Source organism: Peribacillus sp. AS_2, from assembly GCF_026891895.1.
GTDB lineage: Bacteria > Bacillota > Bacilli > Bacillales > DSM-1321 > Peribacillus > Peribacillus frigoritolerans.
Genome location: NZ_JAPTGA010000021.1, coordinates 1 through 57,671 on the forward strand (window position 1 = coordinate 1; position 57,671 = coordinate 57,671).

Below are 57,671 nucleotides of genomic sequence, written 5' to 3' on the forward strand. Positions count from 1 at the left end.
GCAAAAGCCCATCTTAATAAGATGGGCTTTTGCTTTTCATTTTCAGCTTGCTTTATTTTTCAACCGATCCAATAAAAATCCACCTTTAAAATAACGTGGTTCATATGAAATGATGAAAGCCTTAGGTTCAAACTTTTCAACGGTTGCTATCAATTCTTGTTCCCGATTGCGTTTGGTCAAGATTTCCATACGATAACGGTTGCTATCCCTGCCCTCGCCCGTATAAAGAGTTACACCAAATCCGTTGTTCCTCAATGTATCTACCAAATGTTCATTTTTGGTTTGAGTATTAACGGTTACATTAATAAAACCGATGGCAAGTTTTTGCTCAATTTTCGTACCAAAAATTATTCCGATTCCAAAACCGACTGCATATACAACCATGGCGAGTATGCTTTGGTCACCGCCAAATACGAGGGATAATCCAAAAACGTATATTAACATTTCTGCGATACCCAGTATCGAGGCGAGTATGGTAATATTTTTTACTAAGAAAATGGTTCGCAATGTGTAAATCGGAACATAAATAAGTTGTAATAGTAGAATCAGAAGTATTTCTTTCACTTGAGCACCTCACCAAAATCTTCCAGTTTGATTAGACGTTTCAAATTAGGAATTGTTCATTCCATAAGTAACATCTTCCCTAATATAACCACATCATAATAGGAGAATTCAATGGGGAATATTATGTATTTTTTGTGTCATTTCCATGGACACAGAATTAAAAATCTCATAAGATTTTTCAATATTCTTTTTTTAATAAATTTGGTATCATTATCCTTATTAATTCATATGGGGGAATGATGATGTTTAATTATGATGGTCGGATATTCAAAGCTAAAGTCAATTCTGAAAATGGAGAAGTGTCAGGAAATACTACCTTCCACTATTCACAAGACGGCTCAATTCTTTCAGCAAGTTATCAGGGGGGAGAGATTGTTAAAGGGACTTTAATAGGGCTGGTCAATCTGGATGGAACTCTGGAATTCAGATATAATCATATCAATGAAAAAGGGGAAATTAGAGGAGGCAGCTGCCTTTCCACCCCTGAAATGCTGCCTGATGGAAGGTTGCGCTTGCATGAAAAGTGGAAATGGTCAGATCTCGAACGGACTGAAGGATATTCCATCATTGAAGAAGTGAAAAAATAACAATCTACTTAGAGGGGTTTGAGGACAATTACTACTATTTGTTTAGTGCGGCATGGTCAAACAGATTGGAATGCACTAGGAAAGCTGCAAGGGCAGACTGATATTCCTTTAAATGAACTTGGAAAGATACAGGCACGGCAATGTGGTGAATTTATGTCAAAAGATGATTGGGATGTAATTATTACAAGCCCCCTGAAGAGGGCAAGGGAGACGGCGGATATCATTTCGCACTATATTGAAGTACCGGTTATTGAAAAAATGGAATTCATTGAAAAGAATTTTGGCGTCGCTGAAGGAATGACTGCAGCGGAAAGGAAGTCTGCATTCAGGGATAAAGATTATCCTGGTCAGGAAAATCAGGAATCTCTACGAAACAGGCTGATGAATGGGCTCCAGGAAATTCTGAAGGAGTATCCTGAGAAGAAAGTTATACTTGTTGCACATGGAGCCGTCATTCATTTTATTTTACGCTTGATGTCAAATGAGTCAATCGTATCCAACGAAATGCGCTTGTTCAATGCATGTTTGAGTACGATTAGATTTGAAGTTGATTCTTGGATAATTGATGATTTCAATCAAGTGAATCATTTATCTTAGCCCTATTAAGCTAGGTTAGTTAAAAAGGAAATGGTTGATTGAAAAGCTAATTATAGAAAGAAGGAAATCATGACTAATAAGAAGGCATTGATTTTAGGCGCTACAGGGATGGTAGGCACCCAGTTGGTTAAAGAGCTAGGCAAAAGCAAAATCTATAGTGAAATCCATTTGCTGACAAGAGGGGCACTGAAACTCGCCGATCCCAAATGCATTGGACATATTGCGGATTTCGATAATTTATCCGAGTATGCAGATTTGTTCAAAGTCACCGATGTGTTCATTTGTTTGGGTACGACTATTAAAAAGGCTAAATCGAAGGAAGCATTTCGTAAAGTGGATTATGACTTTGTAATTGAAGCAGCTAAATTGGCGAAGACATCCAATGTTGAAAAAATACTCGTCATTACGGCTATGGGTGCCAATTCCAAATCAAAGTTCTTCTACAGCCGTGTTAAAGGTGATGTGGAAGGCACACTACAACATCTGGCATTAAATACTGTACATATTTTCCGTCCTTCCTTACTTCTTGGAGAACGAAAGGAATTCAGGGCAGGTGAAAAGATTTCTGGGCTGCTAAGTACTTTTGCAAAATTTGTCTTTGTAGGCCCTTTACGTCCATATCGTGCAATAGAAGCAAACAAAGTAGCTGCTGCAATGTACGTTGCGGCCCAAACGACGGCAATAGGATATCATTTTTATGATTCTGCTGAAATAGAGGAACTTGCACAAAGAGTTACGATTAATAGTGATCATCCGAATAGATAGTAAAAAGATAGATAAAGTTTCCTGTAAAAATGAAGGTTTTTAGAAGACCATGCCGACGATATACTGAAAACGAGCCCCAATAGGCTCGTTTTTAAATTCCTGTGTAATATAGGTGGAGATCCAGAAGGTCTTGGTAATAAGCAATGCCAAAAGGTTTTTAGTTGTTTCTATAGCTGAGTTAGCTCAATAAGAAAACCGAGTATAAAGATCCAGGTCTTTTTTAGAAATATAGTGCTTTAGACAAGTTATCGATCGCATCTTGTTCTGATGGGACAAAAAAAACAATGTTCCCTTTATTACACTCATAAATGAAATCTTTCAGTGGCTTACTGGTATAAGATGAAAAATCCCCTATGATTGCAAATTCAATATGGAAGTTGGCAAATTTTCGAAGGATCCTCCTGCAAGTTTTGTACTTAGCTATAAAAAATCTTCTTAAATTGCTTCTTGTTTAGTGCTATTCGACTGCTACCGGTTTTGCTACTAATCGTCATAATAATATCCAATGCACTTTGTATTCCTTTCAGCTGGTTATCTAAATAATGAAGCCCTAGATAAAATTGACTTCCTTTTTTATAAAGCATTTATAAATTTGAGGAAATGGAGGACAAAGGATTACTATTAATTATAAAAACTTGCCTGTAAAAGGCTCGTTTTAGACTGAAGTCAAACTCGAAGAAAAGCCAGTTTACCTATATTTTTTTATTTATAAACGTTTCAGTTGATTGGAACGGAAGTAAGAGACTCCTGTGGTGAAAGCGAGTACCCGGAGTGGAAATCAACGTTCAAATCTTCCGGATGAAACTTGATTGTAACAGTGATTTCCACTACAATTTGTAGTGGGAGGTGGAAAAGGATGAATATTAAAAATTTTAAATATGATGAAGTTGGACTGAATCGTTTCTTTGGTCCATTGGAAGCAAATATCATGGAATATTTATGGGATAAAGATGAACAAAGCATTAAAGCGGTTCAACAATCATTGGAAGTTGACAAACCTATCAATTTCAACACAGTAATGACCGTCATGAATCGTTTAGTCGAAAAAGGCATTCTTGAAAAGAGGTCTGAAGGAAGGCTTTCATTATTTCGCCCGGTGCAGTCCAAAGAGGAGTTTTTTGAAGAGCAGTCAAAGAAACTGACTGAGAACTTGCTGGATGAATTTGGTGGAGCGGTCATAAGCCATATGCTGGATGCCATGAAAGACGCTGACCAAGGTTTAATTGAAAAATTGGAACAAAAAATTCAATCGTTAAAAAAGGATAAATTATAATGTGGAAGAGAAAGTCTTATTTTGTGATAAGCCTGAGTCTTTTAATAGCCTGTGTAGTATGGTGCCAAATGGGAGCTTTTTTAGTACACATCTTTTTTGGCGTGAATATTAAAGCTAATTTCTTTAAATTTTGTTTTAGTTTATTCAAGGAAGATTCAGTATACTACTTTGTGGTCGTCACACTGCTCAGTATAATAATATCCTATAGTATATTGAGCACCTTATTCAAAATTGCAGAGCAATATTTCTTATCCAGAAGGTTTAAACAAAAGCTTTTTCTTTCAAAAAACGTTGATATGACAAGGAATGTAAATGAAACATTCAATCGGGTCAACAATGATATCTTAGTTGTGAACGCTGAACAGCCTCTTGCGTTTACGATTGGTTTCAGGAGGCCTTTCATTGTGTTCAGTACTGGTTTAATTCGATTACTGGACTTTGATGAACTAGAGGCGGTAGTGGAGCATGAGGCCTTTCACCAAAAGAAATATGATCCACTGGTCATCTTTATTTTACAGTTGATTTCAAATGCGCTATGGTTTGTCCCATTGACAAAATGGTGTCTTAAAAATTACAAAATAATAAGTGAATTATCAGCCGACGAAAATGCGATTCATAAAATGGGGACTGAATTAGGAATAAGTGCCGCTTTATTGAAGTTAATTAAACATGGGTGCACTGATAAATCCTTTCCTATCCTTGTTCATTTCTCGAATGAATCAGTTAACTATAGACTTCAGCAATTAATTGATCCCCATAAAACAATTCCTTTAAGGGCTGAAACTACCACGATTTTTGTTTCCATTTATGTTTTGGTTATCCTTATAGGAATGACTATAGTGATTGTCTGATGACTTTCACTTGATTTTTTTACCACTTTACACTACACTTTGTAGTGTTGAATATAAAAAAGGAGATGTGTCATGAATAAACAAGAAATCGGTACCTTTTTATTAAGGGTTATGTTGGGAATTTCATTTTTCTTGCATGGTTTGTCAAAATTCAAAGGTGGATTGGAAAACACTTCAGGGTGGTTTCAAAGTATAGGCATTCCGGGATTCATGGCCTATGTAGTCGGTATGATTGAATTGGTTGGAGGAATTGCTTTAATAATAGGTCTTGGAACAAGAATAATTTCTGCCCTCCTTGTATTCATCATGGCCGGTGCAATTGTTTATGTAAAATTCCCAGCAGGTTTTATGGGGAATGGGGAAGGCTCAGGGTATGAACTGGATCTCGTTCTTATGATTATTGCCATTCACCTAGTATTGAATGGAAGCCGCTTCCTATCTATAGACTCTAAGTTACCAAAACTAAAAAAAACACAGGATTCAGAAAGGATAGCAAGTTAATAAGATTAAGCGACATTACAAAAATTCCAACACTTTTTCTTGAGGCATGATACCGGTAATCTACTAGGGTCATGCCTTTTTCATTTCACCTATTCTTATTTGAAATGCTTCATGATTTGAAAAACCACGAATAAAAGAAGTTTTCCATAACTGCCATAACGTGAGATACTTTGTCTATACATCAATAACCTTGGAATTTTCAATTCAACATTTAGAAAATTTGATAGTTTTCTGTAAATTCCCATTGACGAACACGTGTTCTGTGTTGTAAAATTCAATCATGGGTAATAATGGTATAGTGATTATTGCCATTGACAGTTCAAAAGCAAGCTTGGAAATTTCCAAGTTTAGTAAAAAAATCAAAACAAAAGGAGTTTTCTAATTATGACCATGCGATTATCTCCATATTTAATGATGAACGGAAATGCGAAGGAAGCGATTCAATTTTACGAAAAAGCATTGGATGCAAAAGTCCTCTTTAATCAAACTTTTGGAGAAATGCCAGAAAATCCTGAATTTCCTCTGCCAGAAGAAGCAAAGGATCTTGTGTCACACGCAATGTTAAAGGTTGGGGAAACGGACTTCATGTTTTCGGATACGTTTCCAGGTCAAACCAGTCAATCTGGTGATCAAGTCACGATCTGCATTTCAATTAACGAAATTGAAAAATCAAAACGAATCTTTGAAACTTTGTCGCAAGGTGGAGAAGTGAAAATGCCTCTGCAGGAAGCTTTTTTCAGCCCCGCTTATGGGATTTTAACAGACAAATTCGGTGTAACCTTTCAAATTTATACAGAGGGTGAAAAATAATTTGTTAAATGATAACAGCTGTTTCGGTGAATAGTTGCAGTTGTAATGTGTGAATAAATAAATCCCGATTTCTCATTAATATTATTGAGAGACCGGGATTTTTAAGTATGACTCTTATCTCTTTTCATAGGGCATCAAAAGATCCCCCCACGGAAGCATATGAGATAACATCACGTTTATAGATTAAGTAGGCGTCCATTCTCACTGTCACTGGATTCTAGATTCAATCTGAATGTATATATATAGCTCGTCACTCCACCAATGATATCATGAATACGTAGTTTCTGGTTCCACAATTTTACTCTGATACATTATCGTTATCTCCCTGTGATATTCGTCATATATTCTTCATCTATTTGTTCTTTGTTTAGAATATGCCTATGCTATTATTTAAAACATTGACATACAAATTAGGCTCCTTCTTTGTAAAAATTTTTCCTTTTAATAAGGTACTATCATATCATTCGAAGTAACAATTCATTGCGTAATAAGGGGAAAGGGGAAACAATGTGAACACAGATCAAGCTTTCGACCTGCTAAAGGATGCAGGAGTATCAGAAAGCAGTAGTATACAAACTGTTAGACGCTGGCTTCGTGAAGGTAAGATTAAATATGAGGGAGGCATCGGGAATAGGAAAACCGGATACATAATGGATGACACAGATCAAGCATTTGAAATGTTAAAAGATGCAGGAGTAACAGAAAGTAATAGTGTACAGACTGTCAGGCGCTGGCTTGGCGAAGGTAAGATTAAATACGCCGGAAACGGAAAGAGGAACACCGGATACATAAGTGATGACACAGCTTCAAAGCTGGCTATAAATGATAGTATAAATCAAAATAAGGACGAAATCATACACCGATTAAAATTAAAAATACAAGCTCAAGAAAAGCATATAGAAGGTATCGAAGAGCTTCATGAGACAGCAAAAAGAATATTGATTCAGCAAAGGGATATGTTCAAAAAGGAAGTTGCCATTCTAAAGAATGAGAAAAGTGAACTACAAAATGAATCAAAGGATTTATTAAAAGAAAATATTGAATTACGTAATGAATTGATAAAATTAAAAGAAAAAATCAGAAACAATAACATGATGGACTCCACTATTCAATCCAATGATTATAGTGAAAAATTAGGGCTTTCTAAAATGGCGAGCGATAAAGAAGTATTGGCAGAATATAAAGGGTTACTAAAAATAACTCATCCAGACCATAATGGTAACGCGAAGGTATTTCATTACATTAAGACTGATTACGATAATTTTAGAAGGAGCAACAAAGGTAAATGAATAGTGAATGCATGCAAAGGTATTTTTACATCAAACCTAAAGAAAAACCTAGGGGAAAAGCGTAATTTGAAACGTCGGAAATAGTTTGATGGGACGAAACAGTGTCAATTTAGACTATTGATCATTATTTTATGTTTGGCGATTTAAAATAGGAGAATTTTAAATGAACGAATAGGTGCCATTGTTCATTAGGCACCTAAAATTGAGGCTTTTAAAGTCTATCGTTTAAACATCATGAGCGGCTACTCTGTCTCCTCATCCATTGTGTTGCAACCCATTTTTCCCCCGTGATAACGGGCGCCCCACCGTGTAAAGTTAGTTCGTTTAGGTTTTTATCGTTGTAAAAATATTCGAAATACACAGCCATTCCCTTTCGCGGGGATACTGAAAAATTCAATTTAGGAAAAAAAGTTTCCCCTCCATGCTCCACATCATTTAAGTACAAGATGATTGTGCTAATTCTATTATTTTTTGCTGCAATGCTTGAAGATGTAAAAAAATCAAAATGAGCTTTATACTCTTGTCCAGGAGTGTATTTAAGAATTTGAATACCCTCTCCATGTTCAACAGGTATATTCATGATTGTTGATATCCTTTTTTCAATTTTGGTAAGGATGTCATATTCATTTTCTTGAAAAAACATACTGCTGCTTGTTCTTATCTCATTTACTTCGTGCGTAACTCCAATTTTGGAACGATTCATTTTGTCTTTTGACATTTCAATAAGTCCGTCACATTCTTCGTCACTCAAAACATTTTCTAAAACTACAATTAGAGGTTCTTCTAATCTAGCAACTACATTTATTTCTCTGTCTTCCGTTTTGATTTTATTTCCAATATGATTAAAAATCGTTTGTTCTTTACTTGTTTTATTATCTACTGTCAACTTTCATCGACTCCCAAAAGAATGAATTTTCAGAACAAAAAGTTTGGATTATTCTGTAAGCGTTTTCCTATGTTAATTATACCATGAACATTGTTATGTATCTGTTACTTATTTCCGTCGACAAGTAAAAATTACTGGATGAACTGGCGCTTGACTATAGCAAACTTTAATCTTTTACATAAAATATAGGAAGCTCACAATATGAACAAGTCTCTTTGCATAGATTTTCATGTGTGTATTTTCACTAAAATCCTTACGTGAATTTTTCCTTCTGTTCAAATAAGAGTAAAAATGATGCTTGCTTGTTTACTTTTGTGAAAGGTATATCATTCCTCTTTAATTATTGAAGGGTTTATTTAAGCTATTCTCTTAACCCTATCAAAGCCGTTTTCTTTCAGAATGTGCACAATGAAAAGGGGACGGAGGATTCATCACCAAGAATCTTAGAGAAAAAGAGACAAAGGATAAAAAGTAATAGTACGATAGTGAATGTTAGGAGTGATTGAAAGTGGAGGACTTTAAATCTATCTGTGTTACTGAAGGAATTAAAAAAGTGGATGTGATAAAAAATCCGACGTCGTTTCCACTGATCGGAAAGGGGGCGCAAGGGGCCGTTTTTAAAATTTCTTCAGATAAATGTGTGAAAATTTGTGCAAAACCAGAATTTGCGGCTAAAGAGGGAAATGTATTAAAAATTGCACAGGAGTCTCCCACTATTCCACGGCTTTATGAGGTGGGGCATAACTATATTATTATGGAATATCTTGAAGGGCCAACTTTATTTCAATATTTAGAATCTGGGGGGATCCTATCCGAAAAATTTGATGAGGCAAATTCTTTTTGTTTTAGAAGAAATGAAGCGATTAAACTTTACCAGATTGGATGCCGATTTGCGCCACATTATTGTAACTAAGGAAGAAGAGTTAAAAGTAATAGATCATTATAGCTCCTTTACACGGATTCGAAACAAACCAGAGTTGATATTCAAAGGCCTAAAAAAGTTAGGTCTATTACCAATGTTCTTGGAAGAGTTAAGAGAAATGGATCCCGAATCCTATATAGAATGGAAAAATTTATAAATAAAAAAGTAACTCCTTTAAAGCAAATAAGAGTTACTTTTTTCTATGGAAATAACCAGCGTTATTTGGGATTGCTATGATGCTGGATGATACGTTCAACGATTTCAGGCAATTTATTTTTCTGTTCTAAAAGAAACTTGTAGAGAGCATCTCTATCCTTCGTTTTCACATTCCACTCTTTAGGGAGGGATTCGATTACTTGATAGATCGATTTGTTCGGCAATTTCACAATTTTTTCTATAAACGATGTAAGCTCTTTGTGATCATCGAGAAGAGAGAAGGCCCACTTATAAAAAGGCCAATGGTAGTTATATACTGGTGTTTCACTTAATGTTTGAGCAGACCATTGGTAGCGTCCTGGAAAAACTCTGCCATGATCAATCATATGGACATAATATCCGCCATCGCTGAGATTTTCTAAAATGACATTCATCGTACCTCGATCAGAGTTATTCACCCATTGGTCGAATACCGTTATACCGGCAAGCATATCCCGGTTTTTAACATCCGTCTTTGTGGGAGGATTTTCTCTAACATTCTCGAAAACGGTACTGTTTCTAATAAATACACAGCCATATTGGTATCCAGAACTATAGTTGTGTTGAGTGGATTGTAATTCAGGCGTCTTCTCGATGAAATCTTCCGGTATATATACAAGATCAAATGGGATAACGGGAAGTGAAAGGAGCTCTGCCAACTTTCCGATCAGGTATTCATTGACCACTTCCTTTTCTCTGTCTTTCTTAGTATCGAACCACTTCACGACATATTCTTTACCATCGCTGAAAAGAATGACATGTGCGGTTCCGCCCCTTAATGTTTGTACATATTTAACTGGATATTTTGTCATATCACTTTGTCTCCTTTAAAAATATTTGTCTAGCTCTTTTTCATTTTCACCTTATCTTTTTCATTAACATTATTGCTTCTGTATTGATTGATGAAATTCATTATAAGTTTCGGTAAATGACTATTCTCGATAAATAAACACGAATAGTGGATCTGAACTAAATTTGTATTTTTGGAATGTAATTTGGGAGTATTTTTATGATTTCGTCATGGGTATAAATTAGTCCGACGGGGACAAAAGGAAGGAACAATGCTAATTTATTGCACAGATACTCAATTACTACTATTATTGGTTCTTTTATTTTCAGTGCCATTCATTTAATTACAAACTTTTTACCATCGCTAAAAAGCATGACATGTACCTTTCCACAAATTAATGATTTTACGAGCTCAACAGGTTATTTTGGACTGACTCATGGTTAATTAATTTCGTTGTTTTTTTCTATTAAGCTGTATAGCCTTTGTTGTTCGATGATTTGTTTATTCAAATCGAAATTTTCATCAATTACCTGTCTTGCACTTCTGGTATATCTCTTCCATACTCTTGGATGACTCAGGAAATATTTTAGACCTTGAGCCAATTTTAAATCATCTTTCTCAGGAACAAGGTAACCTGTTTTTTTATGCTCAATCAATTCCGGAATCCCACCGTGAAAGGTGGAGATGACTGGTAAACCACTTGCCATAGCTTCTTTTAGTGCATTTGGAATCCCTTCTACATCACCATCTTCGCTTGTTTCACTGGCAAGGCAAAAGAGGTGGGAATCTCTTAATTCGTTAGAAATTTGGTTTGAATCCATTGGTCCTCTAAGAAAAACGCGCTCGTTTAATTGATTTTCATCAATGAAAATTCTTAACTTCTCTTCATCTTTACCTGTCCCAATGATGTGCAGTGTCGTTCTTGGGTATTCCTGATGAATCCGTTGAAAAGCCTTCAAAAGTGTAAGGAATCCCTTTTTCTCGACAAGTCTGGCTACGGACAAGATTCGGATTTCTCCTTCATTAGGTAGGGAACGTTGGACAAATGGGTATAAATCTAAATCCAGCCCCCCATATAGTACATGTATTTTATCTTCTTTAAATCCTAATTTTTTTAATTCATCTGCAAGAAAATGGCAGACTGGAAAACAAGCAGCTCCATGTTTTACTAAATTTTGATATCGGAGGACATTTTTGCGAAATCTCTTAAATGTTTGAGTGGAAGAATCACGTCCTCGAAAATGTACCACCAAAGGTATATCATACTCTATAGCTGCTGGTAATATATCGATGGAATGTTTCCCCTGATGAGCGTGAATCGCTACGACATTTTGCTCCTTAAAGAAGGCTCCAAGGTCTTGAATTTCGTTCAAATTATAATAGTGTTCAAACTGATATTGAACATTGTCGCAATTTGGGTATGGGCCTATAACAATAGGGCGATATTGATCCAGCATAATGATTTGATTGTACATAAATCCTTGATTGATTTTTATAGGTTCTCTAATGTAAAAAGCGATTGTCTTCACTATTTCAATCCCTTTCTTCTATCTAAAATCAAATTTTCGATAAAACTTTGAAATATTTGGCGATCTCGTTCACAAAGATCATTCGGAAAAGCGGACCATTTAAAAAATTGTACTTTTTGTATTTCTATATCATCAGGTTTTAAATCTCCGCTGAGTATTTCTTCGGTAACGTAAGCAATGTTGACTGAAAAGTATTGATCACCATTAGGCAGCTTCGTAAAATAGTCCTTCCCTGAAAAAACGCCAATTAATTGAAGGTTTCCGATGTTAATTCCTGTTTCCTCCAAAATTTCACGTCTGCATGCCTCTTCCGCAGATTCTCCTAATTCGATGAAGCCGCCCGGCAATTTCCACATTTTTTCGGATTGTACCATTAGAAAACGGCTGTTCTGATCGATAACCAAAACGGTGACCCCAGTAAGTATCAAAGCTCTAGTTCCAACGAGAGCACGTAAATCTTCAATGTATCCCATCTCAAGTCCCCTTTCTGATATTTTCTGGTTAATCCACTTTTATAGTAAATGCAAAATGGAAAAGATTTGAAACGGACAAGTACATATATTTGTTTGTTTTTTGTAAAGTTCTTATTTGTATGTGTATGAGCATAAGAATCTGAAGAAATGCTAGGAAAGGCTTTCCTTAAGAACTCAATAAAAGAAGGTATGACTTAATTTTTTGAAAAAGTGTTATTATCCTAAAGCAACTATTCGATGATTTCATAGTATAGATATTATGGTTATTAATAAGCAGCAAAGAGGTGGTAGATCAGATGAATGATTTTAAATTAATTAGGGTTGAAAGAATTGAAAAGAACGGTAAAAAGGAACTTCTTATTCATAATCCAACCACATTAAAACTAATTGGGGCAGGAAGTCAAGGTGCAGTTTTTCAGCTTGATGAAGATATTTGCGTAAAAATCTATGTCAATCCAAATGCAGCAACTAAAGAGGGGAAAGCACTTGAAGCAGCTAAGGATACTCATATTGTTCCGAGGTTATATGAAGTCGGACCAAACTATGTAATTATGGAATATTTAAAAGGTCCTAATCTAAAAGATTTTTTGAAAGGGAAGCAAGATATTCCCGAATCGATTACAGAACAAATCATAATGATTCGAAAGGAACTGAAGAGAGTTGGATTTATTAGAATCAAGACCTCAATCGGACATTTTGTTGTAACAAAGGGAAATGTGCTGAAAGCAATCGATCATTCAGATGGCCTCACAATGAATGATCCATATAATCCAAAGATGTTTCGTGATTTAAAGAAATTGGGGTTATTGGATACTTTCCTGAAACAAGCAAAGAAAATCGATCCTGAATCGTATGAAGAATGGCAAAAAAATATCGACTTCAATGCGATATAAATGAGAATATGCGAAATGTTAAGTGGGCCAATATCGCAAAAAATCTATGATGATTTCCTACAAATCCAATTATGTTGTACAAGCAGGGAAATTCAACAGAGGAAAGTCGAACTCTAAACATAAAGGAGTTCGACTTTTTAGTTTGGAATTCTCCAGACTCTAAAATTCGCAATATTGGCGGAAATGCATTATTTCTCCCGTTCCTAAAAGTGCACGTTCGGCATTTATTAGGACAAATTACAATATTCGTAAAACCATTTTTACAACCAGATAACGATTTTTCCTTATTAAAGTGGTTTTTTTATTTTTTTTTTGATGATGGTATAAGTTTAACGTCTACATATGACAAACGCTCAGTCATTCAAAGGCGTGTTGAATAACTATAGAAAGAAAGTGATGGTTATTTATCTATGAAAGATCTGTCTATGCAAATAAGAAAATCGGAAACCACATGTATGGTTACCTAAACTAAAATGAGGTGAATCATTTTCAAACATCCCTAAATTTGATACCAAACATTTAGATTAAGGCTGCTTAAACTGTACCATTTTTTGGGCTTCCATTACTCTTGAAGTATGGACCGGAATGATTACGATGGATCAGTTGTTGTCCCGACACAAGAAATTACAAGTACATTGCTATCATTATGATCGGCAACGGCAACACAATCATATCGATAATACTAAGAAATGGTGAAATAGCCTATCTCCGATTGTCCATATACTGATTCTGCAACAAAAGTTATTTGGAACATAAAAAGGTGAAAGTAATTTCAATTGGGAAGACGATTTTTCCAACTACACAATATGTAATACAAATGTGCCTCCATAACCAATAAATAGTGAAAAGGTGGGAACCTAATGGGTAAAAATGATCAAACAGATAATCACAAGGAAGACAACAGGAAAAAATATAACCATATATTAGAAAATATTCAAGGCCAACTCCAACTCCAAGAACAAAAACAGAAGGATCTTCAGGTTCAACTTCAGAATCAATTAATTAAACAACAAAATGATACTTTAAATAAAATCTTACAAGAAATAACGAAGATTTCACAACCACTGGAAAAAATTCAAGACCAACTCCAACTCCAAGAACAAAAACAGAAGGATCTTCAGGTTCAACTCCAGAATAAATTATCTAAACAACAAGATGAGCATTTAGATAAAGTCTTACACGAAATATCGAAGCGTTCACTGCCACTAGAGAAAATTCAAGACCAACTCCAACACCAAGAAGAACAACAGAAGGAACTTCAGATTCAACTTCAGAATCAGTTAATTAAACAACAAGATCAAACTTCAGATAAAATCTTGCAAGAAATAACGAAAATTGCACAACCACAACCCCCCTTATTAAAATCACCTTTTAGCATAATCGATACCCTTGATTTAGATGTAGAAAAAAAGGCGCAAATTGCGATGTTTATAGCAAATAGCAGTAGTGGTAATAAAAATGAAGATGAAACTCAATAAAGAAGAAGAGGCTGTTAAAGCCTCTTCTTCTTTATTTGAAAACAAGTTCATTTCCATCGGATTCCGGTACACATCAGTTGCCATACGTCGAAACTAGACGAAGGTTGCAAATGGAGCGAAATGATTCATTAGAATTGTATCCAATATGCTAAGTTTTGCTCTTCACGTACAAAGAAAGTAAAAGTGTTGCATTAGCCTTTAAAAGGATGATAAGTGTTGTTGCTTTAGGAGTGAAATTCCTTAACTATATTCATTCAACATAGATCGAATTCTTATTAAAAATGGATGGGGTTAAAAAAACCTCCCCTTTCATTTGAAAATTCCCACCTCAAAATCATGAATACAGTCCGTCATATATTTTAAAATGGCTGTTTTCACATACTTTGTTGCTATTTACCAAGTAGTGAGGTGTGGTTGATTTCCCCTCCAGATGCTCGCTTTCCTTGGTGCGGGCGGTGAGCCCCCTCGGCGTAAACGCCTGTGGGGTCTTCACCTGTCCCGCCACTCCCGCAGGAGTCTCGCACGCACTTCCGCTCCAATCAACCTTAGATAGTTTCGTTTTAAAAACAACAACCTTTACGAAAAGAGCCTTTAAAATTAAACAAAAAACTGATCCTGCGATGGAGTTTTTCAAAGAAAGAGAAAGGAAATCGGTTAGGCTACTGTACCGGAAAAAGCTCTACAGTGGTTAATCAAACCGTATATCGATCATTTCAACCTCCATTACATAAAAAGTGTAATGCAGGTTTTAAAGGGCACTAACCGACAGGATGCGGGGCCCGGCCACAGCCAGATTGGAATTCTTCCATATATAGCTTACTGGCCCCTGTTAAATAAAAATGGACGAATTGGGCTACTAACTAGACCGTAAGTTGTCCTATTGCATATAAAGGATTAATGAATGACAAAAGGGAGGCAGCTTATGAAAATCCGAAAGGCCATTATTCCGGCCGCAGGTCTAGGGACCCGATTTTTGCCTGCTACAAAAGCTCAGGCTAAGGAAATGCTGCCGATTGTTGATAAACCAACGATTCAATATATTGTTGAAGAAGCAGTAGCTTCGGGCATAGAGGAAATAATTATCATAATCGGTAGAGGAAAAAGATCAATAGAGGATCATTTTGATAAATCCTATGAGTTGGAAGATGCACTTTTAAGAAAAAATCAGCTCGATATTTTAGAGGAAGTTCAGAAAATATCCAGCTTGGCAAATATCTATTATGTCCGCCAAAAGGAACCGATGGGGCTAGGACATGCAATTCTCTGTGCTAAAAGCTTCATTGGAAATGAACCTTTTGCCGTTTTGTTAGGGGATGACATCGTTATGTCTAAAACACCCTGTCTGAAACAAATCATCAGTGTTTTTGAGTATTGCAACAGTTCAGTCGTAGCTGTTCAGAATGTTCCGGAAAAGGATGTCAGTAAATATGGAATTATTAAGCCAAAAGGGACAATGATTGAGCCAAACCTTTTTCATATAGATTCTTTGGTGGAAAAACCGAAAAGGGAAGAGGCGCCTTCCAGATATGCGATAATGGGGCGTTATGTTTTTAGACCCGAGATTTTTGAAACGCTTTCCAAGCTCCCGGTTGGACATGGTAATGAAATACAACTTACTGATGCCATTAATGAGCTAAATAAGCAGCAGGCTGTATTAGCATATAACTTTGAGGGAAACCGATATGATATTGGTGATAAAGTTGGATTCATTAAAGCAACAATAGACTTTGCTTTGCGCAGGGATGATATAAGAGACGAGGTACTTTCCTATTTAAGGGATGTAAATAAGAAAGAAAACCTCCAAATTATAAAAAGAGAGCTTGAATGATATGAAAATAGCTGTTTTGGGTACAGGTTATGTCGGGCTGTCCACTGGTGTTTGTTTGTCAGAAATAGGTCATAATGTCATTTGTATCGATACAGATGAACAGAAAATTAAAAGCCTACGTCAAGGGATTTCTCCAATATATGAACCTGGTCTGGAGAATTTGCTTATTCAAAATGCTGCAGCAGGTAGACTGCTATTTACTACATCTCATCGAGAAGCGCTAAATGGTGCCGAGATTATCATCATTGCCGTAGGAACACCGCAAATGGAGGATGGGGGAGCAGATTTATCTTATATTGTGCAGGCCGCGAAGGATATTGCTGCGAACCTGGTACAGAGTTCAGTAGTCGTTATAAAGAGTACTGTGCCTGTTGGTACGAATGATTTTATTAAAAGCATCATTGAAGAACATTGTAACGAAAGTGTCACCTTTAATATGGTATCAAATCCTGAATTTTTAAGACAAGGGTCTGCCGTCATGGATACGATGCAAGCAGATCGAATCATAATCGGTTCTGAAGATGATGAGGCTGCTAAGAAAGTACAAGAAATGTATCGTCCATTAAATGTACCATTTATACTAACAAGCATTCGAAGTGCGGAAATGATTAAGTACGCATCTAATGCCTTTTTGGCGACCAAGATTAGCTTTATCAATGAAGTTGCCAATTTATGCGGAGTAGTGGGGGCAGATGTTAAAGATGTAGCAAAGGGAATGGGAAAAGATAAAAGGATCGGAGAAGCTTTTTTACAGCCCGGCATTGGTTATGGAGGATCTTGTTTTCCAAAGGATGTTAAAGCGTTGCTTCATACTGCCAATTTAAATGGAGTACATTTTTCCCTGTTAAAAGAAACAGTAGCGATCAATGATTTTCAGCAGGAGCTCCTTGTAACCAAAGCGATAAATCGCTTAGGAGATTTAAAAGGGAAAAAAGTTGCAATGCTTGGTCTCGCTTTCAAGCCAGAGACAGACGACATGAGGGAAGCTCCATCAATCAAAATTGCGCGTTCATTAACCAAACTTGGAGCAGAAGTGGTAGCTTATGATCCGGTTGCAGTGGATAATGCGAAGAACATATTAGGGGATACAATCAGGTTTGCAAGCACAGTCCGCGAAGCGGCAGTGAATGCGGATGCTGTATTCATTGTTACCGAATGGAAAGAGTTTAGACTTTTTGATTTGAAAACATTGATGACAACAATGAGACGGCCAATCGTTTTTGATGGTAGAAATTGTCTTGAAGAAGATCGAATCAGGGCGTGCAAGAAAATTGAATATTACCCAATAGGAAGACCAGCAATTGTTATTGGAATGACATAAAGCGAAAAAAATTTTCTAACACTCTTTAACTCAGACATGTTGAAAACGTATATTAGGTTCAAACTGGCAATGCAGCACCTTTGATCGTATCTTGGGTGCTTTTTTATATTTCTTAAATAGAAGAAAAATCATCATCGACAATTAAAACCTTAGATTAACATCAACTATAACATGTTGTTTTATTATCATTGTTTGTAAATGATCTTGTGTCATGGCACCTACTTAAATCCCCCTTTGTATTAGACAAACGCATACTCTCTGTCATTTAGCTTTACTGTATGTTATTAGTCCATACGTACCTAGGGAGTCCTGCATAATATACTTGAAAAGGTCCAGGAAATTTGCTTACTATGCATGAAAGGAGATCATTTATTTGCACACAGTTATGCATTTGAATTTAAGAGTTGATCCGACCCAATATATCTCACAGATTCGAGAAGTTCCTGATTATGATTATATTCATATGGTACGACAACCTAAATATATGTTAGATCTTTCCCTTTTAAATGAGAAGGTTCATTATCTCAATGAAGTTTTCTCACCAAAAGAATATGTCAAAAGAAATAATATCTCCCTATTACATGCTCATCATGGCCAATTAGGGATGTTATTACTTCCTTTTAAAGAGGAAACAAACCTTCCGTTGGTAACAAGTATTAGAGGCAGGGATGCAACCCTGGCTAATCAGCCAATTGGCTATCTAGATAACATGAAAATGCTATTTGAACGAGGGGAGCGTTTTTTCCCAGTTTGTCAGTATTTAGCAGATAGGTTAATTGCTTGGGGTTGTCCTTCAGAAAAAATCAGAGTGTTATATGGGGGTGTTGACCTTAACGAATTCAAATACCGGGCACCACATAAAGGCGACTCTCAAAACATTTTATCCATCGGCAGGTTGGTGGAAAAAAAAGGACATCACATCTTAATGCAAGCTTTCCAAAAAATCAAAGATAAGTTTCCAAATGCAACCTTGACGATTATCGGTAGAGGGGAGCTTGAAGAATATCTCATTTCATTGGCAAATCAACTTAATTTAGGAGACTCTTTTCGCTTATTAAACCATCTCCCTAAAGATCAAGTACGAGAACATATGACCAATGCAGATATATTTTGTGCCGCGAGCTTAGAAGCTGCCGATGGAGATGTAGAAGGTATACCTAATACATTAAAAGAAGCTATGGCGATAGGAGTACCAGTGATTTCGACCAATCATGCCGGTATCCCTGAATTAATAACAAATTACAAAGAAGGGATTTTAGTACAAGAAAACAATGTGGATGAACTGGCAAATGCTCTTGAACTTATGCTAACTAACAGAGAGATATGGGAAACATATACAGTGGCGGCTCGTCAAAAAGTGGAACAAAATTTTAACCTCGCCCAACAACTTCAACAACAAGCTGAATTTTATGATGAACTTGTAGCCCCTTATAAAGTAGGTGAACGATATTTAGTAACACCGTGCCAAAAAGATAAAAATACCCTTAAGGAGACTCCACAGCCTCAACAGCAAGGTAAGTATGATGGCGAAAGGATAGCGCCTGGAAAAAAAGCCGAATTAGCCAAAAAAGCCCTTATTTATATGCAACAGCTACAACAGCTTCAAGGGCTTCAAGAGTTTCCACAGCTACAACAACTTAAACAGGTTTCACAGCTTCAACAGCAGACTAAAGATAAAGTCAAAGATGAACTTGTAGCATCTAATAAAAATGAAAAAAAAGCAAAAGTTCAACAGGGAGCTAAGGATCAAGATGAAAAAATAGCTTCTCGTAAAAAAGAAAAAAAGGCTCAGAAAGCCGAAAAAGTAAAAAAAGCCCTTTATAAAATTCAAAAATTTCAACAGCAGGCCATAGATGAGCAGTTAGGAGGAGATCATGGAGGACTTTAAAACCATTACTGTTACCAAAGGTGAAAAATCTTTGGAAATTCACAATCCAACAAGCTATCCGCTGATTGGAATGGGAGCTCAAGGTGCAGTTTTTCAACTTTCAGAAGATAAATGTGTAAAAATCTATTCAGACCCAGTACAAGCGAAAATGGAGGAAGAAGCTTTTGCAGCAGTAAAACATCTACCCTTTATGCCTTTGATATACGATACAGGACCAAACTATATAGTCATGGAATATTTTAATGCCCCGACCTTAAAAGAATATCTGAGAAATTGTACGTATATCCCTGATTCTATAGTAAAGAAACTTCTCTATATATTAAAGGAATTAAAACAAGCAAAGTTCACCATGATAGATGCCCCTCTACGCCATATTTTTGTCGTCGGTAATGAGGAACTTAAGGTGATTGACCATGTGAATTCCTTCAAAAGGATACACCCTGTACCATTAAAATTATTAAGAGATTTGAAAATAATCCTTTTAAAGGACTCGTTCCTAGATCAAGTGAAAAAGCTTGAACCGGACACCTTCAATGAGTGGGAGGATTATTTCAATCAAAATAGTTTGGACTTTAGAAATATTCCAGTCCACTCAGGAGGTTCAGGTAATGGAGTGAAAGTGGATAGCGCCATAACACAAACCCTCATTGGAAAAGGGCATCAAGGTGCTGTTTATCGAGTATCTGAAGAGACATGCGTCAAACTTTACGGAAAAACTGAACATGCAAATCAGGAAAAAATGGTCCTTTTATCAAGTCAAGACTTGCCCTTTATACCGAAAGTCTTTGAAACAGGACCCAATTATATTTTAATGGAATATCTTTTAGGACCAGATTTAAATACGTTTCTTAAAAAACAATCTGTACTTTCTGAGGACATCACAAAACGGTTACTCTATATATTGAAAACAATGGAAAAATCAGGTTTCAAACAAATTGATGCCCCATTACGACATATCATTATAACCAATAATGGTTTTAAATTAGTCGACCATGTGTACTCTTTTTCACGTGAACAAAAAAGACCTCTCGAGTTATTTAAAGACCTGCGGGAAAGAAATTTTTTAGATGCCTTTTTAGAACAAGTAAAGGCGATAGATCCAGATACGTATGCTGAATGGACAAAAACACCAATCCCATTAGATGAAAATGAAAATACCCTTGTATAGTCTTAGTTATCTAACCGTAACCGAGCATATAAAAAATCGATGATTTCGCATTCACCGGTTTCCAAGATGGTTTTAGCATTAACTCACTTACGTAAGTGCTAATTCACAGCGGGTATAAGAGTGAATAACTCATGAGGCTTAAGCGAAAAAAATAGCATGACATTAGTGGTTTACGAATAAAACGTAAGTCTCTCTCCAATGAGAATTTTGAGTTTATTTCCTCTTTTTATCCGTCATGAATTCTGTTCTGTTGGTGTAAAGATTCGAAAGTATCACTTTATAAATAATGTAGTCAGTGTTCCGAAAAAGTCAGAATCCTAATGTAATAGAAAGGATTGAAATTAATGCTATGAACATTTTAGTAACAGGGGCAGCAGGATTCATTGGTTTCCATTTAACAAAACGTTTGTTAGCCCTAGATAACAAGGTTATTGGAGTAGACAATATTAATGATTATTATGATGTTATTTTAAAAAACAATCGACTGAAGATATTAGAAGAAAACCCTGATTTTGAATTCCACAAAATGGATTTGTCAAATAAAGAAAAATTAAATCAATTATTCAAAGACAGAACCATTGATATAGTCATTAACTTAGCAGCCCAGGCTGGAGTACGTTATAGCATAGAAAATCCTGATTCTTATGTTAATTCCAACCTTGTTGGGTTTGTCAATATCTTGGAGGTTTGTCGACATAATAACGTAAAGCACTTAATTTATGCATCCTCTAGTTCTGTATATGGAGCAAATACTAATATCCCCTTCTCAACCAAAGACCCAGTGGATCATCCAGTAAGTTTATACGCTGCCACTAAAAAGTCTAATGAATTAATGGCTCATACGTATAGTCATTTATATAATATTCCAACCACAGGACTCCGTTTCTTTACAGTGTATGGCCCATGGGGGAGACCTGATATGGCTTATTATTCTTTTACTAAAAATATTATCGAAGAGAATACAATAAAGGTTTTTAATAATGGAGATATGAGAAGAGACTTCACTTATATTGATGATATTGTTGAAGGAATAGTCCGGTTACTTGATAAACCACCGATTCATACTATTGGATGGGACAGAGCTAACCCTGATTCAAGTTCAAGCTATGCCCCATACAAAATTTATAATATCGGTAACAATAAACCTATAAAATTAATGGATTTCATTATCACATTAGAAAAACTAATTGGCAAAAAGGCAAAAGTGGAATTCTTACCAATGCAACCGGGAGATGTTAAGGAGACATATGCAGATATTGCCGATTTACATGCTGATGTGGGGTTCCATCCTTCAACAACAATAGAAGAAGGTTTAGCTCATTTTGTAAATTGGTACAAAAAGTACAATAAATAAGGAAAAAGAAACAGTGAGTTTTACCAAATGGGATATTAATCGATAAAAAATAAAAGTAGGAATCTCTTTTGAAGTCCAGCCTTGAGGAAATATTACTAGTCATGGGTGTATGTGAAAAATAGGTGTTGTTAAACTTCAATGTGCATATTAGGCAGCACTGATCAATAATCAATAAATTTAAAGATTAACATATAAAAACCCAAAACCAAAGAATGGGTATATGGACGAATAATGCAAGTGAAGAAGATAAATTAAAAATTTTGTAAGTTATTAAAAGGAGAAAGTAATTTGAATCCTGAAAATATGAAAACTCCATTGGAAGTTCTTAATGAGTATAATTTGTCAGATTTTCTCATGACATCCATTAAACGAAATTCTACAAAAAAGCCTCTATTCAAATTAAATCCTCTGTTTGAAAACTACTTTAAAGTTTGTTCTGAAGATCCGCCATATAAAGACATTTATAAAGCGGATTCTATGTTCCCTCAAGAATTTCACAAACAAGTGAAACAAATTGCAGAACGAGGAAAATTAAAAAAATCAGGCAAATATCATGAACTTTCAGTTTTAGCAGAACGCGAAAAGAGAAAATTTCTTATTAAAGGGACTGAGGTGGCATGAAAACCATTGCTTATTTTGTAAGTGAAAACATTAAAACACACCAACGTTTTATATATAATCAAATCGTAAAAATAACTAACTATCGCACAATCGTAATCGGCCCATTCGACAATACCGACCGTACAGAATTCCCCTTTGAAAACTACTATAATATAAACAAAATTAAAGATCTAAAAAAGTTCTTCGAAGAACAAGATATCATAGCCATTCATGCTCATCACGGATCACACGGACAAGAGATTTTGCCATTATGTGAAAAATATAATATTCCTTTGATTGTTAGCATTAGGGGACGAGATGGTTCGGACAGACCGGAAATTTACAAAAAAAATGCTAAGCGATATTCAGCTTTAAATAAACATGGTGCACACTATTACCCTGTATGCCAATATCTTGCAGAAGGATTAAGAAGTTTAGGAATTCCGGCTAAGAATATGCATGTATTATATGGTGGTATCGAATTAGATCTTTTCCCCTATGCTAACCGCACTCTTCCTACAGTAGGCGAAATAAGAGTTCTATCGGTAGGTAGACTTGTAGACAAAAAAGGATTTGTAACTCTTATAAAAGCATTTAAACACATTTATTCACAATATCCAAATGCTAGACTGCATATTATTGGAGCAGGTGAAGATGAGAAACGAATTAAATCCACCATTGCAGAATATAACCTTAAAGATGTTGTGATTCTTAGAGGAGCTATGGATTCAAAACAGGTTTCGGACGAATTGAAAAAAGCCCATATCTTCTGTCTAGCAAGTCAGACAGCTAATAATGGTGATATCGAAGGTATTCCTAATGCCTTGAAAGAAGCAATGGCTAGCGGTGTACCTGTCGTTTCCACTCGACACGCAGGAATCCCTGAATTAATTGAACATCAGAGAACAGGATACCTAGCGCCAGAAAAAAATGATATGGAGCTAGCGAAAGGCATACAATTCTTTATAGAAAATCCAGATGTTTGGACCGACTATACGGAAAGAGCACGGAAAGTCATTGAAGAAAAATTTGATGTCAATAAACAAATTATTGAACAACAAAGACTATATTCTCTTGTAAATACAGTGAAAACAGAAAATGCAACGGAAAAGAAAACCAAAGCAGAAACGGAAACGAAAAAGAAAACCAAAGCGGAATCGGAAAAGAATACGAATACGGAAACGGAAAAGAAAACTAAAGCGGAATCGGAAAAAAATACGAATACGGAAACGGAAAAGAAAAAGAAAAAGAAAACCAAAGCGGAATCGGAAAAGAATACGAATACGGAAACGGAAAAGAAAACCAAAGCGGAATCGGAAAAGAATACGAATACGGAAACGAAAAAGAAAAACAAAGCGGAATCGGAAAAGAAAAAGGAAAAGAAATCGAAAACAAAAACGAAAACGGAAAAGAGTAAAAAGAAAAAATAAATCAAGTTAGGAAACAGCAGTGCGTGAAGGAAAAGAAGAATAAATGACACTCTTCCAAAGTATTGGTAGGTAAAATGATTAGAGTGTAACCAACAACTTTGGAGGTAGCGCATTTGGCGATGCTACCACGTCCGTTACGGGATGAAGGAAGAGAAAAGGGAGCTAATGCTCTAGGAACGATGGTTAGACTTCATATTTCTATTGATCGCTTGCAATGTGTACTACGATCAAAAAGAAATGCCAAACAAAGCAAAAACATACAGACAGGAGGAGCTGTATTTTTATGGACTGGAAGTCTTTATATACTATTTGGACTAGTTATCCAAATTTAAATAATGAAATGCGTTTAATGCTTGAAGAAATGAAGGATGATGAAATATCACTTGAAGACGCCTTTTATAAAAATTTGGAATTCGGGACAGGTGGTATGAGAGGGGAAATGGGTCCAGGTACGAATAGGATGAACATTTATACTGTTCGTAAAGCGACTTTAGGACTTGCTGAATATATTCAATCGTTTGGGAATGAGGCAAAGTCCAGAGGAGTCGTAATTGCTTACGATTCAAGACATAAATCTCCCGAATTTGCATTGGAAGCAGCCAAGACTTTGGCCACAAAGGGAATCAAAGCTTATGTATTTGATGAATTACGCCCTACCCCACAGCTCTCTTTTTCTGTACGTAAGCTGAGTGCATTTGCAGGGATCGTCATTACAGCAAGTCATAATCCGCCTGAATATAATGGGTATAAAGTGTATGGTCCAGATGGGGCACAACTACTTCCTGAGGCGGCGGATCAAGTCATTAATTACGTGAACGCGATTGAATGTGAGCTTTCCATTGTAGTGGAGGAAGAAGAAGCCCTAAAGGACAGAGGGCTCATTCAAATCATTGGCGAGGAGCTGGATACTGCTTATAACGAGCATTTGCTCACTATTCCGGAAGATTCAAAGTTAGCAGATGAAATCGATGTAAAGCTCGTGTTTACACCACTTCATGGTACAGCCAATAAATCAGTAAAACGTGCTTTGCATGATTTAGGATATCGAAATGTCCATATTGTTAAGGAACAGGAATTGCCTGATGCTCATTTTCCTACTGTTAAAGTGCCTAATCCAGAGGAACATGATGCTTTTGAATTGGCCATTGCGCTGGGGAACCGTGTTAATGCTGATTTATTGATTGCCACCGATCCGGATGCGGATAGGCTTGGAATTAGCGTGAAGAACAATGCTGGAAATTATGTCGTATTAACAGGCAACCAAACTGGCGCTCTCTTTTTGGATTATTTAATTTCACAAAAACAAAAGAAAGGGACCCTTCCTCAAAATGGAGTCGTATTAAAGACCATCGTGACTTCAGAAATAGGACGGGCGATTTCTGAGCAAAATGGTTTAAAAACTGTAGATGTTTTAACTGGATTTAAATACATTACAGAAAAAATCAATGAATACCAGACAAGTGGAGAACATTCTTTCCTGTTTGGCTATGAAGAAAGCTATGGATATTTGATCAAAGATTTTGCTCGTGATAAGGATGCCATACAGGCTACTATTCTGGCAGTGGAAGTCTGTGCCTATTACAAAAAGCAAGGTAAAACGATGTACGAAGGTTTACTGGATGTATTCGATAAATATGGATACTATATGGAAGATTTACGGTCGTTGACTTTAAAAGGAATTGAAGGTACGAAGCAAATTCAAGCGATACTCAATGAATTCCGGAGTAATCCACCAAATCAAATCTCTGGTCATCAAGTCGTGATTCAAGAGGATTATCTCAGCAGTAAAAAATACATGTATGGGACAAATAGGGAAGAGGACATCAAACTCCCAAAGTCGAACGTATTAAAATACTTTCTTGAAGATGGGACATGGGTATGTTTACGCCCTTCCGGAACAGAACCTAAATTAAAATTTTATTTCGGTGTTCAAGGAAGCTCGATGAAGGAAGCTCAGGGGAAATTATCCGCCGTTACGTCAGACTTTATGAAAAGTATCATTAAAATGCTTTAAAGAAGTACCCTCATTCAGAGGATTTTCATAAAAACCTAGAGTCAGCATTCAAGAAATGCTGACTTTTTTTTGTCCATTAATGGATAGCACCCATCCTTTCGGTATCACAAAAACCCTTCTTAAAAATCAAGAATTACGGCGGGGCGAATTATGTTTTTGTGGCTGAATAGGGTTTATCCAAACATGTTCAGGGGATCGGGGGCTTATGCGGATATGTATGACCATTAGACACTAACTGAAATATTGAGCATATAATATACTATTCCAATCCACCAAATCCCCCTATTATAGTAGCCTTGCTGATACCGTATGACGTTACGTAGTACAGTTGTACAGGCCCTAGGATGGGCCTTATGAAAGGTGCTAAATAGGGAGGGTTTTTTTAGGATCCTTTATCGGCACTCATGTTGAGGCCATAAAGTCTTAAAAAGTAAGACAAGTACATTTAAAATCATACATAATCGTACATTCAAACAAAAAACTGCCAATATAACTATGACATAGTAACGTTATAAAGATATATTTATATAGCCTGAACCCGATCAGGTTCCTTACGGTGTCTCCATCACTTTCCGGTGGACTTGGCGAAATCATCAAGGAACTGGAGTAACCGTCACTCAGTCCTTCGAGTTGCTATACGGACAGCAGGTTTTGATAAAAACAGGGTATTAAATTTAAAAGTCATGGAATAAAGTATTAGAAGTCAAATGGACCCTGCTTAGATATTTTTTTTCCTATATTCGCTTCATGATCAACTTTCTTCCCTTTTATTCTTTAGAAGCAGGGAAAGAAAGTTGCTGTCTTTTTAAAAGAAGTTCATGAGATTGACATTTTCTTTTTTTGAAATAAGGTCTATTCCCTGCGAAGGTGAGTGAACATGAAAAATAGAATTAAAACAAAAGTGATAAAAATAATCAGTGGAAACAAGGTAACTGGTTTAACTGTTCAAGTTGCAGATACTCAAAGAAAAAGAGAAAAGGGCTTGATGTTTGTCGGAAAATTACCCGAAAATGAGGGGATGTTATTTGTGTTTTCAGAAGTAACATATGGTGGATTTTGGATGAAAAACACATTTATCCCTTTATCCATCGCTTTTCTTGATTCATATGGGGTAATTCTAAAAATACTTGATATGGAACCTTGCATAGAGGATTATTGCCCTACCTATGATCCAGGAATTTTTTATTATTATGCAATTGAAGTGAATCTTGGATGGTTTGAAAAGAATCAAATCATAGAAGGGGACTATGTAAAGTTTAATTGATTCCTATCCCCACCTCTAGTTCTTGGAGGTGGATTTTTAAAAAGGGGTATTTATATTGCTTATGCTAGGAAGATTGTGAAGAGTTTTACTTAAACGAATATGGTGTTTTCCTTTCATTACCGAAAGCTCAGCAACTCCTATTCTTATGCAACTAGAGAGGCAGGTTTCTTGAAGGGTCAAGTTATTTATATATTAACTTTTCTTAGTTCCTAACAAAGGCTACACCCAGGCCTTGCAGTAGTAGAACCGCACCATAAGTCATGAGGTTTTTAAATTATGCCAAGCCATATTCCTCAGTTATCAATTCAAAAGAAGTTTGACAGCAAGATTAATAAATTTTGAGTAATGGAGAAATTTCACCCAAAGATCTATTCTGTATAAAACAAATCTTCTATATGATGAACTACAATTTTAATATTTCACTATAAAGAAGTAGATGAATTCAAAAAAGCCTTCTTTAAAAAAAAGAAACCGAACTCAAATGACCGGTTTTCTTTTTGATTATGGCTCTTTTCGTAAAGATTGTTGTTTTTAAAGCGAAACTATTTAAGGTTGATTGGAGCGGAAGTGCGAGACTCCTGCGGGAGCAGCGGGACAGGTGAGACCCCACAGGCGTTTACGCCGAGGAGGCTCACCGCCCGCCCCGAGGAAAGCGAGCATCTGGTGGGGAAGCAACCACCACTCACTACCTGGAAAATAGGCTGGTAAATAGCAACAAAGTATGTGAAAACAGCCTTGATCATTGATGTTTATATACTAATCGCCTTAATAAAATTTCCAATGGACCATTCAGATTTTTTTCCAATAAAGTCTCCAAAATGACAAAAAGGGACCAAATTCCTACTGCAATCATAGCCGCTATACCGTTACTCACACTACCTCCTAAATCAAGTGCAACTGGTGTTAGAAATAGCACGAGCATTGCCTCATTCCAAACATAGAAAGTTAATGAACGTTTCCCTAAAGCCATTAAAGAATGGCTAATGTACCCAGGATTTATTACTTTGCCCTTCATTCCATGGGAATCCATGCAGCAAGAAAGCACCTTTCCTTGGCGTTTGTAGATTCTTTAACATCTTATGCTGCCTGCTTTTGTTTCTGGTCTAAGCGATGACTCAGGAAAGTTAAAAGACTTGCCAAGATAGCAATCAGCCCGCCTACCCATGTGACACTCATCAAATTTCCCTGATGGTAAACAATTCCGCCTAATGCGGAACCAAAGGCGATACCGACATTGCTTGCCACAGGCATCAGTGAAGCGGCCAATCCTGTAGCTTTAGGTTGATAAATACCTGCTAGGTCTATCAAATATAGCTGGGTAGATGTTGTTAAAAGGATGGCCATTAATGACATCAAGCTAATGTTAACCAAGCCAAAGATAAAATTATCTGTCGTCCAATATAAACTGATCAGGACCACTGCTTGCACGAGAAAAACCAACCGGAGTCGTCCGATGGCATTGTAGCTGGCAATTTTACCAGCGAGTATGTTGCTGAAAATGGAAATGAATCCGTAGCCAAACAAGATCCAACTGATTGAACCACTTGGTGCTTCCATTCCTTTCAGGATCGGAACAAGATACGTATAAACGGCATACGTCGCTCCAAATCCAAGTGATGGAATGAAAAAAGCCATTAAGATTCGCGGGTGTGTCAACAAAGAAAATTGATCACGCATTGAACTGCGGAATGGACTGTGCATAGTAGGCAAAATGAAGAAAGATGCCAAAAATGCAATAGCTCCGAGTAAAGTCGTTAACAGGAAGGTTGCATTCCAGTCGTACCTTTCAGCGATGACCGTTCCAATTGGTACTCCGATCACGTTTGCAAGTGTAAAACCACCGAAAACGAATGAAATAGCAAGTCCACGTTTTGCGATTGGCATGTTTTCACTGGCAACGATCATGGCAAGAGAAATTAAAACTCCTGTTACAATCGCAGTCATCATCCGAAGTGCAAGGAGCATGACGTAGGTCGTCGAAATCACGCACAAAGCATTCAGGATGATGAACAAACCTATCAAAAACAACATCCATTTCCGTTTTGGAAAATGGCTGGTTGCCGACATCACGAGCGGTGTGGCAATGGCAAACGTAATGGCAAACGCAGAAACGAGTGTGCCTGCTTTTGCATTTGTAATATGGAGACTCGAGGAAATATCGGTTAAAATCCCGACGATAACAAATTCGCTTGTCCCGAGAACAAATGTTAATAAAGTAAGTGTTAAGATGAGCAGCCAATGCCGCTTGGTTAATTCTGTGGTGTGCATAAATACCTCTTTCCTTGATGAATGTAAAGTTGTCACAGGGTGGAAAAACAATCTAACTATCATACCATAAAACATTTTTATGAGGAAAACTCTTGCATAGTACCCATGATTATTTCCTGCTAAAAAAGCTTGTACCTGAATCATTCACTCATTTTACCGTAACCTGTTATGATATTAAAACAAAAAAAGAATTCGAAACGGATTAATAAGGAAAAGCATAAGGGTAACAAGATAATAAAAATGTAATACTCTATATCAGGGAGAAGAAATAAATCAAACAAGAAGGATGTGATCCTGATGGTTGATGAAATAAAACGGGAACAATGGAAAAAGAAAGTTATCGAAAATCTGAAGAGGGAAGCTGTCAAAAATATCATAGCAATAACGGGAGACCTAGCAAGATTAGATGCTAAAGTCAATAATACTTACACTGTATACATCAAGGATGGAAGGATGATAAAGAAGCAAACAAATGGGAAGTGTGTTGTCATTAATGGGAAAATACAAGGATAAAAAGTAGTGTAGGAACAAAGAAGGCACTTTTAGAATGCGAAGGAATATAGCGGCAGGACAGTTTCCTGCTTTTAAACCGGGTAAGGGATAAAGACGATAAAATAGTTGTATAGCGTAAAAAATACTCTGGGATGAGTTATTCTCAGAGTATTTTTTTGTACTTGGCAGCGGTAGCCAGGCATCTATTTTTCCGAGGCAACAAAACAAAAATATGAAAACTTAGCTAAAACAGATTGACAATGATAATCATTATCACATAAAATACTAATTGAAAATGATTATCAATTTCGATTAAATCTCTGCATGTTTATAAAATGGATTTCGAATAGGCGGTACCTCTGTCAAAAACGAACGGACTGACCCTAGTGACAAGGTTGAAGAAGAATTCAAAAAAACTGGATGTGAGTGAAGGAGGAGCACCTATGGATAAAAATTTTATAATATTAGAACTATTTCAGCATGAAGTAAGCTGCTGCTGCCCGGGTCAAAGGCACCAACATATAATTGAGTTTCTTCAAGGAGATGTTTGGACAATTACAAATGAACGGAAGTACATTGATTGCCTAGGATGGCATTCTTTAATAGTTGTCAACAACGAATTTCAGTTTTTTATGCACGTGGAAGATATCGAGGAACTGTATTCCAAGGGCAGCATTTGCTCCATTTTGGATTTGAACCTTAAAATTAACCATTTGAGTTTTAAAGTAAACGAAGCACTAGATGCACATGATAGGGAGTCATTTCTTTCATTTTCCGATGAACTGAGCAATGTACAAAAAATTAAGAATAAAATGAACTCTGGTGATGTACATGCTTTTTAAGAAAACAAATTTCATGTACATATAACATAAAAACAATAAATCGTTCGAGATGTTGGAAGGGGAACTCATGTCTAAAATCATTATAATTTTTGCCAGTATGAGTGGAAATACAGAAGAAATGGCGAATACCATTGCAGAAGGAATCACAGAAATCAGTGATGTGAGTATCGAAAAGATGGATATTATGGATGGTCCTGAAGCTTCCATGCTTGAAGATTATGATGGGATCATATTAGGAGCATATACGTGGGGAGACGGGGAGTTACCCGATGATTTTTTAGACTTTTATGAGGATATGAATCATATTGATCTAACTGGAAAGAAGGCTGCGGCGTTTGGTTCCTGCGATTCAGCTTACCCACAATATGGTGCAGCCGTAGATATTTTGACAGAAAAATTAAGGGAACAAGGTGCTATTATCGTCCTGGAAGGGTTAAAAGTAGAATTAACCCCAGATGATGAGGATATTAAGAACTGCCAAAATTTCGGGAGGGAATTTATTAAGAATAGTTTTGTCACTTCAATATAGAATTTGAAATTTTATGAGGAGAGAGAGGAGAAGGGAATGATCGGTAGGGAACATCGGATTTCCATTGCTACTTTAACTGATTATCATTTACAGGATTTTATAAGATGTCCTTATCAGTTTTACTATTTTCATATAGAAGGAAAAATCACCACTCAATCGGATTGGAGGAAGATGGTTCAAGTTGTGGTTAAGCAAGTTGTAAGTCGATATTATAAACTTCCTCCAAAAAGTCAGACGACTAAGAAGGTTTTGGAGTTCATAGATGATCATTGGAGTGCCATTGAAGTACGTCAGTTCGAGTCGAAGATTCATTATTATAAGACTCTTGCTAATATTACAGCTTATTTACTCCAATGTTTAACTACTGAAAGAATTGAAAATCCACCTTTGTTTTTATATGAAAAATTTAACATGAATATGGATGAGTTGGGTACCGAACTTTCCTTAACTTTTGAAGTGGCAGAATGGTCAGGCAACTCATTGATCATAAAGAAGTATTTAGTTGATATAGATGAAGAAATGAATCTTTTATTTAATAATATGATTTCGGTATTTTGTGAAAAGACATTTGGTCAATTACCGGAAAGAATAGAGATATACTCGCTTATGGAAGGTAAAAAAGAAACATTTATACCAACCAAGAAGGATGTTTCTGGTGGATTGGAATACCTCAACATGATCAAGAATCTTTTACAAGAGCCCAAAAAGTATTTGAAAACGGATTCCTTAGCAGTTTGCAAAAGCTGTTCTTACCAAAAAAGATGTTATGAAGGAATTAATATAAACCAAGAAAGATATAGTAGTCAATAATCGTGTTTGAAAAACCTGGAATTATTGTCTTAATTATTAGGAATTACAGTATATTAAAGAGAAAAGTAACGTTCCTGGATGTTGCCTAATTAACTGAATCAGAGAAATATCCTTCCAAAAAGGTTTTGGAGGGTTATTGGGCATGGCCCAAAATAGTGGAAAATGAAAATATTAGAGTAGGATTTGACATGCTATTAGCTGGTTTATTTGCTTTAACGAGGGCTGTTAAAGCAACCATTGTATTAAGCAAAAAAAGAATGAGATTTGAGCGTAAAAAGTAGAATTGTCTATTTATTACATTTTGTATTCCAAGAATAACCTCGACAGAATATAAGTTCAAAACCAAAATCAAAGCGGTTAAGTCATAATCAAACCATTAAAATGGGAAAAAATTGATTTTTAAAAGGAAATTCCATACTTTTGTTGAACATGAATATTGAGGAACATTTTAATTGTTTGGAATTGTAATCGTTTACATCGAAGCGTTTAACATATTTTATTTGTTCATGGTAGTAATTATCAGTAATAAAAGAATGGAGGTTAGCCCATGGTTAGCACGATGGCAATCAATAAGGATGATTCCCGTTCCTTTCTAACGGAAGAACATCTATTATTTAAACAATCAATTCGTGAATTTCTCGCCAAGGAGGCTGTCCCCTTTTATGATCAATGGGAAAAAGAGGGGGAAATACCTTACTCATTTTGGGAAAAGGTAGGAGATAATGGATTTTTATGTCCATGGATTGAAGTGGAATTCGGTGGAATAGGAGCAAATTTTGGATATTCTGTTGTACTGGCAGAGGAATTGGAGAGGGTGGGTTCAGCCTTGGGGGGAATATCCATTCATTCTGATGTTGTAGCCCCTTATATTGCTTCATTCGGAACAATAGATCAAAAACAAAGATATTTACCAAAGTTCATTACAGGGCAAATGATTTCTGCCTTTGCATGGACAGAGCCGGAAATGGGATCGGAATTAGCTGATATTCAAACCACAGCCATCAAGAAAGATGGCTATTATCTTCTCAATGGAGCCAAAACGTTCGTTACAAATGGCTTTAAAGCTGACTTCATGATAGTAGCATGCAAAACAGATCTAAATGCTGTTCCTCCCAAGGACGGAATCAGTCTACTGCTCATTGATAAAGATACACCAGGGTTATCACGGGGTAGAAAGCTTAGTAAACCAGAACAGGGAAGCCTAGGTACAGCCGAACTATTTTTCGATGATGCTTCAGTTCCAGTTGGCAACCTCCTTGGGGAGGAAGGGAAGGGCCTTTCATATATCATGCAAAAACTGCAGCAGGAAAGACTAATCTGTGCGATCCGTTCTATAATGGCAGCAAAAGACATGCTTCACTTGACGATGAATTTTATAAAAAGTCAAAAAGCTATTGATAAGAAAAGAAGTGCATTTAAAAATGCTCAGTTTACCATCGCTGAAATTGCGACAGATATTCAACTGGGAAGAACGTTTATTGATGAGTTGATCTGTAAACATATGACTGGGGAGAATATCATAACTGAAGTATCGATGGCTAAACAATGGGTAACGGAGATGTCTAAGCGAATATCTGATAAGTGCATGCAGCTGCATGATCGTTACGGAAGTATGGGTGACGATAAAATTGCCCGGCGTCATCGGGACATTTCTTTGCCAACATTCTTTACAGGGACAGATGAAACTATAAAAACCCTGATTGCTAAAAATATAGGATTTTAATTCATTTTTAATACTATAAATCTATCAAACTGCCTCAGTTAAAATGGGGCAGTTTTTTTTACCATTTATTCAATATAAATACAATGAACTAGTTTTTTATAAAAAATGGTTTAAGCAGTTTACCTTATGGGTACAAGAGACTGTGCATATGAAAAATTAATATTTTTGTAAAATTTGTAATTGTATGCGAATGATGGAGGTGCTTTTTATGTTAAAAATCGAAAATGTATCGAAAATCTATAAAGGAGGAAAGAAAGCTGTAAAAAATATATCATTGGATATTAAAAAAGGGGAGTTCATTTGCTTCATTGGTCCGAGTGGATGTGGAAAGACAACGACAATGAAAATGATTAACCGTCTTATCGAACCATCTGAAGGCAAGATACTTATTAATGGTGAAAATATCATGGATAAAGACCCAGTCGAGCTTAGAAGACAGATCGGGTACGTTATCCAGCAAATCGGCCTTTTCCCTCACATGACCATTCTTGAAAATATCACCCTCGTTCCAAAACTTCTTAAATGGAATGAACAGAAGAAAAAGGAACGCGCACTGGAATTGCTTCAGCTTGTCGATATGGGACCTGAATACCTGGAAAGGTATCCCTACGAATTGAGCGGCGGGCAGCAACAAAGGATAGGCGTTCTCAGAGCGCTTGCTTCCAATCCTCCACTCATTTTAATGGATGAACCTTTTGGCGCACTAGATCCAATCACCCGCGATGCCCTTCAGGAGGAGTTTAAAAATCTGCAGCGCACACTTGATAAAACAATCGTTTTTGTTACGCATGATATGGATGAAGCCATTAAGCTAGCCGACAGGATCGTTATCTTAAAGGCTGGTGAAATCGTCCAAGTGGGAACACCGGATGAAATTCTCAGAAACCCAGCTAATGAGTTTGTTGAAGAATTCATCGGCAAAGATCGTTTGCTTCAAACTAGACCTAATGTTGAGTTGGTTGAACAAATCATGAGTCGAAACCCAATTTCCATTACAGAAGAAAAATCCCTTACCGATGCTATTACGATAATGCGCGAGAAAAGGGTCGATTCTTTACTTGTGGTCGATGAGCAAAATGTTTTGAAAGGGTTCGTAGATGTTGAAACGATCAGTGAATATCGAAAAAAAGCTAAATTTATCAGCGAAGTCATCAATACTGAAGTCTATTCAGTGAAACAGGATACTTTAATCCGTGATTCCGTTCAAAAGATTTTAAAACGAGGTTTCAAATACGTGCCTGTAGTTGACCAAAATAAACATTTGGTCGGAATTGTCACTAGGGCTACATTGGTCGACATCGTATATGACAGCATTTGGGGAGAGGAAGAAAATCAAGTGGCAGAAGTAGTAGAAATGTTTTAGGAGGTGTAAGAGATGGAAACAATGCTCGATTTTTTACAAACGAACTGGCAAGAATTGATTTTTAAAGCATGGGAGCACTTATATATTTCCATGATCGCTGTTTTCCTTGGAATAATAGTCGCTGTACCACTAGGGATAATGTTGACACGAATGAAAAGGAGCGCATCTATTATAATCGGAATTGCGAACATTATGCAGACATTGCCAAGCTTAGCGGTTCTCGCCTTTTTCATTCCTTTCCTTGGCGTTGGGAAAACACCCGCAATCATTGCGTTATTTTTCTATTCCGTTTTACCCATACTCAGGAATACATACACAGGCATTAAAGGAGTAAATGAAAATCTGCTGGAATCCGGACGGGGCATCGGGATGTCAAGCTGGGAGAGGATTCGTCTGGTAGAATTCCCGCTTGCACTTTCCGTCATTATGGCTGGTATCCGTACGGCTTCCGTCTATTTGATTGGATGGGCCACCTTAGCTTCCTTTATTGGAGGCGGGGGCTTGGGAGATTACATTTTTATCGGTTTGAATTTATACCAAACAGAATATATCATCGCTGGTGCAGTTCCGGTAATCATCATGGCTATCCTGGTTGATTATGTATTCTCGATCATAGAGCGAAAAGTCGTACCAAAAGGCTTGAAAGGCATGAAGGAAGTTGCTTGAGGAGGATTACCATGAATAAAAAAATAAGAAATACAATTTTAATGGCTCTTATCGTTTGTGCATTAATGATCACCGGCTGTTCTTTGCCTGGTCTAGGGTCATCTTCTGAGACTACTGTAAAGATCGGTGCCCAAAGCATGACCGAATCTGAAATCCTGGCGAACATGATCGCTCAACTCCTTGAAAGGAATACGGAACTTGATACGAAAATCATCAAAAATCTAGGTTCGAATTTCGTTCAGCAAAAAGCGATGGAGACCGGTGATATAGATATAGCCGCAACTCGATATACAGGGACTGATTTAACGAGTGTCCTGGGACAGGAAATCGAAAAGGACCCAGTAAAGGCGATGGAAATTGTTCAAAGGGAATTCAAGGAACAATATGGGTTCAAATTTTTTGATTCTTATGGATTCGATAACACGTATGCCTTTACGATTTCAAATGAATTGGCTGAGGAAAAAGGGTATCAGAGTATATCGGATCTGAAAAAGGATGCAGATAATTTAAGGTTAGGTGTGGATAGTGCTTGGCTGAAAAGAAAAGGGGATGGTTATAAAGGATTCGTCGATACATATGGATTGGAGTTTGGCGAAACTTATCCGATGCAGATTGGCTTGGTATACGATGCAGTCAAAAATGGTCAGATGGATATTGTCCTTGCATATTCCTCGGATGGACGGATTAAGGTTAATGATTTGAAGCTCTTAGAAGATGATAAACAATATTTCCCTCCATATGACTGTTCACCGGTCGTTACTGAAGAATTGTTGGAACGGTATCCTGAAATTGAAGAGGAACTTAACAAGTTAATTGGCGAGATCACTACTGAAACCATGCAGGAACTGAATTATGAAGTGGATGGGAACTTGAAGGAGCCATCGGTCGTAGCATCGGAATTCCTTAAAGCACATAAATATTTTGAATAATTGGGAGGTGCAAACTAATGGAAACCTTGCAACAGTTGGGAACTTATTATTCCCAAAATTGGATGTATGTTCTTACTGAATTTTATCGCCATTTTTTAATGTCTGCTTATGGAGTGTTATTTGCAGCAATTGTAGCCATCCCGATAGGCATTCTCATCGCGAAACATAAGAAATTGAGTAATTGGGTATTTTCGATAACGAATGTCATACAAACCATACCAGCATTGGCTATGCTTGCACTCCTGATGCTAGTGATGGGGCTGGGGACAAATACGGTAATCTTATCGTTGTTTTTGTATTCATTATTGCCAATCCTGAGAAACACGTATGTCGGGATTACAAGTATAGATCATGCTTATTTAGAATCTGGCAAGGCAATGGGAATGACAAAGCTCCAGTTACTAAGAATGGTCGAACTGCCATTATCTCTATCTGTCATCATGGCTGGCTTACGTACAGCTCTTGTCGTTGCAATTGGGGTAACTGCTGTCGGTACATTCGTAGGGGCAGGCGGACTGGGAGATATCATTGTCAGGGGAACGAATGCGTCAAATGGAACGGCAATCATACTTGCAGGAGCAATTCCGACTGCATTGATGGCCATTCTCTCGGATCTTTTACTCGGATGGCTGGAACGGATTCTTTCACCGATAAAGAAGAAAAAAGTTCATACTGCCTAGAACAAATCAGGAAAATAAAAAAGCCGTTGCATGTTAATGCAATGGCTTTTTCTTAGCTTACCGATTAGAAGTCAGAAGCTTAGACTGGCAGATTTAGTTTTTTATTTCACGAAAAGGGTAACTATAAGGGTAGTCCTAAAAAAAGTATAAGGGGAATCATTCATGAAACTTACACCTGAGCAGCGTATTGAACTTCATGGCTTTAATAATCTTACGAAATCTTTAAGCTTTAATATGTATGATATTTGTTACACAAAAACCAGGGAAGAGAGGGAGTCCTACCTGGATTATATCGATGAACAATATAATGCAGAGCGGCTTTCGAAGATCCTGCACAATGTTGCGGATTTAATAGGGGCGCATGTTTTAAATACGGCCAAACAGGATTATGTCCCTCAAGGCGCCAGTGTAACCATTCTTGTTTCAGAAGGACCTGTCGTCGAAGTGCCTATGGGGACTTATGAGGAATCACCGGGGCCTTTACCTGATAATGTGGTCATGCAACTGGATAAAAGCCATATTACCGTACATACTTACCCTGAATACCATCCAAATGAAGGTATTAGCACATTCAGGGCAGATATCGATGTCTCTACATGTGGAGAAATATCACCCCTTAAAGCCCTTAATTATCTCATTCATTCCTTCGATACCGACATTATCACGATCGATTACCGAGTAAGAGGATTTACGAGAGATAAAGATGGGCGAAAATTGTTCATTGACCATGATATAAATTCCATTCAAAACTATATTCCTGATGAAGTAAAAGGTTTATATGACATGATCGATGTAAATGTATACCAGGAAAATATTTTCCATACGAAATGTAAGCTGAAAAGGTTCGATATTAATAATTATTTATTCGGTTATACAGAGGAAAAGCTGAATAAAGAGGAAAGGCAGGAAATTATAGAAAGGCTTCAAACGGAAATGGATGAAATTTTTTATGGTGCCAATGTTCCACATCTAATAGAAAAAAACAAGCATGCCGATTAAGGGATGCTTGTTTAAATTGAAAAGTTAATTTAAATGGAAAGCCTGAACCAATACATACCCGAGGCAAGTCAAAAATATAGAGCCGACTAGTCCAGCAATAAAAAGTTTACCGCCATATTTCCTAAAAGTGACAAGGTCAATATTCAATCCTAATCCCGCCATCGCCATTGCCATGAGGATATAGGAAAGCATAACAAGCATTTCGGCCAAAGGTTCAGGAACTGCACCTGAAGAATAAATGGCACTCATCAATAAAAACCCAAAAATGAACCACGGTATCTGAATGGATTTCCAGGAAAATTTCCTTCCGGTAACCGTTGACCGTTCTTTCCAATTCATGATGATTCCAATTAAAATGGCAACGGGAATGAGCAGGGCCACCCTAGTCAATTTGACCACCACTGCCAAGTCGACAGCCTCATTCCCCCCTGGTGCCGCAGCAGCGATGACGTGAGCAATTTCATGGAGTGTTGCACCCGAAAAAACACCATATCCTTGATCGGATAACTCCAATAATGGATATAGGATCGTATATCCGAAAGTGAAGGTTGTACCTAATACAGCAACCGTCGCTACAGCTATTGCTGTATCTTTTTCTTTTGCTTTTATTTGGGAGGAAATTGCCAGTACGGCAGCAGCTCCACAAATTCCCGTTCCGCAAGCTGTCAATATGCCAAGCTTTTTCTCAACATTAAATAGGCGGGTCAATCCATAAACTACTAATATACCAAATGCAAGACTAATGGCACCAACTGCAAATGTTTTCGGACCGGCATTAATAATATCCCTTAGGTTCAAACGCATACCCAATAAGATAATGCCCACTCTCAAAAGGACTTTACTTGAATAATTGGTCCCTGCAACGGCGTAAGCCGGGACACCGATTAGCGATTTCCAAACAACACCAATCAGAATTGCAATGACTAACTGTCCCATTATATGAAGGAATGGAAGCTCTGCTAAGTATTTTGCTGCAATGGCAATTAACAAAGTCAATGCTATTCCTTTTATAAATCCGAGTTTTTTAGTTTCAACTTTTATTTGTTCCAGTGTGATCACTCCATCTATGTTGATGCTTTTAACTTTAAAACTAAATTAAAAATAAGTGAAATATATTTTTGCTATTTCAATGATTACTTCTACTTATGATAAAATGAAACGCATAGGGAAATAGGGAGGTAACAATGGATCCGTTAAAAGTATTCGTAACTGTAATCGAACTGAAAAACTTTTCAAGAGCAGGGGATATCCTGAACCTGTCGCAGCCCGGAGTCAGTCTTCACATAAGGAATCTGGAAAATGAGTTAGGAACGAAATTAATTTATCGTTCCCCCAAACAAGTTCAAATAACAGAGCCGGGAAAAATTTTGTATAGACATGCAAAGCAAATGCTTAATCATTATGAGACCGCAAAAAGAGAAATAAATGAATTTAATAACGTGGTTAGCGGAACGATGAAAATAGGTGCAAGCTTCACGATAGGGGAATATTACCTACCAAAAGTATTGGCAGAATTTGCGGCACAATATCCGATGGTGGATATACAAATCATCATCTCTAATTCAAATGATGTCATTCAAGGAATCCGTTCGAATAAGCTTGATATAGGGTTGATAGAAGGGGAAACTGATTATAAAGATATAGATGTCATGCCCTTCATGAATGACGAGATGATTGTGGTCGTTCCCCCGGATCATCCACTTTCACAGATGGATTTCATCGAGGGCAATATGCTCCAAAACCAAACATGGGTACTTAGGGAGCAAGGATCGGGAACCCGTACATATTCCGATAAACTTCTGAGCAGTCTGGAGTTAAACATAAAGAAAACCTTTATTTTCACCAGTATCCAAGGAGTGAAAGAAGCGGTGATGGCTGGACTCGGCATTGCTTTATTATCCCGATTGACAGTACAAAAAGAATTGAAGTCCAATGAATTGAAAACTTTCCATTTGAAAAATGAGCCCCTAATAAGACCTTTTTCGATCGTGAAAAAGTTGGACTTCGAAGCATCAAAAGCCATGGAGCTATTTCTAAGGAAGGTCGAAGAATTTGCGATAAAGGGCCGTCCTAAATAAAACCTGAACATTTGCTCATCCTTTCATTTTCAATGAAGAGGTTGGGCATTTTTAACGACGAATTATTATTAATTTTAATGAAAACGTCGAAAGTAATTTGGAATATGTCAATGTTTAAACGAATTTTACGTATTTTAACATAATTGCAAACATATAAATTAAATAGGTAGTCTCCAGGAAATTCTAAGTCCCTGTAGACTTTTCCTGATATTAATAATCTTAAAAGGAGCAACCACATTGGCTATAGAGGAGCAGAAAGATAAACGGATTTCTGTTTTCGACAGGATTATAGGATTCATGCCAAAATTTTATGTGATTGGGACAATTTTAATTTTTGTTTACACGTTAGTCGCGATGGCTCATTTAGGTATCCAAACTTTAAAAAAGCCAGAGGAAACCATTGTACCTGCCCCCCCTGTTTCTCAGGGATTTGAACATACATTGATATCGTTAATCATCGAACCTATCGTAACATCTGAATTTTATCAAATCATCTTTAACACATTATTCCTTTACCTAGTTTGGATATTGCTATTCCTATTAGCCCCGATTGCTTTTTACCGTTTAAAACACTTTAAATTCTTTAATATCGAAATTGAAATTGAAAAACAAGATGCAGCCGTTTATGAAGTATTCAGCATGAGCAGTTCAAAAATGAAATTTGCAGCCTATTTAACATCCGAGGAATTTCAATTGGAGATATCAGAGGAAATTGCCAACAGCAAAGACTTTATAACACCCTTAATCTATACATTGGACTGTGCCGTGGATTTTTATTCCGATCAATTAGGTCTTTCCTTTACCTATGATATCTATACCCTGAACCAGTTCAAAAAAGCAAAGCTGCCTAAATCCATCAAAGCGATGCTTGAAAAGTCCATTCAAACCAGCGATCCGTGCATTACGAATAAAAGCAATAGCGATAGTGAATATTACAAGAACTTTCTTATCCATTATTTCGAAAACATGGACGGGAAATTCGTCACCGTCTTAAATAGTTATCAAACTGAATTCGATACATTCGATAAATCACTGCTTAAAATCCTGCAAAACGTCATATACGATTACTATTTACAATATAACTATATTTACGAAGCAAGTGAGAAGTTGGAAAAGAATGAAACCATTTCCCCTAATAATTAAAAAAACCACCCTACAAGTGGTTATTTTTTTTGGAAAGGTGATTGTTAATTATATTTTGGACAATTACATTATTACCAATGAGCTCTGACGATTTATTTACATGCTGTTCCCGAAAATCCATGTTCTTTATTTTCTTGGACTTTTTCCCATTTTTAAAATTATTGAAGGCATTTAAAAAAGCTATCTGAATCACTCCCCTTATAGATTAGTATATTCATATTTTGGATAAAATTTCATGAAAAACCTCAATTTACTGAAAAATATTTTGCGTATTTAGAGTAATGAAATTTACCTAAACAAAGCAATTATAGACATTTAGAAAAAGTGTTATAAATGTACGAAAAGGTATTTTATTTGCTCTAATCAATGATTTCTATGGCTTTATTTATAAGAACTAGAGAAATTTTCCCCAAAATGTTGTATAGTTAGGTATGCAGAGATTCGAACAAACATTCGTTTCTTGAGCAGATTACTTCTTAGAGGCAGGAGAGAGACAGTGAACGGGACAGCACACATGGCCATAGGGGCAACAGTTGGATTCTTGACAGCAAACACACTTCAAACAGATCCGACCACCACTTTATTCTTGGTGGGCATCGGGGGAGTTTCAGGGCTGATGCCCGATATGGATATTGATGGGAAGTTAAGTAATAGGATTACCTTTTCACATAAGTTTATCCGAACGATAGCACAAACGATTGGAATTTTAATGATCATTTATAGTCTTTTGGAAGGCTCTGAAACGGAAAAGTGGATCGGTGCAGGGGCAGGAATCGGAATCATCATTATTTCATCTTTCATTAGGCAAAGGCATATGCTGACCTTGACTGGATTAGCGGTATTAGGAGGCGGTTTATCTTTGCAGGAAAGCTGGTTGTGGCTGTTGGGAGTCTATATAATCCTGGCATCCTTTACACCACATAGAAGTTATACCCATTCGATTGCCGGTAGCGCTTTCTTTGGCATCATTGCCTTTCAATTCGAAGCCTTTATGGGGATTGACGGAATTTTCGCCACTTGTTCATTAGGATACATAAGTCATTTAATTGCAGATTTGAAATGTTTACCTTTTAATAAACGTGGAGTGAAATTATTTCTTCCATTTTTCTCAAAAGAATTTTGACAGTGGTTTTTTACCGCTGTTTTTTTATGAAGAAAAGATAGTTTTATTAAGGTGCTTTTCAATATATTGAATGGACACTTGATTCGACTTATTTCTATGTTTTATATGGTCATTCTTCCTAAATCTACTAAATGTAACATATTCGTAAAGTTCCTGTGATGCGAGTGATATAGCTTTTCTAGTATATTAGGTTTAGCAAATCACATCAGGGGGTAAATATTTTGTTTAAGAAAATTGTCGTCGGATTGTCATTGGCTATCACGCTTGTAACCGCATCCTTTGCCGGAAACCAAGCGGAAGCTGCTTCATATCATACAAAAGCGATTAAAGTGGCTAAAAGTGAACTAGGTACAAAATATAAAATGGGTGGCATTTCTTCATCAGGTTTTGATTGTTCGGGTTTAGTGAAGTATTCATATCAAAAGGCTGGTAAGAATTTACCAAGAACTGCTGCTGACATATATAAAAAAGGAAAGAAAGTTAAAAGCCTGCAAAAAGGTGACTTAATGTTCTTTGCACCAAATAAAGCGAAAAAACCCACACATGTGGCCATATACATAGGAAACAATGAATTCGTACACTCGTCATCATCAAAAGGAGTGTCATACGCTAAAACCAATAATAGTTATTGGAAGCCAAAGTATATCGGTGCGAAACGTATATAATAGAAGAAAATCAATCTTAATATAAAAAAGCTAAGAGACTTAATGAAGTCTCTTTCAATTTGTAGACAAAAAGGTTTCGGAAGGATTCATTCCGAAACCTTTTTGGTTTTTTATTGGAATTGAATAGCTATTGCGGAAAGGAAAGCATGGCATGGGTTGAACAACGAGGGGACTTTTAAGAAAGTATCGATATCACCTCAAGTATTAATACTACTTAAAAACAAAAAAGACTGTAGGCAAAAGTGTTCTATCTTAAAATTAGGCTCTTTTCGTAAAGATTGTTGTTTTTAAAACGAAACTATTTAAGGTTGATTGGAGCGGAAGTGCGAGACTCCTGCGGGAGCAGCGGGACAGGTGAGACCCCACAGGCGTTTACGCCGAGGAGGCTCACCGCCCGCACCAAGGAAAGCGAGTACCTGGAGTGGGAATCCAACGTTTAAAAATTGTACTAACCATAAAGAGACTTAATAAAGTCTTTTTTTGTTTTAAACAGGCTCTTTTCGTTAAGATTGTTGTTTTTAAAACGAAACTATATAACGGTGATTGGAGCGGAAGTGCGAGACTCCTGCGGGAGCAGCGGGACAGGTGAGACCCCACAGGCGTTTACGCCGAGGAGGCTCACCGCCCGCACCAAGGAAAGCGAGCATCTGGAGGGGAAATCAACCACACCGCACTACTTAGTAAATAGCAACAAAGTATGCGAAAACAGCCAAAAAATAAGAGTGAATGAGGCACATGGACAAGAGAATTCGCATTTTGCTAATAGTTTAAGGTTATGGTGCGTCCTGAATTGGGTAATCGGTAGTATGAAGCATTCATGAAAGCTTTTTAGTTGACTGGGAATGGATAGTTTAATATGCTAAGCAAACCAAATCGAAGGAATTCCTTTTTTTCAAAAAAATTCCCAGACAAAATTATTGAAAGTCAAAGAAGGTCAATGTATAATAAAGTCAGAAAGTCAAAGAAGGTCAAAGATTTGCTTTCAATTTAATTTTTTAAAGGAGGAGTACTACATGCTTTGTGAAAAATGCCATGTAAACCAAGCTAATATTCAAGTTCACCTAAATATGAATGGTCAGGAGCATGATGTGAAACTGTGCTCCACTTGTTATAAAGAAGAACGAAACAAACTTGGAGCAGCTATGGGCGGAATGGATATGGGGAAATTCCAATTTAACGGATCTCCAAATTCATTCAATCCATTTAATTATAATGGTGTATCAAAACCGGATTCAGCTGAAAATGGCGAGGACGGAGGATTGCTTGAGGAGTATGGCCGCAATTTGACCGATGCTGCAAAAGCAGGACTTATTGATCCGGTAATCGGACGAAATGAAGAAATCAAACGCGTCATTGAAGTTCTAAACAGACGCAATAAAAATAATCCAGTTTTAATCGGTGAACCTGGTGTCGGTAAAACAGCCATTGCTGAAGGTCTTGCTTTAGCGATTGTTGAAGGTTCGGTGCCAGTGAAATTACGTAATAAGCTAGTATATATGCTTGATGTAGCATCCCTTGTTTCCAATACTGGAATTAGAGGGCAATTCGAAGAAAGAATGAAGCAATTGATCAGCGAATTACAGGAAAGGAAAAATGTCATTTTATTCATCGATGAAATTCATCAGCTTGTGGGGGCAGGTTCGGCCGAAGGATCAATGGATGCAGGAAATATCTTGAAGCCTGCACTTGCACGCGGCGAACTTCAGCTTGTCGGAGCAACCACTTTATCCGAATATAGGAAAATTGAAAAAGACGGTGCCCTTGAAAGACGTTTCCAGCCTGTACAGGTTAACGAACCTACAACGGCTGAGGCATTGGTCATCTTACGCGGTTTAAAAGAAAGTTATGAATCTTATCATGGTGTAACATATAGTGAGGAAGCCCTAAAAGCGGCTGTTGAACTTTCGAACCGCTACATTCAAGACCGATTCCTCCCTGACAAGGCAATAGACTTAATGGATGAAGCTGGTTCCAAATTGAACTTGACCATCGAAGACGGCCAGGTAGAAAACATGAAAGAACGACTGGCGCAAATTTATAAAGAAAAAGAAATGGCTTTAAAAGAAGAAGCATATGAAAAAGCTGCCGTTCTTCGTGATGAAGAAGAAAAACTGGAAAAGTCATTGCAAGCAGGGGAAGATGCAATTAAGCCAACCGTAACCGTTGAAGACATTCAAAATATCATCGAACAAAAAACCGGCATTCCTGTAGGTAAGCTCCAAGAAGATGAGCAAGAAAGAATAATTCATCTCCAAGCGGAGCTGATGAAAAAAGTAATCGGGCAGGAAGAGGCTGTCAAAAAGGTATCCAAGGCCGTTCGAAGAAGTCGTGCAGGGTTAAAATCCAAAAATCGTCCTACCGGTTCTTTCCTTTTCGTCGGTCCGACAGGAGTCGGTAAAACCGAATTGGCGAAAACTCTTGCCGAGGAATTATTCGGGGACAAGGACGCTATGATTCGTCTTGACATGAGTGAATTCATGGAGAAACACAGTGTTTCCAAATTAATTGGTTCTCCTCCTGGATATGTAGGACATGAGGAAGCTGGACAATTGACGGAAAAAGTTCGCCGCAAGCCTTACAGTATCATCTTATTGGATGAAATCGAAAAGGCACATCCGGATGTCATGCATATGTTCCTGCAAATCATGGAAGATGGCCGCTTAACCGACAGTCAAGGCCGGACCGTTACTTTTAAAGATACCGTGATCATCATGACGAGTAATGCAGGAGTCGGTGAGAAACAAAAAGTAATGGGATTCGGTACAAGTTCAGCTGTGGACGAGGCTTCAATCCTGCAATCTTTAGGGAGCTTCTTCAAACCGGAATTCTTGAACCGGTTCGATAGCATCATTGAATTCTCTGCATTGAAGAAAGAAGATCTTCTGCAAATTGTTGATATCATGATTCACGAGCTAGACGAAACACTTGCTGCAAATGGTTTATCTTTAGATGTGACCAATGAAGCGAAACAAAGGCTAATTGAACTCGGATATCACCCAACTTTCGGGGCGAGACCGCTCCGCCGTGTTCTTCAAGAACAGCTCGAAGATGGCATCACCGACTTTATCTTTGAGCAGCCTGAAGTTAAGAACTTCACTGCAATTGTTGAAGATAACTCAGTGAAAATTATTAAAACACCATAAAGAGTACTAGAAATGCCTCCAAGACCGTAAAACTGTTATGGAGGCATTTTTTTCTTTTTTTGGATTCACTTTTCATTAAACGATAAGTAAGGTCCAGCAAAATGACCTGCTGCTTTCGATTATTAAATATAGATTTCTGAATTTTCGACATAATTTGCAGATTGGATGTTTTGATGGGTAATGCCTGTGGAATCATAACATAATGGAAGATTCGCTCATGATTATAAAAATGAATAATTCCTGTTCTAAAATGGGAATTTCAATGGAGGAATGACCTATTAAAGATTCACTTTCTTATTTTGAAGAGGAAAATAAAAATAATCAAAAACCTATGGATAATGAAACGGAAAATCAGTTGGAATCCCTGCCGATTGCTAATATTAATCCGGTAAACCCGTCAGAAATGGATGATTTATATTTCTATGAAGGCAAAGATTTAGGGAATTCCTATCTTAAAGATAAAACGGCATTCCGGTTATGGGCACCACTTGCATCTGAAGCCAAGCTAGTTACTTATAAACATTGGGATGATACAGATGGAATGGAGATTCAAATGGTTCGTTCGGAAAAGGGGACCTGGACCATTGAGCTGAACGGAAATCAGGATGGATTGATTTATACATATAAAGTGAAAGTGGGAGAAACCTGGAGTGAAGCCGTTGATCCCTATGTTCGCGCAGTTACTGTTAATGGTGAAAAAGGGGTCGTGATAGATTTAACAGATACGAACCCAAAAAGGTGGACACGGGATAAACCTCCTCTTGAAAAAGCTGAGGACATAGTCATTTATGAATTGCATACACGGGATTTATCGATTCATCCCGAAAGCGGAATCCATCATAAAGGTAAATTCTTAGGAGTAGTTGAAGCCGGAACCAAAGGTCCAGAAGGAGCGAAAACGGGTCTTGATCATATTAAAGATCTAGGTGTTACCCATGTTCAGTTTATCCCGATATTTGATTTTGCTACAGTCAATGAAAAGAAATTGAATGAACCACAATATAACTGGGGATATGATCCACAGAATTATAACGCTCCCGAAGGCTCTTATTCGACTGATCCGTATCAGCCAAAAGTAAGGATCCGGGAGTTAAAGGAAATGATACAAGGTTTACATGACCACGGGTTACGAGTGATCATGGATGTTGTATATAATCACGTTTATTCTGTGGAAGACTCAAACTTCCATAAACTCGTTCCCAAATACTTTTTTCGCTATAACGCCGATGGCACCTTATCGAATGGAACTGGTGTAGGAAATGATACTGCTTCCGAACGTAAAATGATGCGAAAATTCATCGTTGAATCTGTAACCTATTGGGCGAAGGAATTTAACCTTGATGGTTTCCGTTTTGATTTAATGGGTATTCACGATGTGGAAACGATGAATGTAGTGAAAAAGGCACTGGCAGAAATTGATCCGACCCTCATTGTTTTAGGCGAAGGCTGGGATATGGATACCCCCTTGGCCCAAGAGCTGAAAGCAAATCAAAAGAATGCTTTTAAAATGCCTGGAATCGCTCACTTTAATGATGCGATCCGTGATGGTTTAAAAGGGTTTGTCATGAATGAACATGATAAGGGATTCGTCAATGGCAAACCAGGAATGGAAGATATTATAAAAAAGGGCATCGCTGGTGGTTTGAAATATGATGAAGATATCGCCACATATCAAAGACCCGATCAGGTGATCAATTATGTTGAAGCACATGATAATTATACGTTATGGGATAAGCTGCTCATCACTAATCCAGATGCTACGGAAGAAAAACGGAAACAGATGCATAAATTAGCTTCTGCAATTGTCTTACTGTCACAGGGAATTCCCATGATACATGCTGGACAAGAGTTTATGCGCACGAAGGATGGAGATGAAAACAGCTATCAATCTTCTGATTGGATTAACAGGTTGGATTGGAAAAGGAGAGCGGAGTTAGATCGGGAAGTGGAGTATATGAAAGGGCTGATTTCTCTCAGGAAAAATCATTCTGTTTTTAGGTTAAGCACACCCGAAGAAATTGAGGAGCAATTACAATTCATTGATGCTCCGCCAAATGCGGTTGCATTCACCTTACAACATCAAGATTATAAAATGGCAGTGATTCATAATGCAAATTGGGACGCGATAACCATTACTCTTCCGCACGAGGGTAATTGGTCCGTTTTAGTGGATGGTCAGCGTTCGGGCCTGGAAGAAATTGATAGGATTAAAGGGAGTCAGATAACTGTTGCCCCTTTAAGTTCGTTTGTATTGAAAGCTCAATGATACTAAAGTCGAAGTGAGTGAATACTATGTCTCACTTCGGCTTTGGTTCATTTTCTAATATGAAATTGGTCAAATGAAGACTTCCATCATTCACTTTCACAAGTTTGAGAAAATTTGTGCGAGGGTAGAAAATACCAAATGATGAATTTTATCGTTTTTTAAGAGGGGAGCGATTATTTTGCCAGAGAAAGTGCATGTAAAAATCAATGGTGCTGAGACCAGTGTGGAAGGTAATCAAACAATATTACAAATGCTGACGGATAGCTCCATTGAAGTCCCGAATGTTTGCTACCACCCTAGCCTAGGTCCTATCGAAACATGTGATACATGTTTAGTGAGCGTTAATGGGGAACTAGTTAGATCATGTTCCACCATGATCAAAGATGGGGATGTAATCGATACAGCCGGAGCAGAGGTAAAAGAAGCACAGGTCATGGCGATGGACAAGATATTATATAACCATGAGCTTTATTGTACGGTTTGCGATTATAATAATGGCACTTGTGAAATACACAATACCGTTAAGGAAATGAAGGTAAATCATCAAAGTGTTCCTTTTGATCAAAAACCCTATGAAGTGGATCGGACAAATCCATTCTATCGATATGACCCAGATCAATGCATCCTTTGCGGCCGTTGTGTTGAAGCTTGTCAAGATGTACAGGTCACTGAAACATTGACCATTGATTGGGAAGCAAAACGTCCGCGTGTCATTTGGGATGATAATGTTCCAATCAATGAATCTTCATGTGTGTCATGTGGGCACTGTTCCACAGTTTGCCCGTGTAATGCAATGATGGAAAAAGGGATGGAGGGTGAAGCCGGATTTTTAACTGGCATCGCTAAACAAACTCTTCGACCTATGATAGAAATTACGAAAAATGTTGAAACGGGTTATGGCTCGATTTTAGCGATTTCAGATATGGAATCCGCCATGAGGGATGCAAGGATCAAGAAGACAAAAACGGTTTGTACATATTGTGGTGTAGGATGCAGCTTTGACGTTTGGACCAAAGACCGTAAAATCCTTAAGATCGAACCGCAAGTGGAGGCACCTGCAAATGGAATTTCGACTTGCGTTAAAGGGAAATTCGGATGGGATTTCGTGAATAGTGAAGAAAGACTAACAAAACCTTTAATTAGAGAAGGGGATGCGTTCAGAGAGGCTGAATGGGAAGAAGCCCTTGAATTGATTTCCCGTAAATTCACCGACATCAAGGATTCTCACGGTCCGGATTCGATGGCTTTCATAACGTCTTCCAAATGCACCAATGAAGAGTCCTATTTAATGCAAAAGCTGGCTAGGGGCATCATCGGCACGAATAATGTTGATAACTGTTCCCGGTATTGTCAGACACCGGCTACTTTGGGACTATTCAGAACGGTTGGATATGGTGGAGATACAGGGGGCATAAAGGATATCGAAAATTCCGAACTTGTATTGATCATAGGCTCCAATACATCCGAATCACATCCCGTGTTGGCTACAAGAATCAAGCGTTCCCATAAACTGGGGAAACAGAAGCTGATAGTCGCAGACATCAGAAAGCATGAAATGGCTGACCGTTCCGACCTCTTCATCCAGCCTGCTCCGGGATCGGATATGATATGGCTATCGGCCGTCACTAAATATATCGTCGATAAAGGTTGGACAGATAAAGACTTCATTAAAAATCGTGTAAATGGGATGGAGGAATATATCAAGACATTAGAACCCTACACAATGGATTATGCGGAAAAAGTAACAGGCGTAGCTAAGGAAGATTTAATTACGTTGGCAAAAGCCATTCATGAAGCGGGAAGCGTTGCAGCGCTTTGGGCCATGGGCGTTACCCAGCATGGCGGAGGAAGTGATACGAGTACTGCAATTTCCAATCTCTTGCTCATAACGGGCAACTACGGTAAACCAGGAACAGGCACTTACCCTTTACGCGGACATAATAATGTACAAGGAGCCAGTGATTTTGGCAGTATGCCGGATCGCTTGCCAGGTTATGAAAAAGTAACGGACAAAAAGGTACGCGCGAAATATGAAAACATCTGGGGTACAAAAATTCCTGAAAACCCTGGCCTTAATAATCATGAAATGGTCGAAGGGATTCATTCAGGTACCATTAAAGCCATGTACTTAAAAGGCGAAGATATGGGGTTGGTCGATTCGAATATCAATCATGTCCATGAAGCTTTTGAAAAACTGGACTTCTTTGTGGTACAGGATATCTTCTTATCAAGAACGGCTGAATTCGCGGATGTCGTTCTTCCCGCAAGCCCAAGCTTTGAAAAAGAAGGTACTTTCACGAATACGGAACGCCGTATTCAACGTCTTTATCAAGTCTTTGAACCGCTTGGCGACTCAAAGCCTGATTGGCAAATTATAATGAATGTGGCGAATTCATTAGGAGCGGGGTGGAATTATGAGCATCCAAGTGAAATTATGGAAGAAGCCGCTAAACTATCACCGTTATATGCAGGAGTAAGGTATGAACGCTTGGAGGGTTATAACAGTCTTCAATGGCCAGTGACGCCAGATGGTAAAGATACGCCACTGTTATTCACGGAAGCATTTCCTTTCCCTGATGGAAAAGCAAGGTTATTTCCAGTCGAATGGACCAAACCGATCGACTTTGGGGATGAGTTCGATATCCATGTGAATAATGGCCGTTTATTGGAACATTTCCATGAAGGAAACATGACCTATAAATCAAAAGGCATCACTTCCAAAACGCCAAAAGTCTTCCTTGAGGTATCCCGGGAATTGGCAAACGATAGAGGGCTTGAGGATGGCACTCTTGTTCGGCTCACTTCACCGTATGGACATGCAAAAGTGGAATGTCTGATTACGGATCGTGTAAAAGGTAAAGAAGTTTATCTTCCGATGAACGATTCAGGTGACGGGGCAATCAACCAATTGACAAGCAGCCATTCAGATAAAGATACTGATACTCCTGCCTATAAGGAAGTTCAAGCAAAAATGGAAGTGCTCAGGGTCAAAGGAGACAATCCATTGCCGAGCATCAACCATCGTAATGGGAATCCTCAACCGCAAATGGGTGTACAAGTACAAAAAAAATGGGCCCGCGAAGATTATATATTCCCTGGTGACCTCTTGAAGATCAAAAAGGAGGAGAGGAACCGTGGCTAAAGCGACAAAAGTGATCAATCGAATCAGCATTAGTGATCAAGAAAGAAGAAGGATTGAACTCGAGGATATCGAGCGTACCCTATTGGAAAATAAAGAAGTGATTAAAGAAACTTTTGAAGTCATGAAGGGCATGCAGGATCGTGGGATATTATCGATGGTTAACAGCTTGTTGAAGGAAGGGGATAAAGTACTGAACATTCTTGTCAAGACAGGGGACACCCCAGAAACGGCAAATACGCTGAAAAATCTGCTTCTCATACTTGGCACATTAGGGACACTTAATGTTCAGCAGCTTGAACCGCTAATCCTCAAAGTCAACTCAGGGATTGCCCGTGTGGCCGAAGCTGATAAAACGCCAGAAAAGCCAAGTTATTTAGCGTTACTGCGTTCCTTGAATGACCAAGAAGTCAAACAAGCCATGACCTTCCTGATGACTTTCATTAAAGGAATGGGAGAAGATACAAGCGATTTAGAAAGAACCACCCAATTACCGGAGAATCAGCATTTGCATAAAACGAATGAAACAGCGGAAATAGAACGGCCCACCTCCAGAAAATCATACGGATCAAGTATTCCCGGTAAAAGCGGAAACGATAAAAAAAGAAACACCGGTTGGTTTTGGATTGCAACTGGAGTTTCACTCGTAACGATTCCACTAACCTTAGCTAAAAGGAAGAAATAAAGTGCATTGCTCGTTAAATATTGAAATGGACGTAGAATCGTATAAGAAATTGACTTTATTTTTTGAGAATCCACTAAAAATATTTAAGCCGATGATCGCCAAAAGGGAATGCATCGGTTTTTTTCGTTGAACGTGCTATCAAAATTTCTCTCGCCATCCTTTTTTTACATATACTTATATGAGATACAAATAATAAAAGCAATCATAAGTGAAACGAACACACACTTAATTATTAAGGGGCGGAAAAGTTAGAATAGGACGCTCTTTTAAAAGAGCTAAAGAAAACCTACAACCGATGGCACCTATTATGTAAGGGAGTGAAAATGTAAAGATATTGATGAAAGAGCTCGGGCATAGTTCAGATTTGTCCGTGAATGGTTGAATCTCCACACCAAAAATCGGTAAAGCCAACTGTAATCCACCTTGACTGATTGGCAGATGGTAACATCATTATGGAATGGAAAGAGTTGATTCCTACAGGTATCACCGTGCCTTTTGGAGAATTGATTACGATTACGATGATCCTTCCGTATTTGAATAAAAAGAGTTCTGCCGTTAAAGTGGGCCTCTTTGCATAATTATAGGTGGGGTTTCCTTAACCCTCAATTCGATCGTTCTTTGTCCGTATTACGTCCTTATTGATAACCGCTAATATAAAACAAAAAATTAAACCGGCTGCTTCATGAAGAGGGAGGCTGCCGGTTTTTGATAGCTGAGGATATAAACAAATATAAAAAAATATGGTAAATAACAAGAGCAGAAAGTAATCTTCTCCACGACCTACAATCAAATATTGTTTGATTCTAAAGAAAGAGCCATATATTCAAGCCCTGTAGGTTGTCGAGGAGTATAATAAGTAAATACGTGCCTAAAAACATAATGATGGTAGCGCTCTTATCACAGTATCACCTCATTCTTTTATCTTAAAGCGTGGTAAATACTTTAAAATTATGTACGAAAGTTGTACCAGAAAGCCATTTTAGTATAATTGACATTTTAAATCCTAATAATTAAGGAAACTTATGCTTGTAGAAACAGCATACGTGCCATAAAATGGGAGTATTAAAAGGAGCAAGGAGTGTAAAAATGAATCTGAAATTAATGACGGTCACTATGGGAATCTGTTTTTCGATAATACTTTCAGGTTGTTCAAGTGAAGAGGAAAGTGTTGTACAAAAAGAAAGCGGCCATGAAGGACATTCAGAGCATACGGTATCCGGAGATCTTCAGGAGGAGACAAGCAGTAAGGAAATAGCACCTGATTTCTTAGCCGAAAAACCGGAGGATATGAAGACAATCTATTTAGCTGTTGCACAAAATAAAGATTTACTAGAAAAAATCCCTTGTTATTGCGGTTGCGGAGAGTCAGCTAACCATAAAAATAATTATGATTGCTTTATCCATGAGAATAAAAAAAATGGGGAAGTGGTTTGGGATGACCACGGGACAAGATGCGGAGTTTGCTTGGAAATTGCTGCGCAATCCATATTGGACTTGAATGATGGCATGAGCGTCAAAGAGATCCGGAATAAAGTCGATGAAAAATATAAAAGTGGGTATGCCAAACCAACTCCTACCCCTGAAGTGTAAGTGAAAAAAAGTATGAAATTCTAGACTGAAATGATAACTTGGAAAAATGGCTTTGGCCCGATATTCTTTCGGAAAAAGGCCATTTTTTAATTTCTTGGAGCGATGGATTTTTCACATATATATTATTGGTCAAAAAGGGGAATACTTCCATTAAACATTCAACCGTAAAGGAGCCATCACCTTGACATTAATTCGCCTTGGTTATGTAGCCATGAGTAATCATGTGCCAAACTGTTCGCCATCCCAAACGATGACTTATACTCAGTTTTCGAAGATTAAGGACAGAGATGCAGCGATAAGGAAGCTCGAACGCCTTTCAATATCCAATCTTCATAATTGCTGGCGTTTACTGATTCATAACGAAGCCAATAATATTCAGTTCTTTAGGCTTTCTTCAAAACTTATCCCTTTAGCCAATCATCCGGAAATTCCAGAATGGGATTACATAGAAGCTATTTCAGAAGAACTGGCTAAATTAAAAACATTCATAAAGAATCACCCCAAAATAAGGATAGATTTTCATCCAGATCATTTTGTCATCTTGAATAGTTCAAATATCGATATTCTGAAGACATCCTTAAAAACATTAAGGATGCATTATACATTATTAAAAAAAATGGGAGTGGATCCCGAACATCGTTGTGTTTTACATGTTGGCGGGGGGTACGGCGAGCATGTACAGGCATTAGAGCAGTTTATCCAAAATTGGGGTTTGATTCCGGAATCGATTCAAAGAATGGTCATTCTGGAGAATGATGATACTACCTTTACTTTGTCGGAAACCCTTTATTTATGTGAAAAATTGGGAATACCAATGGTTTTTGATTATCACCATCACCTCGCACATCATTTACCAAATGAAGATTGGAAAGATCATTGGGACCGAATATTGACTACCTGGAGTAATTCCAAACTACACCCTAAAATACATATTTCAAGTCCAAGGTCCGATAAAGAATTTCGAGCACATGCTGACTTTGTGGATACTGGGATGTTCATGGAATTTTTGCAACAAATAAAGGGAAGCTTACCACATCTCGACTGCATGATTGAAGCAAAACAAAAAGATGGAGCGCTTTTCCAGCTGATGGAGGAGCTGAAAAGTCACAAAGACATAGAAATCATTGATGGTGCCAGTTTTTATATTCATTAATGGATTGGGGGATATTTGACAAAGGGAAGTAAATGAGATTCTCTTTATCAAATATCCAGTGTTTACATAACATAATTATTGTTAATAGAATGGTCGCGTTTCCTGTATTCGAATTCCGTTATCAATGAAAAATTGTTTAGAAAGAACAAGGGGTCAAAAGTCATAATAGTTATTGCAAAACTTATATGTTATAGGTATAATGACCTTAAGAAAACGCTTACATAACAAAATAATATTTTTTTGGGTGATAGCATGTACCTTACTGATACGAATGAGAGTAAGAAAAAGTTGACCAATTTATACAACGAGGTGTGCAAAGGTCTGTTTGGGGCTGGTACTACTTTGTTAAAAATAGAGATTGATGAACGGTTTATTACTTTTCGGACGAAACATAGAAGAACACCACAATCTCTTGCTTTAGAAAGTGAGGTTCCTGCACTAAAACGAGAAGTTGACTTCCAGATGTCTCAAATCTTTAAAAAACGTATGAAGGAAATATTGGAGCAGGATCTTAATTTGAAGATCGAGGTAATCCTGCGCGATTACGATTACGTTACCCAATGGTCCATCACAGAAGTAATCCTGTCTGAAAATTCATAAATATTGTAAGAATATCATTGTCGCTACTCTTTTGATTGATTCTTAAGAGATGAGACGTATACGGTAAAGACGAGTAGCCATTTACTTTGTTTACAAAGCGAGGAGCGCTTGTTAGAAAGGTTTTTCTTTCTATACAAGCGTTCTTCGCTTTTTTTATATCATCCTGTTTTATATAGAAAAATTTCAAAGAAAAGAGGAGGAATTATCTTGAAGCCAGTTTATCTTCTTGGAGTTATTCCGTTTATCGGAATTCTAATTGGTACCGTTTTTGCCAGCAGGGTGGAGGCAATCGTACTTGGAATGCCATTCTTACTGTTTTGGCATACGCTTTGGCTGGTTATCTCATCAGTATTAATGTTGATAATCTACAAGCTGGATCCTATCAACAAGGAGGAAAATGAATGAATATCGCACTCTTGATCATTACTCTCTTCTTGCTGTTTGCTCTGTTTGTGGGGATTCGTGCGAAAAAAGGGAAAAAAATGAGTCTTGAGCAATGGACAGTGGGTGGCAGGGGCTTTGGTACGCTTTTCGTTTTTCTGTTAATGGCTGGGGAAAACTATACGACATTTACCTTTTTAGGTGCTAGTGGTTATACCTACGGCAAAGGTGCACCTGCCTTTTATATTTTAGGCTATGGCTGCCTCGCATTCATCATGTCTTACTGGATGTTACCGGCAGTTTGGAAGTACGCCAAAGAGCACAAGCTGCTTTCCTTTCCCGATTTCTTCTCAAGTAAATACAAAAGTCCTGCACTTGGTATTGTAGTTTCCCTCGTTGCTGTCTTGGGTTTGAACTCTTTGTTAATGATTCAATTGAAAGGTTTGGGTATCATCGTTTCTGAAACTTCTTATGGATTGATTTCATCTAGCATGGCCATGTGGATTGGGGTCCTTACCATGATCGTTTATGTAACCATATCCGGTATTCACGGTTCTGCCAGCATTGCAGCATTTAAAGACTTAATTATTTTAGGGATTGCCCTCTTTTTAGGGATTTACCTGCCCATTCACTATTACGGCGGTTTTGAATCCATGTTCCAAGCGATTGATTCAACAAAACCAGAATTCCTCACTCTCCCTGCTAAAGGACAAAGTATATCCTGGTATTTGTCTACCATTCTGGTAGTAGGTCTTGGCTATTGGATGTACCCTCACTCTTTCCAAGCAACTTATTCCGCTAAGAGTGCAAAAGCATTGCGTAAAAACGCGATTATTATGCCGTTGTATCAAATATTGATTGTATTAATTTTCTTTGTGGGCTTTGCTGCAATCCTGCAAGTGCCTGACTTGGAAGGAACGGATGCTGATCTTGCTTTACTTCGTGTTGTAAAAGAAACGTTTAATCCTTGGTTTGTAGGGATTGTCGGTGGTACAGGATTACTGACAGCTTTAGTACCTGGTTCAATGATTTTGTTGAACGCTTCTACGTTATTTGCTAAAAACATATACCAAGTTGTTTCGCCTGTTGCTACTGATGCTCGTGTGATGTTTGTCGCCAGAGCTATGGTTCCAG

At 37.4% G+C, this 57,671-nt stretch carries 50 protein-coding genes and 3 pseudogenes (1 of these 53 running past the window's edge); 44 read left to right on the top strand and 9 right to left on the bottom strand.

Annotation, left to right across the window (positions count from 1 at the left end; translation table 11 throughout):
• Positions 1-42 precede the first annotated feature (42 nt).
• Positions 43-564 carry a DUF2179 domain-containing protein gene (locus tag OTG27_RS24155; protein ID WP_034306915.1) on the bottom strand — a complete coding sequence of 174 codons (522 nt, stop codon included), beginning with the start codon at positions 562-564 and terminating at the stop codon, positions 43-45.
• A 242-nt stretch (positions 565-806) separates the two neighbouring features.
• On the opposite strand from OTG27_RS24155, the gene OTG27_RS24160 reads away from it, so the two are divergent.
• From OTG27_RS24160 to OTG27_RS24170, 3 genes are all read left to right on the top strand, one after another.
• Entirely contained in the window at positions 807-1,151 is a 345-nt protein-coding gene (locus OTG27_RS24160; protein ID WP_268938378.1) for an avidin-fold protein, read from the top strand.
• 27 nt (positions 1,152-1,178) lie between these two features.
• Positions 1,179-1,748 carry a histidine phosphatase family protein gene (locus tag OTG27_RS24165; RefSeq protein WP_268938415.1) on the top strand — a complete coding sequence of 190 codons (570 nt, stop codon included), beginning with the start codon at positions 1,179-1,181 and terminating at the stop codon, positions 1,746-1,748.
• 69 nt (positions 1,749-1,817) lie between these two features.
• On the top strand, positions 1,818-2,513 hold the full coding sequence (locus tag OTG27_RS24170; RefSeq protein WP_268938379.1) for an NAD(P)H-binding protein: 696 nt from the start codon (positions 1,818-1,820) through the stop codon (positions 2,511-2,513).
• A gap of 220 nt (positions 2,514-2,733) precedes the next feature.
• Here OTG27_RS24170 and OTG27_RS24175 read toward each other — a convergent pair whose 3' ends face one another.
• Positions 2,734-2,937 (bottom strand): DUF4180 domain-containing protein, encoded by a 204-nt coding sequence (locus tag OTG27_RS24175; protein ID WP_308789449.1) that lies wholly within the window; start codon positions 2,935-2,937, stop codon positions 2,734-2,736.
• A gap of 432 nt (positions 2,938-3,369) precedes the next feature.
• On the opposite strand from OTG27_RS24175, the gene OTG27_RS24180 reads away from it, so the two are divergent.
• The 5 genes from OTG27_RS24180 (at position 3,370) to OTG27_RS24200 (ending at position 7,237) form a co-directional block, all read left to right on the top strand.
• The gene (locus OTG27_RS24180) at positions 3,370-3,786 is read left to right on the top strand and encodes a BlaI/MecI/CopY family transcriptional regulator (protein ID WP_057277570.1); all 417 of its coding nucleotides are present in this window, start codon (positions 3,370-3,372) and stop codon (positions 3,784-3,786) included.
• Positions 3,786-4,637 (top strand): M56 family metallopeptidase, encoded by an 852-nt coding sequence (locus OTG27_RS24185; protein ID WP_268938380.1) that lies wholly within the window; start codon positions 3,786-3,788, stop codon positions 4,635-4,637. The genes OTG27_RS24180 and OTG27_RS24185 overlap by 1 nt, the downstream gene beginning before the upstream one ends.
• 72 nt (positions 4,638-4,709) lie before the next feature.
• Positions 4,710-5,138: a DoxX family protein gene (locus OTG27_RS24190; protein ID WP_268938381.1), complete on the top strand. Its 429-nt coding sequence runs from the start codon at positions 4,710-4,712 to the stop codon at positions 5,136-5,138.
• A gap of 384 nt (positions 5,139-5,522) precedes the next feature.
• A complete protein-coding gene (locus tag OTG27_RS24195) occupies positions 5,523-5,948 on the top strand; it encodes a VOC family protein (protein ID WP_268938382.1) in 426 nt (141 codons plus the stop codon).
• A 509-nt stretch (positions 5,949-6,457) separates the two neighbouring features.
• Complete coding sequence (locus OTG27_RS24200) at positions 6,458-7,237, top strand: hypothetical protein (RefSeq protein ID WP_268938383.1); 780 nt, start codon at positions 6,458-6,460, stop codon at positions 7,235-7,237.
• A gap of 232 nt (positions 7,238-7,469) precedes the next feature.
• On the opposite strand, the gene OTG27_RS24205 is transcribed toward OTG27_RS24200, so the two are convergent.
• Complete coding sequence (locus OTG27_RS24205; protein WP_063576161.1) at positions 7,470-8,123, bottom strand: 2OG-Fe(II) oxygenase; 654 nt, start codon at positions 8,121-8,123, stop codon at positions 7,470-7,472.
• A 508-nt stretch (positions 8,124-8,631) separates the two neighbouring features.
• Here OTG27_RS24205 and OTG27_RS24210 point away from each other — a divergent pair.
• The gene (locus OTG27_RS24210; RefSeq protein ID WP_268938384.1) at positions 8,632-9,036 is read left to right on the top strand and encodes a protein kinase family protein; all 405 of its coding nucleotides are present in this window, start codon (positions 8,632-8,634) and stop codon (positions 9,034-9,036) included.
• Between the two features lie 227 nt (positions 9,037-9,263).
• Here OTG27_RS24210 and OTG27_RS24215 read toward each other — a convergent pair whose 3' ends face one another.
• The 3 genes from OTG27_RS24215 to OTG27_RS24225 form a co-directional block, all read right to left on the bottom strand.
• Entirely contained in the window at positions 9,264-10,052 is a 789-nt protein-coding gene (locus tag OTG27_RS24215) for a HipA family kinase (RefSeq protein WP_268938385.1), read from the bottom strand.
• 418 nt (positions 10,053-10,470) lie between these two features.
• Complete coding sequence (locus OTG27_RS24220) at positions 10,471-11,559, bottom strand: glycosyltransferase (protein ID WP_268938386.1); 1,089 nt, start codon at positions 11,557-11,559, stop codon at positions 10,471-10,473.
• A complete protein-coding gene (locus OTG27_RS24225; protein WP_268938387.1) occupies positions 11,559-12,032 on the bottom strand; it encodes an NUDIX hydrolase in 474 nt (157 codons plus the stop codon). Before OTG27_RS24225 ends, OTG27_RS24220 begins: the two co-directional genes overlap by 1 nt.
• A gap of 296 nt (positions 12,033-12,328) precedes the next feature.
• Between OTG27_RS24225 and OTG27_RS24230 the strand changes: the two genes are divergently transcribed.
• The 11 genes from OTG27_RS24230 (at position 12,329) to OTG27_RS24280 (ending at position 27,270) form a co-directional block, all read left to right on the top strand.
• The gene (locus tag OTG27_RS24230) at positions 12,329-12,925 is read left to right on the top strand and encodes a hypothetical protein (RefSeq protein WP_052137250.1); all 597 of its coding nucleotides are present in this window, start codon (positions 12,329-12,331) and stop codon (positions 12,923-12,925) included.
• 860 nt (positions 12,926-13,785) lie between these two features.
• On the top strand, positions 13,786-14,403 hold the full coding sequence (locus OTG27_RS24235) for a hypothetical protein (RefSeq protein ID WP_187049429.1): 618 nt from the start codon (positions 13,786-13,788) through the stop codon (positions 14,401-14,403).
• A gap of 922 nt (positions 14,404-15,325) precedes the next feature.
• Complete coding sequence (gene galU, locus OTG27_RS24240) at positions 15,326-16,231, top strand: UTP--glucose-1-phosphate uridylyltransferase GalU (RefSeq protein ID WP_268938388.1); 906 nt, start codon at positions 15,326-15,328, stop codon at positions 16,229-16,231.
• A 1-nt stretch (position 16,232) separates the two neighbouring features.
• Positions 16,233-17,552 carry a UDP-glucose dehydrogenase family protein gene (locus tag OTG27_RS24245; protein ID WP_268938389.1) on the top strand — a complete coding sequence of 440 codons (1,320 nt, stop codon included), beginning with the start codon at positions 16,233-16,235 and terminating at the stop codon, positions 17,550-17,552.
• Between the two features lie 373 nt (positions 17,553-17,925).
• Entirely contained in the window at positions 17,926-19,440 is a 1,515-nt protein-coding gene (locus OTG27_RS24250; protein WP_268938390.1) for a glycosyltransferase, read from the top strand.
• Positions 19,427-20,608, top strand: coding sequence for a hypothetical protein (locus OTG27_RS24255; protein WP_268938391.1), 1,182 nt, complete (start codon positions 19,427-19,429; stop codon positions 20,606-20,608). The genes OTG27_RS24250 and OTG27_RS24255 overlap by 14 nt, the downstream gene beginning before the upstream one ends.
• A 349-nt stretch (positions 20,609-20,957) precedes the next feature.
• Complete coding sequence (locus OTG27_RS24260; protein ID WP_268938392.1) at positions 20,958-21,962, top strand: NAD-dependent epimerase; 1,005 nt, start codon at positions 20,958-20,960, stop codon at positions 21,960-21,962.
• A 288-nt stretch (positions 21,963-22,250) separates the two neighbouring features.
• A complete protein-coding gene (locus tag OTG27_RS24265) occupies positions 22,251-22,583 on the top strand; it encodes a hypothetical protein (RefSeq protein ID WP_268938393.1) in 333 nt (110 codons plus the stop codon).
• Positions 22,580-23,992 (top strand): glycosyltransferase, encoded by a 1,413-nt coding sequence (locus tag OTG27_RS24270; RefSeq protein WP_268938394.1) that lies wholly within the window; start codon positions 22,580-22,582, stop codon positions 23,990-23,992. Before OTG27_RS24265 ends, OTG27_RS24270 begins: the two co-directional genes overlap by 4 nt.
• A gap of 283 nt (positions 23,993-24,275) precedes the next feature.
• Positions 24,276-26,006, top strand: a complete 1,731-nt coding sequence (locus OTG27_RS24275; RefSeq protein ID WP_268938395.1) for a phospho-sugar mutase — start codon at positions 24,276-24,278, stop codon at positions 26,004-26,006.
• 877 nt (positions 26,007-26,883) lie between these two features.
• Complete coding sequence (locus OTG27_RS24280) at positions 26,884-27,270, top strand: DUF192 domain-containing protein (RefSeq protein ID WP_268938396.1); 387 nt, start codon at positions 26,884-26,886, stop codon at positions 27,268-27,270.
• 739 nt (positions 27,271-28,009) lie between these two features.
• Here the strand turns inward: OTG27_RS24280 and OTG27_RS24285 are convergent.
• Positions 28,010-28,267 (bottom strand): annotated as a pseudogene (locus OTG27_RS24285) (DUF418 domain-containing protein); the annotation flags it as partial.
• A gap of 80 nt (positions 28,268-28,347) precedes the next feature.
• Positions 28,348-29,538 (bottom strand): MFS transporter, encoded by a 1,191-nt coding sequence (locus OTG27_RS24290; protein ID WP_268938397.1) that lies wholly within the window; start codon positions 29,536-29,538, stop codon positions 28,348-28,350.
• A 297-nt stretch (positions 29,539-29,835) separates the two neighbouring features.
• Between OTG27_RS24290 and OTG27_RS24295 the strand changes: the two genes are divergently transcribed.
• The 10 genes from OTG27_RS24295 (at position 29,836) to speD (ending at position 38,571) form a co-directional block, all read left to right on the top strand.
• Complete coding sequence (locus OTG27_RS24295) at positions 29,836-30,051, top strand: hypothetical protein (protein WP_034306869.1); 216 nt, start codon at positions 29,836-29,838, stop codon at positions 30,049-30,051.
• 422 nt (positions 30,052-30,473) lie between these two features.
• On the top strand, positions 30,474-30,872 hold the full coding sequence (locus OTG27_RS24300) for a hypothetical protein (RefSeq protein WP_063576171.1): 399 nt from the start codon (positions 30,474-30,476) through the stop codon (positions 30,870-30,872).
• Positions 30,873-30,939: 67 nt separating this feature from the next.
• Positions 30,940-31,401: a flavodoxin gene (locus tag OTG27_RS24305; protein ID WP_063576172.1), complete on the top strand. Its 462-nt coding sequence runs from the start codon at positions 30,940-30,942 to the stop codon at positions 31,399-31,401.
• Between the two features lie 36 nt (positions 31,402-31,437).
• Positions 31,438-32,211, top strand: coding sequence for a hypothetical protein (locus OTG27_RS24310; protein WP_268938398.1), 774 nt, complete (start codon positions 31,438-31,440; stop codon positions 32,209-32,211).
• A gap of 547 nt (positions 32,212-32,758) precedes the next feature.
• On the top strand, positions 32,759-33,934 hold the full coding sequence (locus OTG27_RS24315) for an acyl-CoA dehydrogenase family protein (RefSeq protein WP_268938399.1): 1,176 nt from the start codon (positions 32,759-32,761) through the stop codon (positions 33,932-33,934).
• 208 nt (positions 33,935-34,142) lie between these two features.
• Positions 34,143-35,297 carry a betaine/proline/choline family ABC transporter ATP-binding protein gene (locus tag OTG27_RS24320; protein ID WP_053535096.1) on the top strand — a complete coding sequence of 385 codons (1,155 nt, stop codon included), beginning with the start codon at positions 34,143-34,145 and terminating at the stop codon, positions 35,295-35,297.
• 12 nt (positions 35,298-35,309) lie between these two features.
• A complete protein-coding gene (locus OTG27_RS24325) occupies positions 35,310-35,963 on the top strand; it encodes an ABC transporter permease (protein WP_063576176.1) in 654 nt (217 codons plus the stop codon).
• Between the two features lie 11 nt (positions 35,964-35,974).
• Positions 35,975-36,892 carry an osmoprotectant ABC transporter substrate-binding protein gene (locus OTG27_RS24330; protein WP_268938400.1) on the top strand — a complete coding sequence of 306 codons (918 nt, stop codon included), beginning with the start codon at positions 35,975-35,977 and terminating at the stop codon, positions 36,890-36,892.
• 17 nt (positions 36,893-36,909) lie between these two features.
• Entirely contained in the window at positions 36,910-37,572 is a 663-nt protein-coding gene (locus OTG27_RS24335; RefSeq protein WP_268938401.1) for an ABC transporter permease, read from the top strand.
• Between the two features lie 162 nt (positions 37,573-37,734).
• Positions 37,735-38,571 (top strand): adenosylmethionine decarboxylase, encoded by an 837-nt coding sequence (gene speD / locus OTG27_RS24340; protein WP_063576178.1) that lies wholly within the window; start codon positions 37,735-37,737, stop codon positions 38,569-38,571.
• Positions 38,572-38,595: 24 nt separating this feature from the next.
• Here the strand turns inward: speD and OTG27_RS24345 are convergent, their stop codons facing one another.
• Entirely contained in the window at positions 38,596-39,621 is a 1,026-nt protein-coding gene (locus OTG27_RS24345; protein WP_307730181.1) for a YeiH family protein, read from the bottom strand.
• Positions 39,622-39,755: 134 nt separating this feature from the next.
• Here OTG27_RS24345 and OTG27_RS24350 point away from each other — a divergent pair, with 134 nt between their 5' ends.
• From OTG27_RS24350 to OTG27_RS24415, 14 genes and pseudogenes are all read left to right on the top strand, one after another.
• The gene (locus tag OTG27_RS24350) at positions 39,756-40,649 is read left to right on the top strand and encodes a selenium metabolism-associated LysR family transcriptional regulator (RefSeq protein WP_268938402.1); all 894 of its coding nucleotides are present in this window, start codon (positions 39,756-39,758) and stop codon (positions 40,647-40,649) included.
• 237 nt (positions 40,650-40,886) lie between these two features.
• Positions 40,887-41,792 (top strand): hypothetical protein, encoded by a 906-nt coding sequence (locus OTG27_RS24355; RefSeq protein WP_268938403.1) that lies wholly within the window; start codon positions 40,887-40,889, stop codon positions 41,790-41,792.
• Between the two features lie 496 nt (positions 41,793-42,288).
• Entirely contained in the window at positions 42,289-42,915 is a 627-nt protein-coding gene (locus OTG27_RS24360; protein ID WP_268938404.1) for a metal-dependent hydrolase, read from the top strand.
• Between the two features lie 221 nt (positions 42,916-43,136).
• Positions 43,137-43,580, top strand: a complete 444-nt coding sequence (locus OTG27_RS24365; RefSeq protein ID WP_307730179.1) for a C40 family peptidase — start codon at positions 43,137-43,139, stop codon at positions 43,578-43,580.
• Between the two features lie 1,013 nt (positions 43,581-44,593).
• Entirely contained in the window at positions 44,594-46,723 is a 2,130-nt protein-coding gene (locus OTG27_RS24370; RefSeq protein ID WP_268938405.1) for an ATP-dependent Clp protease ATP-binding subunit, read from the top strand.
• Positions 46,724-47,111: 388 nt separating this feature from the next.
• Positions 47,112-48,989: pseudogene (gene pulA / locus OTG27_RS24375) on the top strand (type I pullulanase); the annotation flags it as partial.
• 178 nt (positions 48,990-49,167) lie between these two features.
• The gene (gene fdhF, locus OTG27_RS24380) at positions 49,168-52,131 is read left to right on the top strand and encodes a formate dehydrogenase subunit alpha (RefSeq protein WP_268938406.1); all 2,964 of its coding nucleotides are present in this window, start codon (positions 49,168-49,170) and stop codon (positions 52,129-52,131) included.
• A pseudogene (locus OTG27_RS24385) lies at positions 52,124-52,645 on the top strand (helical membrane plugin domain-containing protein); the annotation flags it as partial. The gene fdhF and the pseudogene OTG27_RS24385, both read left to right, overlap by 8 nt.
• 620 nt (positions 52,646-53,265) lie before the next feature.
• Positions 53,266-53,391 carry a hypothetical protein gene (locus tag OTG27_RS24390; RefSeq protein ID WP_268938408.1) on the top strand — a complete coding sequence of 42 codons (126 nt, stop codon included), beginning with the start codon at positions 53,266-53,268 and terminating at the stop codon, positions 53,389-53,391.
• Between the two features lie 508 nt (positions 53,392-53,899).
• On the top strand, positions 53,900-54,403 hold the full coding sequence (locus tag OTG27_RS24395; protein WP_170956451.1) for a PCYCGC motif-containing (lipo)protein: 504 nt from the start codon (positions 53,900-53,902) through the stop codon (positions 54,401-54,403).
• A 181-nt stretch (positions 54,404-54,584) separates the two neighbouring features.
• Complete coding sequence (gene uvsE / locus OTG27_RS24400) at positions 54,585-55,556, top strand: UV DNA damage repair endonuclease UvsE (RefSeq protein WP_268938409.1); 972 nt, start codon at positions 54,585-54,587, stop codon at positions 55,554-55,556.
• 252 nt (positions 55,557-55,808) lie between these two features.
• On the top strand, positions 55,809-56,156 hold the full coding sequence (locus OTG27_RS24405; RefSeq protein WP_268938410.1) for a Na-translocating system protein MpsC family protein: 348 nt from the start codon (positions 55,809-55,811) through the stop codon (positions 56,154-56,156).
• Positions 56,157-56,363: 207 nt separating this feature from the next.
• Positions 56,364-56,561, top strand: coding sequence for a DUF3311 domain-containing protein (locus tag OTG27_RS24410; RefSeq protein ID WP_268938411.1), 198 nt, complete (start codon positions 56,364-56,366; stop codon positions 56,559-56,561).
• Positions 56,558-57,671, top strand: partial view of a sodium:solute symporter family protein gene (locus OTG27_RS24415; protein WP_268938412.1) — the 5' portion only. The gene runs 347 nt beyond the window's last position; the window shows 1,114 of its 1,461 coding nt (coding positions 1-1,114); the start codon lies at positions 56,558-56,560; the stop codon falls past the right edge of the window. Before OTG27_RS24410 ends, OTG27_RS24415 begins: the two co-directional genes overlap by 4 nt.

Coding starts and splice junctions, on each gene's coding strand:
- OTG27_RS24270 (WP_268938394.1), top strand. CDS start 22,580: ATGAAAACCATTGCTTATTTTGTAAGTGAAAACATTAAAACACACCAA.
- OTG27_RS24185 (WP_268938380.1), top strand. CDS start 3,786: ATGTGGAAGAGAAAGTCTTATTTTGTGATAAGCCTGAGTCTTTTAATA.
- OTG27_RS24190 (WP_268938381.1), top strand. CDS start 4,710: ATGAATAAACAAGAAATCGGTACCTTTTTATTAAGGGTTATGTTGGGA.
- OTG27_RS24215 (WP_268938385.1), bottom strand. CDS start 10,052: ATGACAAAATATCCAGTTAAATATGTACAAACATTAAGGGGCGGAACC.
- galU (WP_268938388.1), top strand. CDS start 15,326: ATGAAAATCCGAAAGGCCATTATTCCGGCCGCAGGTCTAGGGACCCGA.
- OTG27_RS24180 (WP_057277570.1), top strand. CDS start 3,370: ATGAATATTAAAAATTTTAAATATGATGAAGTTGGACTGAATCGTTTC.
- OTG27_RS24170 (WP_268938379.1), top strand. CDS start 1,818: ATGACTAATAAGAAGGCATTGATTTTAGGCGCTACAGGGATGGTAGGC.
- OTG27_RS24320 (WP_053535096.1), top strand. CDS start 34,143: ATGTTAAAAATCGAAAATGTATCGAAAATCTATAAAGGAGGAAAGAAA.
- OTG27_RS24260 (WP_268938392.1), top strand. CDS start 20,958: ATGAACATTTTAGTAACAGGGGCAGCAGGATTCATTGGTTTCCATTTA.
- OTG27_RS24230 (WP_052137250.1), top strand. CDS start 12,329: ATGAATGATTTTAAATTAATTAGGGTTGAAAGAATTGAAAAGAACGGT.
- OTG27_RS24350 (WP_268938402.1), top strand. CDS start 39,756: ATGGATCCGTTAAAAGTATTCGTAACTGTAATCGAACTGAAAAACTTT.
- OTG27_RS24390 (WP_268938408.1), top strand. CDS start 53,266: ATGGAATGGAAAGAGTTGATTCCTACAGGTATCACCGTGCCTTTTGGA.
- OTG27_RS24330 (WP_268938400.1), top strand. CDS start 35,975: ATGAATAAAAAAATAAGAAATACAATTTTAATGGCTCTTATCGTTTGT.
- OTG27_RS24275 (WP_268938395.1), top strand. CDS start 24,276: ATGGACTGGAAGTCTTTATATACTATTTGGACTAGTTATCCAAATTTA.
- OTG27_RS24195 (WP_268938382.1), top strand. CDS start 5,523: ATGACCATGCGATTATCTCCATATTTAATGATGAACGGAAATGCGAAG.
- OTG27_RS24235 (WP_187049429.1), top strand. CDS start 13,786: ATGGGTAAAAATGATCAAACAGATAATCACAAGGAAGACAACAGGAAA.
- OTG27_RS24405 (WP_268938410.1), top strand. CDS start 55,809: ATGTACCTTACTGATACGAATGAGAGTAAGAAAAAGTTGACCAATTTA.
- OTG27_RS24255 (WP_268938391.1), top strand. CDS start 19,427: ATGGAGGACTTTAAAACCATTACTGTTACCAAAGGTGAAAAATCTTTG.
- OTG27_RS24300 (WP_063576171.1), top strand. CDS start 30,474: ATGGATAAAAATTTTATAATATTAGAACTATTTCAGCATGAAGTAAGC.
- speD (WP_063576178.1), top strand. CDS start 37,735: ATGAAACTTACACCTGAGCAGCGTATTGAACTTCATGGCTTTAATAAT.
- OTG27_RS24245 (WP_268938389.1), top strand. CDS start 16,233: ATGAAAATAGCTGTTTTGGGTACAGGTTATGTCGGGCTGTCCACTGGT.
- OTG27_RS24305 (WP_063576172.1), top strand. CDS start 30,940: ATGTCTAAAATCATTATAATTTTTGCCAGTATGAGTGGAAATACAGAA.
- OTG27_RS24335 (WP_268938401.1), top strand. CDS start 36,910: ATGGAAACCTTGCAACAGTTGGGAACTTATTATTCCCAAAATTGGATG.
- OTG27_RS24315 (WP_268938399.1), top strand. CDS start 32,759: ATGGTTAGCACGATGGCAATCAATAAGGATGATTCCCGTTCCTTTCTA.
- OTG27_RS24395 (WP_170956451.1), top strand. CDS start 53,900: ATGAATCTGAAATTAATGACGGTCACTATGGGAATCTGTTTTTCGATA.
- OTG27_RS24160 (WP_268938378.1), top strand. CDS start 807: ATGTTTAATTATGATGGTCGGATATTCAAAGCTAAAGTCAATTCTGAA.
- OTG27_RS24370 (WP_268938405.1), top strand. CDS start 44,594: ATGCTTTGTGAAAAATGCCATGTAAACCAAGCTAATATTCAAGTTCAC.
- OTG27_RS24290 (WP_268938397.1), bottom strand. CDS start 29,538: ATGCACACCACAGAATTAACCAAGCGGCATTGGCTGCTCATCTTAACA.
- OTG27_RS24325 (WP_063576176.1), top strand. CDS start 35,310: ATGGAAACAATGCTCGATTTTTTACAAACGAACTGGCAAGAATTGATT.
- OTG27_RS24225 (WP_268938387.1), bottom strand. CDS start 12,032: ATGGGATACATTGAAGATTTACGTGCTCTCGTTGGAACTAGAGCTTTG.
- OTG27_RS24295 (WP_034306869.1), top strand. CDS start 29,836: ATGGTTGATGAAATAAAACGGGAACAATGGAAAAAGAAAGTTATCGAA.
- OTG27_RS24280 (WP_268938396.1), top strand. CDS start 26,884: ATGAAAAATAGAATTAAAACAAAAGTGATAAAAATAATCAGTGGAAAC.
- OTG27_RS24310 (WP_268938398.1), top strand. CDS start 31,438: ATGATCGGTAGGGAACATCGGATTTCCATTGCTACTTTAACTGATTAT.